Source organism: Nonomuraea sp. NPDC050733, from assembly GCF_040654215.1.
GTDB lineage: Bacteria > Actinomycetota > Actinomycetes > Streptosporangiales > Streptosporangiaceae > Nonomuraea.
Genome location: NZ_JBFAHO010000005.1, coordinates 114,923 through 171,697, shown reverse-complemented (window position 1 = coordinate 171,697; position 56,775 = coordinate 114,923). Strand labels below are relative to the sequence as shown.

Annotated in this window: 53 protein-coding genes (1 of these 53 running past the window's edge); 29 read left to right on the top strand and 24 right to left on the bottom strand. The window is 72.4% G+C overall.

Annotated features, from left to right (window positions below):
* Positions 1-118: 118 nt before the first annotated feature.
* From AB0H64_RS12520 to AB0H64_RS12510, 3 genes are read left to right on the top strand one after another with little or no spacing between them, the layout of a single operon-like run.
* A complete protein-coding gene (locus tag AB0H64_RS12520) occupies positions 119-904 on the top strand; it encodes an aminoglycoside phosphotransferase family protein (RefSeq protein WP_357623237.1) in 786 nt (261 codons plus the stop codon).
* 3 nt (positions 905-907) lie between these two features.
* Positions 908-1,102 (top strand): hypothetical protein, encoded by a 195-nt coding sequence (locus AB0H64_RS12515; protein ID WP_357623235.1) that lies wholly within the window; start codon positions 908-910, stop codon positions 1,100-1,102.
* Positions 1,099-1,344: an acyl carrier protein gene (locus AB0H64_RS12510; RefSeq protein WP_357623233.1), complete on the top strand. Its 246-nt coding sequence runs from the start codon at positions 1,099-1,101 to the stop codon at positions 1,342-1,344. The genes AB0H64_RS12515 and AB0H64_RS12510 overlap by 4 nt, the downstream gene beginning before the upstream one ends.
* A gap of 497 nt (positions 1,345-1,841) precedes the next feature.
* Here AB0H64_RS12510 and AB0H64_RS12505 read toward each other — a convergent pair whose 3' ends face one another.
* The 6 genes from AB0H64_RS12505 to AB0H64_RS12480 all read right to left on the bottom strand — a co-directional run bounded on the left by AB0H64_RS12505 (position 1,842) and on the right by AB0H64_RS12480 (position 6,194).
* Positions 1,842-2,162 carry a hypothetical protein gene (locus AB0H64_RS12505; protein ID WP_357623231.1) on the bottom strand — a complete coding sequence of 107 codons (321 nt, stop codon included), beginning with the start codon at positions 2,160-2,162 and terminating at the stop codon, positions 1,842-1,844.
* A 237-nt stretch (positions 2,163-2,399) separates the two neighbouring features.
* Entirely contained in the window at positions 2,400-2,630 is a 231-nt protein-coding gene (locus AB0H64_RS12500; protein ID WP_357623229.1) for a hypothetical protein, read from the bottom strand.
* A gap of 446 nt (positions 2,631-3,076) precedes the next feature.
* On the bottom strand, positions 3,077-4,108 hold the full coding sequence (locus AB0H64_RS12495) for an ABC transporter ATP-binding protein (RefSeq protein WP_357623228.1): 1,032 nt from the start codon (positions 4,106-4,108) through the stop codon (positions 3,077-3,079).
* Entirely contained in the window at positions 4,105-4,866 is a 762-nt protein-coding gene (locus tag AB0H64_RS12490) for an ABC transporter permease (RefSeq protein WP_357623555.1), read from the bottom strand. The genes AB0H64_RS12495 and AB0H64_RS12490 overlap by 4 nt, the downstream gene beginning before the upstream one ends.
* A 108-nt stretch (positions 4,867-4,974) precedes the next feature.
* The gene (modA, locus tag AB0H64_RS12485; protein ID WP_357623226.1) at positions 4,975-5,769 is read right to left on the bottom strand and encodes a molybdate ABC transporter substrate-binding protein; all 795 of its coding nucleotides are present in this window, start codon (positions 5,767-5,769) and stop codon (positions 4,975-4,977) included.
* An 11-nt stretch (positions 5,770-5,780) separates the two neighbouring features.
* Entirely contained in the window at positions 5,781-6,194 is a 414-nt protein-coding gene (locus AB0H64_RS12480; protein ID WP_357623224.1) for a helix-turn-helix transcriptional regulator, read from the bottom strand.
* Between the two features lie 370 nt (positions 6,195-6,564).
* On the opposite strand from AB0H64_RS12480, the gene AB0H64_RS12475 reads away from it, so the two are divergent.
* Entirely contained in the window at positions 6,565-7,572 is a 1,008-nt protein-coding gene (locus tag AB0H64_RS12475; RefSeq protein WP_357623222.1) for an alpha/beta hydrolase, read from the top strand.
* Between the two features lie 35 nt (positions 7,573-7,607).
* Here AB0H64_RS12475 and AB0H64_RS12470 read toward each other — a convergent pair whose 3' ends face one another.
* Together AB0H64_RS12470 and AB0H64_RS12465 are read right to left on the bottom strand one after the other, a co-directional pair.
* The gene (locus tag AB0H64_RS12470) at positions 7,608-8,075 is read right to left on the bottom strand and encodes a redoxin domain-containing protein (RefSeq protein ID WP_357623221.1); all 468 of its coding nucleotides are present in this window, start codon (positions 8,073-8,075) and stop codon (positions 7,608-7,610) included.
* Positions 8,076-8,117: 42 nt separating this feature from the next.
* Positions 8,118-8,699, bottom strand: coding sequence for an RNA polymerase sigma factor (locus tag AB0H64_RS12465; RefSeq protein ID WP_357623219.1), 582 nt, complete (start codon positions 8,697-8,699; stop codon positions 8,118-8,120).
* A 256-nt stretch (positions 8,700-8,955) separates the two neighbouring features.
* On the opposite strand from AB0H64_RS12465, the gene AB0H64_RS12460 reads away from it, so the two are divergent.
* The gene (locus AB0H64_RS12460; RefSeq protein ID WP_357623217.1) at positions 8,956-10,050 is read left to right on the top strand and encodes a helix-turn-helix domain-containing protein; all 1,095 of its coding nucleotides are present in this window, start codon (positions 8,956-8,958) and stop codon (positions 10,048-10,050) included.
* A 106-nt stretch (positions 10,051-10,156) separates the two neighbouring features.
* On the opposite strand, the gene AB0H64_RS12455 is transcribed toward AB0H64_RS12460, so the two are convergent.
* On the bottom strand, positions 10,157-11,425 hold the full coding sequence (locus AB0H64_RS12455) for an alpha/beta hydrolase (RefSeq protein WP_357623216.1): 1,269 nt from the start codon (positions 11,423-11,425) through the stop codon (positions 10,157-10,159).
* Between the two features lie 109 nt (positions 11,426-11,534).
* Here AB0H64_RS12455 and AB0H64_RS12450 point away from each other — a divergent pair, with 109 nt between their 5' ends.
* Together AB0H64_RS12450 and AB0H64_RS12445 are read left to right on the top strand one after the other, a co-directional pair.
* Positions 11,535-12,992, top strand: coding sequence for a histidine kinase (locus AB0H64_RS12450; protein WP_357623214.1), 1,458 nt, complete (start codon positions 11,535-11,537; stop codon positions 12,990-12,992).
* Positions 12,989-13,636 (top strand): response regulator transcription factor, encoded by a 648-nt coding sequence (locus AB0H64_RS12445; RefSeq protein ID WP_357623212.1) that lies wholly within the window; start codon positions 12,989-12,991, stop codon positions 13,634-13,636. The genes AB0H64_RS12450 and AB0H64_RS12445 overlap by 4 nt, the downstream gene beginning before the upstream one ends.
* 21 nt (positions 13,637-13,657) lie before the next feature.
* Here AB0H64_RS12445 and AB0H64_RS12440 read toward each other — a convergent pair whose 3' ends face one another.
* The 3 genes from AB0H64_RS12440 to AB0H64_RS12430 all read right to left on the bottom strand — a co-directional run bounded on the left by AB0H64_RS12440 (position 13,658) and on the right by AB0H64_RS12430 (position 18,306).
* Entirely contained in the window at positions 13,658-15,886 is a 2,229-nt protein-coding gene (locus tag AB0H64_RS12440) for a SulP family inorganic anion transporter (protein WP_357623210.1), read from the bottom strand.
* Positions 15,887-16,047: 161 nt separating this feature from the next.
* Positions 16,048-17,595 (bottom strand): hypothetical protein, encoded by a 1,548-nt coding sequence (locus tag AB0H64_RS12435; protein ID WP_357623208.1) that lies wholly within the window; start codon positions 17,593-17,595, stop codon positions 16,048-16,050.
* 183 nt (positions 17,596-17,778) lie between these two features.
* Positions 17,779-18,306, bottom strand: coding sequence for a YbhB/YbcL family Raf kinase inhibitor-like protein (locus AB0H64_RS12430; protein ID WP_357623206.1), 528 nt, complete (start codon positions 18,304-18,306; stop codon positions 17,779-17,781).
* Between the two features lie 301 nt (positions 18,307-18,607).
* Here AB0H64_RS12430 and AB0H64_RS12425 point away from each other — a divergent pair, with 301 nt between their 5' ends.
* Positions 18,608-19,129, top strand: coding sequence for a PH domain-containing protein (locus AB0H64_RS12425; protein ID WP_357623204.1), 522 nt, complete (start codon positions 18,608-18,610; stop codon positions 19,127-19,129).
* Entirely contained in the window at positions 19,126-20,754 is a 1,629-nt protein-coding gene (locus AB0H64_RS12420) for a PH domain-containing protein (RefSeq protein WP_357623202.1), read from the top strand. Before AB0H64_RS12425 ends, AB0H64_RS12420 begins: the two co-directional genes overlap by 4 nt.
* A gap of 70 nt (positions 20,755-20,824) precedes the next feature.
* On the opposite strand, the gene sepH is transcribed toward AB0H64_RS12420, so the two are convergent.
* Both sepH and AB0H64_RS12410 read right to left on the bottom strand, forming a co-directional pair.
* Positions 20,825-23,617, bottom strand: a complete 2,793-nt coding sequence (gene sepH, locus AB0H64_RS12415) for a septation protein SepH (RefSeq protein WP_357623200.1) — start codon at positions 23,615-23,617, stop codon at positions 20,825-20,827.
* Between the two features lie 161 nt (positions 23,618-23,778).
* Positions 23,779-24,996 (bottom strand): protease inhibitor I9 family protein, encoded by a 1,218-nt coding sequence (locus AB0H64_RS12410; protein ID WP_357623198.1) that lies wholly within the window; start codon positions 24,994-24,996, stop codon positions 23,779-23,781.
* A gap of 185 nt (positions 24,997-25,181) precedes the next feature.
* On the opposite strand from AB0H64_RS12410, the gene AB0H64_RS12405 reads away from it, so the two are divergent.
* Positions 25,182-26,306 carry a hypothetical protein gene (locus AB0H64_RS12405; protein ID WP_357623196.1) on the top strand — a complete coding sequence of 375 codons (1,125 nt, stop codon included), beginning with the start codon at positions 25,182-25,184 and terminating at the stop codon, positions 26,304-26,306.
* 24 nt (positions 26,307-26,330) lie between these two features.
* On the opposite strand, the gene AB0H64_RS12400 is transcribed toward AB0H64_RS12405, so the two are convergent.
* The 3 genes from AB0H64_RS12400 to AB0H64_RS12390 are packed head-to-tail and all read right to left on the bottom strand — an operon-like array spanning position 26,331 to position 29,708.
* Positions 26,331-27,611, bottom strand: coding sequence for a D-arabinono-1,4-lactone oxidase (locus tag AB0H64_RS12400; RefSeq protein WP_357623194.1), 1,281 nt, complete (start codon positions 27,609-27,611; stop codon positions 26,331-26,333).
* Positions 27,612-27,653: 42 nt separating this feature from the next.
* Positions 27,654-28,421 carry a polysaccharide deacetylase family protein gene (locus AB0H64_RS12395; protein ID WP_357623192.1) on the bottom strand — a complete coding sequence of 256 codons (768 nt, stop codon included), beginning with the start codon at positions 28,419-28,421 and terminating at the stop codon, positions 27,654-27,656.
* Positions 28,422-28,475: 54 nt separating this feature from the next.
* Entirely contained in the window at positions 28,476-29,708 is a 1,233-nt protein-coding gene (locus AB0H64_RS12390) for an MFS transporter (RefSeq protein WP_357623190.1), read from the bottom strand.
* Positions 29,709-29,770: 62 nt separating this feature from the next.
* Between AB0H64_RS12390 and AB0H64_RS12385 the strand changes: the two genes are divergently transcribed.
* Positions 29,771-30,973: a lytic transglycosylase domain-containing protein gene (locus AB0H64_RS12385; protein ID WP_357623189.1), complete on the top strand. Its 1,203-nt coding sequence runs from the start codon at positions 29,771-29,773 to the stop codon at positions 30,971-30,973.
* Here the strand turns inward: AB0H64_RS12385 and AB0H64_RS12380 are convergent.
* Complete coding sequence (locus AB0H64_RS12380) at positions 30,964-31,926, bottom strand: ferrochelatase (RefSeq protein ID WP_357623188.1); 963 nt, start codon at positions 31,924-31,926, stop codon at positions 30,964-30,966. The genes AB0H64_RS12385 and AB0H64_RS12380 overlap by 10 nt on opposite strands.
* A gap of 95 nt (positions 31,927-32,021) precedes the next feature.
* Here AB0H64_RS12380 and AB0H64_RS12375 point away from each other — a divergent pair, with 95 nt between their 5' ends.
* Both AB0H64_RS12375 and AB0H64_RS12370 read left to right on the top strand, forming a co-directional pair.
* Entirely contained in the window at positions 32,022-34,022 is a 2,001-nt protein-coding gene (locus AB0H64_RS12375) for a S9 family peptidase (RefSeq protein WP_357623186.1), read from the top strand.
* Positions 34,022-34,810, top strand: a complete 789-nt coding sequence (locus AB0H64_RS12370; protein ID WP_357623184.1) for an inositol monophosphatase family protein — start codon at positions 34,022-34,024, stop codon at positions 34,808-34,810. The genes AB0H64_RS12375 and AB0H64_RS12370 overlap by 1 nt, the downstream gene beginning before the upstream one ends.
* Before the next feature lie 97 nt (positions 34,811-34,907).
* Here the strand turns inward: AB0H64_RS12370 and AB0H64_RS12365 are convergent, their stop codons facing one another.
* A complete protein-coding gene (locus AB0H64_RS12365) occupies positions 34,908-35,072 on the bottom strand; it encodes a hypothetical protein (protein ID WP_310710934.1) in 165 nt (54 codons plus the stop codon).
* Between the two features lie 229 nt (positions 35,073-35,301).
* On the opposite strand from AB0H64_RS12365, the gene AB0H64_RS12360 reads away from it, so the two are divergent.
* The 4 genes from AB0H64_RS12360 to AB0H64_RS12345 all read left to right on the top strand — a co-directional run bounded on the left by AB0H64_RS12360 (position 35,302) and on the right by AB0H64_RS12345 (position 38,877).
* Positions 35,302-35,955: a response regulator transcription factor gene (locus AB0H64_RS12360; protein WP_357623182.1), complete on the top strand. Its 654-nt coding sequence runs from the start codon at positions 35,302-35,304 to the stop codon at positions 35,953-35,955.
* Positions 35,956-36,016: 61 nt separating this feature from the next.
* A complete protein-coding gene (locus AB0H64_RS12355; RefSeq protein WP_357623181.1) occupies positions 36,017-37,333 on the top strand; it encodes a HAMP domain-containing sensor histidine kinase in 1,317 nt (438 codons plus the stop codon).
* Positions 37,334-37,616: 283 nt separating this feature from the next.
* Positions 37,617-37,916: a DUF4193 domain-containing protein gene (locus AB0H64_RS12350; RefSeq protein ID WP_020542847.1), complete on the top strand. Its 300-nt coding sequence runs from the start codon at positions 37,617-37,619 to the stop codon at positions 37,914-37,916.
* A gap of 88 nt (positions 37,917-38,004) precedes the next feature.
* Complete coding sequence (locus AB0H64_RS12345) at positions 38,005-38,877, top strand: hypothetical protein (protein WP_357623178.1); 873 nt, start codon at positions 38,005-38,007, stop codon at positions 38,875-38,877.
* Here AB0H64_RS12345 and AB0H64_RS12340 read toward each other — a convergent pair.
* A complete protein-coding gene (locus AB0H64_RS12340; protein WP_357623177.1) occupies positions 38,874-39,473 on the bottom strand; it encodes a TetR/AcrR family transcriptional regulator in 600 nt (199 codons plus the stop codon). The two genes, AB0H64_RS12345 and AB0H64_RS12340, sit on opposite strands and share 4 nt — an antisense overlap.
* Positions 39,474-39,601: 128 nt before the next feature.
* On the opposite strand from AB0H64_RS12340, the gene paaN reads away from it, so the two are divergent.
* Both paaN and AB0H64_RS12330 read left to right on the top strand, forming a co-directional pair.
* The gene (gene paaN, locus AB0H64_RS12335; protein WP_357623175.1) at positions 39,602-41,254 is read left to right on the top strand and encodes a phenylacetic acid degradation protein PaaN; all 1,653 of its coding nucleotides are present in this window, start codon (positions 39,602-39,604) and stop codon (positions 41,252-41,254) included.
* 228 nt (positions 41,255-41,482) lie between these two features.
* A complete protein-coding gene (locus AB0H64_RS12330) occupies positions 41,483-42,916 on the top strand; it encodes a trehalose-6-phosphate synthase (protein ID WP_357623173.1) in 1,434 nt (477 codons plus the stop codon).
* On the opposite strand, the gene AB0H64_RS12325 is transcribed toward AB0H64_RS12330, so the two are convergent.
* Positions 42,849-43,133: a DUF4235 domain-containing protein gene (locus AB0H64_RS12325; RefSeq protein WP_357623171.1), complete on the bottom strand. Its 285-nt coding sequence runs from the start codon at positions 43,131-43,133 to the stop codon at positions 42,849-42,851. The two genes, AB0H64_RS12330 and AB0H64_RS12325, sit on opposite strands and share 68 nt — an antisense overlap.
* Positions 43,134-43,212: 79 nt before the next feature.
* Between AB0H64_RS12325 and valS the strand changes: the two genes are divergently transcribed.
* The 6 genes from valS to AB0H64_RS12295 all read left to right on the top strand — a co-directional run bounded on the left by valS (position 43,213) and on the right by AB0H64_RS12295 (position 49,517).
* Complete coding sequence (gene valS / locus AB0H64_RS12320) at positions 43,213-45,732, top strand: valine--tRNA ligase (protein WP_357623169.1); 2,520 nt, start codon at positions 43,213-43,215, stop codon at positions 45,730-45,732.
* 77 nt (positions 45,733-45,809) lie between these two features.
* Positions 45,810-47,075, top strand: coding sequence for an AI-2E family transporter (locus tag AB0H64_RS12315; RefSeq protein ID WP_357623168.1), 1,266 nt, complete (start codon positions 45,810-45,812; stop codon positions 47,073-47,075).
* A gap of 202 nt (positions 47,076-47,277) precedes the next feature.
* On the top strand, positions 47,278-47,733 hold the full coding sequence (dut, locus tag AB0H64_RS12310) for a dUTP diphosphatase (RefSeq protein ID WP_357623553.1): 456 nt from the start codon (positions 47,278-47,280) through the stop codon (positions 47,731-47,733).
* A gap of 56 nt (positions 47,734-47,789) precedes the next feature.
* Positions 47,790-48,434 carry a DUF3710 domain-containing protein gene (locus AB0H64_RS12305; protein ID WP_357623166.1) on the top strand — a complete coding sequence of 215 codons (645 nt, stop codon included), beginning with the start codon at positions 47,790-47,792 and terminating at the stop codon, positions 48,432-48,434.
* A gap of 29 nt (positions 48,435-48,463) precedes the next feature.
* Positions 48,464-48,847 carry an OB-fold nucleic acid binding domain-containing protein gene (locus AB0H64_RS12300; RefSeq protein WP_310710945.1) on the top strand — a complete coding sequence of 128 codons (384 nt, stop codon included), beginning with the start codon at positions 48,464-48,466 and terminating at the stop codon, positions 48,845-48,847.
* A gap of 4 nt (positions 48,848-48,851) precedes the next feature.
* Positions 48,852-49,517, top strand: a complete 666-nt coding sequence (locus tag AB0H64_RS12295; protein WP_357623164.1) for a DUF3159 domain-containing protein — start codon at positions 48,852-48,854, stop codon at positions 49,515-49,517.
* Between the two features lie 18 nt (positions 49,518-49,535).
* On the opposite strand, the gene AB0H64_RS12290 is transcribed toward AB0H64_RS12295, so the two are convergent.
* Positions 49,536-50,987 carry a PLP-dependent aminotransferase family protein gene (locus AB0H64_RS12290; RefSeq protein WP_357623162.1) on the bottom strand — a complete coding sequence of 484 codons (1,452 nt, stop codon included), beginning with the start codon at positions 50,985-50,987 and terminating at the stop codon, positions 49,536-49,538.
* A 58-nt stretch (positions 50,988-51,045) separates the two neighbouring features.
* Between AB0H64_RS12290 and AB0H64_RS12285 the strand changes: the two genes are divergently transcribed.
* Positions 51,046-51,498: a carboxymuconolactone decarboxylase family protein gene (locus AB0H64_RS12285; RefSeq protein ID WP_357623161.1), complete on the top strand. Its 453-nt coding sequence runs from the start codon at positions 51,046-51,048 to the stop codon at positions 51,496-51,498.
* Positions 51,499-51,594: 96 nt separating this feature from the next.
* On the top strand, positions 51,595-52,815 hold the full coding sequence (locus AB0H64_RS12280) for an MFS transporter (RefSeq protein ID WP_357623159.1): 1,221 nt from the start codon (positions 51,595-51,597) through the stop codon (positions 52,813-52,815).
* Between the two features lie 190 nt (positions 52,816-53,005).
* Here AB0H64_RS12280 and AB0H64_RS12275 read toward each other — a convergent pair whose 3' ends face one another.
* A complete protein-coding gene (locus AB0H64_RS12275; RefSeq protein WP_310710947.1) occupies positions 53,006-53,665 on the bottom strand; it encodes a TrkA family potassium uptake protein in 660 nt (219 codons plus the stop codon).
* The gene (locus AB0H64_RS12270) at positions 53,665-54,330 is read right to left on the bottom strand and encodes a TrkA family potassium uptake protein (RefSeq protein ID WP_357623157.1); all 666 of its coding nucleotides are present in this window, start codon (positions 54,328-54,330) and stop codon (positions 53,665-53,667) included. Before AB0H64_RS12270 ends, AB0H64_RS12275 begins: the two co-directional genes overlap by 1 nt.
* Positions 54,331-54,431: 101 nt before the next feature.
* Between AB0H64_RS12270 and AB0H64_RS12265 the strand changes: the two genes are divergently transcribed.
* Both AB0H64_RS12265 and AB0H64_RS12260 read left to right on the top strand, forming a co-directional pair.
* Positions 54,432-56,474 (top strand): APC family permease, encoded by a 2,043-nt coding sequence (locus AB0H64_RS12265; RefSeq protein ID WP_357623155.1) that lies wholly within the window; start codon positions 54,432-54,434, stop codon positions 56,472-56,474.
* A 68-nt stretch (positions 56,475-56,542) separates the two neighbouring features.
* Positions 56,543-56,775, top strand: partial view of a class I SAM-dependent RNA methyltransferase gene (locus tag AB0H64_RS12260; RefSeq protein ID WP_357623154.1) — the 5' portion only. Its footprint extends 1,024 nt past the window's final position; 233 of the gene's 1,257 nt are visible here — the first part of the coding sequence; it begins with the start codon at positions 56,543-56,545; its stop codon lies beyond the right edge, outside the window.

Here is a 56,775-nt window from a genome sequence, read left to right as displayed (position 1 = left end):
GGACAACAGTCTTGTTCTTCCCGCCCGCCTCAGCCGCCCGACAGAGCCCCAGGTGAGAAGGGTGCTGGGCGACTCGTCCGTACACTCGAGGAGCGAAATCACAAGGGGAGGGCGACAGGTGCCTGATCGGGAGATTCTGGCCGGCGGCGGCGTCAACGAGGTGGTGAGGATCGGCGCGACCGTGCAACGTCCGACCGGGCCGTGGTCACCCGTGGTCCACGGACTCCTGCGGCACCTGCGGGCGCGGGGCTTCACCGCGTCGCCTGCGGTCCATGGAGTGACCGACGACGGCTTCGAGATCCTGGACTTCCTGCCGGGTGAGGTCAGCAACTACCCGGTCACCCCTGCGGCCGCCTCCATGGAGGCGCTGGAGAGCGCCGCCGAGCTGCTGCGCTCCTACCATGACACCACCGTGGAATATGCCCGCGACGTGATCGGCGGCTGGATGCTGCCCGCTCGCGTGCCCGTCGAGGTGATCTGCCACGGCGACTACGCTCCGCACAACTGCGTTCTCGACGGTGACAGGGTGGTCGGGATCATCGACTTCGACACCGCTCACCCCGGCCCCCGACTCTGGGACGTCGCCTACGCCGTCTACCGCTGGGCCCCCACCACCGCACCCACCAACGCCGCCGGCTTCGGTACGGCAGTAGCACAAGCCCGCCGCGCGCGCCTGTTCTGCGATCGCTACGGACTCGACGCCGCCGACCGCACCAGCCTGGTCGACACCGTCATCGCCCGCCTGCACGCCCTGGTGGACTTCATGCACGCCCAAGCCGCCGCCGGCAACGCGGCTTTCGCAGGCCACCTGGCCGACGGGCACCACCTTCAGTACCTCGCGGATGCTGCCTACCTCAACGAGCAACGGGCTGTTTTCGACAGCCAGCTCGGCCCTGGAGGATGACCCGTGGACCAGGTCGAGCGTGTCATGAAGCTCGACGAGCTCGACCGGATCACGGCCTACTCGGTGGCGGGAGAGGTGATCTTTGGCACAAGGGTCGTGAGCAAGCAGTGCGACCTGCGCATGTCGAACCTCCAGCTGAGTGATCTCGCATGGGAGACTCGAGGCGATTCGTCCAGCGAGCCAGGGGGGGCTTCGTGACCACCGAGACCACTATCGAGGCGCGGGTAAAGAAGATCATCGCCGAAAAGCTCGACCTCACGAGAGAGGTGGACCCCGTGGCCGAGCTCATTGATGACCTCGGAGCCGACGATCTGGCCATGGCTGAGATCATCGCGGCCCTGGAGCAGGAGTACCGCCTGGAGATCCCCGAGGCGGACGCTGAGGATATCCGCACCGTCGCCGATGCGATCACATACGTCCAAATGCGAGTACAGCGCTAGCAGTGGTAGCGGTCCGCGTGCTCCGGAATTCGGGATTCCAGTCCCGTTTCGCGAGGGACCACTGATCCCTTTCCGGCGTACTTGGCGGGTGGGGGGCATGTTCGGGAGCAAGACCGCCGAAACCGCAGGCCACGCCGCGGGCCGGGAGCCGGGTTTCGCCGGCGGATAGTCATGCGGCGAGTAGAGCGGATTGACGCTCAAGCCGATGCCGGTTGCGGTGAGGGGACAGAATTCACGTTCTGTCCCCTCATCCTGGGCGCGGTATCGGTCACGCGGTGCCGTTCGCGCTGCACGCCCGGCCGCAAGCAGCTGCCCCGGGCACCGGTAACCGCGCCATTCCGGTCGGTGCACCGCAGGGAGGCTCAGCGAACCCTCGGCGGCGTCTTCCCTCGGTCGCCATGACTGGCTGGAAGAGACCTACACGCGTCCGGCGTTCGGGCCGGGCCGGCCGGACGCGCGGTGTTTCCCCCGCCGCGCTGCGTGTGATCTTGGGCGTGTCAGATGGTCTCGAAGCCGGCCCAGTTCACGCGCCACTGCTGCTTCTGGGCTTCGCTGAGAGTGCGGGGTCCGTCTCCATGAAACGTCACATTAATCTGGAAGCCCTTGTTGCTGGCCTCGTAGATGGCGCTGGTCCCGGTCAGGCCGAAGTGCGCTGCAATGCCGTCCACGGAGGTGATGTAGACGGGAGTCTTGGTGAACACCGGGGCACCCCTGTCAGTGGTGTCCACGTCGAGGTAGATGCCGTCTCCCGCCGAGTTGAGCGCCCATCCCTGACCCGGACGGGTGGAGCCGGCGGCGGTTGTCCTGACAAAAGCCATGTGAATCCGTTCGTCGTCCCGATGCGCACGAATTGTGCGACAGATTGTAACTGTCCTGTGACGGATAGCTACAATCCCATTGGAAGGCTCCATGGCGGTCAAGGGAAGACAACATGCCCGACCGGAGTGGGATTGAGCAGATGCCGGTAAGCGTCCAACGTGAGGTAGACGTACTGCTCCTTGCTCCGCTTGCCTCGGCGGATGCGCAAGGACCAGCCGACAGGTCTCCGGTGCCCTTCAGCTCGAACAGCCGCAGCTCGGCCAGCGGGTCGAGAGCGCACGCCAGTAGCAGCACCCGCAGAGCGAAGTCTTGCCGTGGCGCGGCATGGAGCCGATGAGCACGTTGGCGAACATGAGCAGGGTCGACATCGGCCGGCCGCGCTGGTCGTTGCCGTACGGGATCGGCTCGAACAGGCTGACCTGACCGGACTTCAGCAGCGGCCAGGAGGGCTGCTTGGCCTTACGCATCGGGCCCCGGCCGCTTGTCACTTACGCGCGGAAGGGGCAGCGGAACGCTGCATAGGTGCGCGGCTGAGGGTTGTCGGACTTCTGGACATGGCCGCGTCTTCGTCACGTGGCCTGGCTCGACGAGGGAGCGGTAGCCGTGAAAGGCCCCGGGCTCTCCACCTTGCTGTTCCGTCTCTGTTCCGCCGGAGCACAAGAAAGGCGGCAGAACGCCGCGAAACGACGAAAGACAAAAGCCGCTTTCCCGCCCTCAGTGCCGCCCGGGAAACCCTCTGTGCCGCCCGGGAACAGGTGCCCGTACGTGCCGGACGTCTCGCTGATGGTCGCGTGACCGAGCCGGCGCCGGCCTCGACCACCTCGCCCTGGAGCAGCCGCAGACCCGTTCCGGCAGGCCGAGGGCCCGGGACGGATGGCGTCGCAGTCGTGGCGGCCGCCCGGCGGGAGCCCGTTCATGCGGGGTAGGCGTGGGTCTCGGTGGCCTTGACCGAGGCCCAGATCTGCTGGCCGGGGGTCAGGTCGAGGTCGGCGACGGCGGCGGGGGTGATGTCGGCGAAGGCGGTGATGGGGCCGTCGAGGTGCACGCGGACGTTGTCGCCGTGCCGTTCGATGCCGTCGATGCGGGCCTGCCACAGGTTGCGCGGGCTGCCGTCGGGGCGCGTCCGGTAGAGGGCGACGGCGGCGGGCGGGAAGGCGACGAACGCGGGTCCGCCGAGCTGCTCCGAGGTGTGCAGCAGCAGCTCGCCGACCTTGACCCGGGGGCCGTCGGCCACGCCGCGGTACAGGTTGAGCCCGACGAGACGGGCGACGTAGTCGGTGCGGGGACGGCGGGCGACCTCGGCCGGGGTCCCCTGCTGCACGATGGCGCCGTTCTCGATGACGATCAGCCGGTCGGCCAGCACCATCGCGTCCAGCGGATCATGGGTGACCAGGACGGTGACGCCGTCGAAGTCGGTCAGGTGGCGGCGCAGCTGGGAGCGGATCTCCAGCCGGGTGTGGGCGTCGAGCGCGGCCAGCGGTTCGTCCAGCAGCAGCAGTTCGGGCCGTACGGCCAGCGCGCGGGCGAGCGCGACCCGCTGGGCCTGGCCGCCGGAGAGCTGTCGTGGCTTGGCGGCGGCACGGCCGGCCAGGCCGACCCGCTCCAGCAGGGCGGCGGCGGTGCGGCGGGCCTCGGCCTTGGACACGCCCTGGCAGCGCGGCCCGAAGGCGACGTTGTCCAGCGCCGTCAGGTGCGGGAAGAGCAGGTAGTCCTGGAAGACCATGCCGATCGGGCGGCTCTCGGCGGGCAGCGTGTGCAGCAGCCTGCCGCCCAGGCGGATCTGACCGCCGGAGGTGCGGGCGAGTCCGGCCAGGGCACGCAGCGCGGTGGTCTTGCCCGCGCCGTTGGGGCCGAGCAGCGCCACGACCTCGCCGGGGGCGACCTCCAGGGCGATGTCGAGAGTGAAGGCGGGCCGGGTGACCACCAGCCGGGCGTCGAGGGTCATGGCGCGCTCACCCACCGGTCACGCAGGCTGGCCAGAATGACCACCGAGACGGCCAGCAGCACCAGGCTGAGCACGATCGCCGCCTCCGGCTCGGTCTCCAAGGCCAGGTAGACGGCCAGCGGCATGGTGCGGGTGGTGCCGGGGAAGTTGCCGGCGAACGTGATCGTCGCGCCGAACTCGCCCAGCGCCCGCGCCCAGCACAACACCGCCCCGGCCACCACGCCCGGCATGACCATCGGCAGCGTCACCCGCCGGAAAACCGTCCACCGCGAGGCGCCGAGCGTGGCCGCGGCCTCCTCGAACCGCTGGTCGGCCCCGCGTAGCGCGCCCTCCACGCTGATCACCAGGAACGGCATCGCCACGAACGCCTCGGCGACGATCACGCCCGCCGTGGTGAACGGCAGCGTGATCCCGAAGGTGGCCTCCAGCCACTGCCCGACCAGCCCGCGCCGCCCGAGCACGAGCAGCAGCGCGACGCCGCCCACCACCGGCGGCAGCACCAGCGGCACGGTGACCAGGGCCCGGACCAGCCGCCGCCCGGGAAACGACACCCGGGCCAGCAGCCAGGCCAGCGGCACCCCGAGCAGCAGGCACACGGTTGTGGCGACGGTGGCGCAGACCAGCGACAGCCGCAACGCCTCCAGCACGTGCGGCTCGGCCAGCCGCCGCAGCAGCGTGGACCAGGGGGCGCGGATCAGCAGCCCGGCCAGCGGCAGCACCAGGAACGCCAGCCCCAGCAGCGCGGGCACGACCAGCATCCACGGCAGCCGCCCGGAGACCTCCCGGCCCGCGGCAGGGCTCCCGGCGGGCCCGCCACGCGGACCCACCGAGCCGAGCCGTTCCGGCGCAGAGGGGCTCATCCGGGATCAGGGCCCCTCGAAGCCGGCCTTGGCCAGCACGTCCTTGCCCTGCTGCGACAGCACCAGGTCGACGAACTGCTTGCCCAGGTCACCCGCGGGCGCCTCGGCGAGGGTGGCGATCGGGTAGTCGTTGATCGCCTTGTCGGCCTCCGGGAACGCGATGCCCCGCACCTTGCCCGCCGAGGCGATCACGTCGGTCCGGTAGACCAGCGCCGCGTCCACCTCGCCCAACTCGACCTTGGTCAGCGTGGCCTTGACGTCCTGCTCCAGCGTCACAGGCGTGACCCTGAGCCCGGCCGCGTTCAGCGCCTTGACCGCCGCTGCCCCGCACGGCACCTGCTCGGCGCACAGCGCCACCTTCACATGGGGATCGGCCAGGTCCTTGAGCTCGTCCACCTTGGCCGGATCGTCCTTCGGTACGGCGATCTGGAGCTTGTTGCGCGCGAACGTGGTCGGCGAACTCGCCGGCGACGCGTCGGTGACCGTCTTCATCGTGGCCGGGCTCGCCGCGGCGAACACATCCGCCGGAGCCCCCTGCACGATCTGCTGGGCCAGCGTCGCGCTGGAGCCGAAGCTGAACCTCACCGTCGTACCCGGGTGCCCGGCCTCGAAGGCCCTGCCCAGCTCGGTGAACGTCCCGGTCAGCGACGCGGCCGCGAACACGGTCAGCTCCTCGGCCCCGCCGCCGGCGGCCGGCGAGGCAGAGGACGTGGCGGGCGCGCCGGAGCCGCAACCGGACAGGGCTGCCAGCGCGAGCGCGACGGGCAGGGCGGTCGCCCGTCGGGAGAGACGCCTGAACACGAAACGGCTCCTCACACCTGACCGGCCGCGCGCTCGTGACCGGGAACCTCCACGACGACGTTGGTGGACTTGATCACGGCGACCGCCACCACCCCCACCTCCAGGCCCAGCTCGTCCGCGGCCTGGCGGCTCATCAGCGACACCACCCGGAACGGCCCGGCGGCGAGCTCCACCTGCGCCATCACGGCATCGCGGATGACCTCGGTGACGATCCCGCGAAAGCGGTTACGCGCCGAGGAGCGGCTACCATCGCCGTCCTCCTCGATCTGCGAGCGGGCGAAGGCGGCCAGGTCGGCGCCGTCGACCCGCCGGTGGCCGTGCTCGTCCCGCCCGGCCTCCAGCCGGCCTGCGTCCACCCACCGGCGGACCGTGTCGGAGCTGACCCCGAGCAGGGCTGCGGCCTCGCTGATCCGAAACGTCGTCACAAGACCTCACGATACCTTCCGCACATTCCAGCCTGGATGCCCGATCCCCATCGCATCAGCGGCATGGTCTACGACCCGTCCATGGCATCCGCGAGACCACGTCCCGACCCTTGGTGCCTCCCGCCGCGGGCTGCCGACCACGTCCGCGGACCAACCGGGCTGTCGTCGCCGCCCACACCATCCCCCGCCACCACCAGGTAATGCGGCCCACGGTGTGCCGCAGCGATACTCGGGACACGCGCCTGCGCCGGACACCCGCCACATGGCGGGCAACGTCCGCCACGTAGCGGTCGATTCATCCGTCCGCCCCGCCGATGATGATGCACAGCGCCGCCGAACGGCTGTGACGCCCCTGACATCGGAGAGACTCATGAGCACCGACCCGTCCTCCCGCCGGACAGGCTCCATCGTCGGCGAGCCGCCGCCGTTCGACCCGGAGCTGGCGGCGGCGCTGCCGCTGATCAACGAGCACATCCCCCCGTCGATCACCTCGGACGTCCTGAGCACGCTGCGGTCGGGGGCGGCGGAGGCGGGCTTCGTCATCCAGACCGACCTCACCCGGGGAGGGACGTTCCACGTCGAGGAACGGACGGTGCCCGGCCCCGCCGGCGAGCCCGACATCTCCCTGCTGGTGTGCCGTCCGGTGGGAGCGGACGCGCCGCTGGCCGCGCTCTACCACACGCACGGCGGCGGGATGATCGCCGGGGACAACCGGGTCGGCATGGAGGAGCTCCTCGAATGGGCGGCTGAGCTGCGGCTCGTGGTCGTGTCGGTGGAATACCGGCTCGCACCGGAGCACCCGCACCCCGCGCCGGTGGAGGACTGCTACGCGGGCCTCGTATGGACCGCCGAGCACGCCGAGGAGCTGGGGATCGACCCCGAGCGCATCGTCGTCGCGGGCGCCAGCGCCGGTGGGGGACTGGCCGCGGCGCTCGCCCTCATGGCCCGCGACCGCAAGGGCCCGGCCCTGGCCGGCCAGCTCCTCATCTGCCCGATGATCGACGACCGCAACGACACCCCCTCCGCCGTGCAGATGGCCGGACTGGGCGTCTGGGACCGCACCAGCAACCACACCGGCTGGACGGCACTGCTCGGCGAGCGGCGCGGCGGGCCGGACGTGTCCCCGTACGCGGCCCCGGCGCGCGCCGACGACCTGTCCGGCCTGCCGCCGGCGTTCGTCGACGTCGGCTCGGCGGAGACCTTCCGCGACGAGGCGGTCACGTACGCCGCACGCGTCTGGCAGGCCGGCGGACGGGCGGAGCTGCATGTGTGGCCGGGCGGGTTCCACGGGTTCGACGGGATGGTCCCGCACGCCGCCATCTCGCAGGACGCCAAGGCGGCCCGCCTCCGCTGGCTGCGCCGCCTCCTGAGCGCCTGACACCGCGTGACCCCGCCCGGGACGACGACGTACGGTCATGCGGGGGCGCGCAGACCCCGCACGGCCGCAGTGATCCCCTTCTTGTCGTAGCCGCTGGTGGGCATGGTGGCGCCGTGGGCGTGGCGGACGATGCCCCGGGAATCGACGAGGATGCTGCCTGACTGCTGCAGCGAGCCGAAGACCTTTCTGCTCAAGCCGATCATCTCGTGCGGGGTGTCCCGGCGGCCGACGAGGACGGGGAACGGGATCCGGCGCCGGGCCTTCCACGCGGCCGCTTCCTGACGGCCCTCGGGAACCGCGACGAACACCTGGACGTCGTCGGCCGCGAGCTCGTCGCGGCACCGGACGAGGTCCTGGACGTGCCTGTTGCAGATCGCGCACGACGTGGACCGCATGAAGTAGATCAGCACGGCATGACCGCCCCGATGGTCGGACAGGCGGACGGTCCGGCCGTCGGTGTCCTCCAGCACCAGGTCGGGCGCGGGTGATCCGGTTTCGAGCATGGCGGGGCTTCCTCTTCGGTCTCGGGTTGCGGAAATGCGGGGCTACAGCGGGGCGCCGGTGGCCGCGGGGTCATGCGGGTCTTCGGCGGGGCCGGTCGTGCCGCCCAGGCTGAGCCGCAGCGTGGTGCGGGCCCGGTGCAGCTGGGACTTCATCGCGGCGTTGCTCAAGCCGAGCGACTCCGCGACCCTCCGCCCCGGGTGGCCCAGGACGTCTCGCATGATCAATACTCTGCGCTGCACAGGAGGCAGCTCCTGGATCGCCCGCGCGACGCGTTCGGCTTCCAGGCGCCGGATGGCCTCGTCCTCGGCCGACGTCGCCAGACCGGCTTCGGCCTCGTCGTCGCGCTCGATCAGCACGTGGGCGCGGCGCAGGCACTCGTTCCGGACGATCCTGAACATCCAGGAGGCCAGTGCCCCGGTGGCGCGCAGTGAGCCGATCTTCCGGTAGAGGATGATCAGCGCCTCCTGCGCGGCGTCCTCGGCATCCTGCGGGGACGCGCAAAGATGCTCCGCGAAGCGCCGCACGTGAGAATGGGCGCCATGGAGCACCGCGGTGATCGACTCGCGATCGCCGGCCTGCGCGGCCTTGATGAGCTGCGTGCTCGCCCAGGATCGGTCAGCCACGTCCACGCCCTCGCTGTCGCCGGAACCAGGTCCTGAACAGTGCCTGCCGCACCCCCGTCATCACGACGTCACCCCTCCCCTTCTCCTGCCTCAGTGTGGCCATCACCTCATAAGAGGGCCCCACACCGGGAAAGGATTCGCCGCAATCGCAGCCGATCTCGCCGGGCGCACACGGAGCAGCACGCCGACACGCCTCAGCCCGCTCCGTTTCCCGGAGTGGAGCCGCACCTTCTTCAGGGTGAGGCAGAATGAGCCGATGAAGGACCTCGTGGGGCGAGTATCCGCGCTCGATCCCGACGCCGGGGCGGCCGTCAAGGTCATCGCCTACTTCGACCGGCTCGGCGAGACACGGGCCGGCCTGGAGGCGATCGTCCGTGCGGCCGCCGTGCTGGCCGGCTGCCCCGCCCGCCTCGTCGACGACGCGCGCCGTCTGCGCATCCGAGCGCTGTCCGACGGGCGGCACGAGGACGCCGCCACCCCGCCCGACCCCGGCTGGCCGACCGAGCAGGTGCGGAGCGGCTCGGCCCGCCTGTGGCTGGAGCGCCCGACGCCTGCCGGGCCCATCGACGCCATCGTGCTGGAACGGGCCGCCGTCGCGGCGCGCGGCGTCCTGGACCGCGCCTGGGGCGGTGCGGCCGGCCGCGCGCCACGCGAGGACCCCGCCCTGGTGGAGTTGCTGCTCAACCCGGGCGCGTCCGGCCAGGCCCGGCTGCGCGCCGCCCGGACCCTCAAGCTGGAGGAGAACGCGCTGTTCCGAGCCGTGGCCGTGGCCGGCGGCGCAGCCCGGATCGAACGGAGCCCGACACCATCCGCGCGCCCCGAGCCGGGCACGCGCCAGGGACCGCCCGAGCGGCTCGGGGTCGGCCGTGCCGTTCCACTGCTGGAGCTGCCCGAGTCGTTCCGCTCGGCGCGTCTGGCGTTGCGGCTCACGGCCGAGGGCACGGAGCAGGACCCCGGCCCTCGGGTGGTGTACGCGGACGACCTGGGAGCGCTGGAGCTCCTGGCCGCGGCGGTGGACCCGGGCAGCCGGCAGGACGTTCCCGACGTCCGGGCGCTCGACCGCGCCGGCGCGGCGGCGCCCTGGATGCTCGCCACGCTGCACGCGGTGGCCGAGGCCGCGAGCGTGCGGTCCGCCGCCGGCGAGCTGACGATCCACCACTCGACCCTGCTGGACCGCCTGACCCGCGGAGAGCACCTCCTGGGCTGGAGCGTGCGCACCCCTCAGGGACGGCTGCGGCTGCAGCTGGCCTTCGCCGTACGACGCCTGCTCCGTCACCCGGACCCGCGAACGCCCTCGCCACCAAGCCCGTCCCCCGCCTGCCCGTCCCCCGCCTGCCCGTCCCCCGCCTGACGGCACCCCGTGCCGGCGGATCACCGTACGGCCGGGATGCCGGCGAGACGGGTCGTCGGGCGGACGGGTCGCGATGCGAGCGTCGCCGAGGGCGGCCGTCAGCCGGTCAGGAACCCCAGAACTTCACCTCCGGGTAGGCCGCCGACGGCCCGTCCAGGAGAGGACGGCGCTCGCCGCGCAGGTGCGCGTCGAGGAACGCCGTGACGTACGTGCGGGTGATCCGCAGCGAGCGCTCGCCGTCGATCGGGGACGCGGGCAGCCCGAGCTGCGGCTGGAGCACCGCGTAGTCCACGAAACTCGAGTGCTCGGCGCCCGTCACCGTCAGCCACCGCTTCCCGTCGCCGGTCACGTGCTCCCAGAACGTGTCCCACGAGCCCTTCTCGCCGCCGGTGCTCGGCTGCTGCCTCGGGTTGCCGATCATCATGAACGGCTTGCTGATCGGCTTGGCGGGGGTCCTGGGGTTGTAGGAGCCGTCGAGGTTGACCGCGGCCCGGATGCGCCCGCTCAGGGGCAGCAGCTGGGCGGCGCTCTGCCCGCCGACCGAGTGGCCCACCATCGCGATCCTGCGCTCGTCGATCAGCCGCTTCCAGCGGCCCGCCCTGGCCAGCCGGTCGAGCACGAACTCGGTGTCCGCCGCCCGGACCCGCGCCACCTTCTCGCCCAGCTCCGGCGTGTTGCCGCCCTTGCCGGCCTCGAACGTGACCGTCCTGCCGTCCGGGAACGTGGTCGCCACGGACTCGTAGGTGTGCTCGATGCCCGCGACCACGTAGCCCTTGCTCGCGAACTCCTCGGCCAGCGAGGTCATCGTCGCCCGGGGGAACTTCATGCCGGGGGACATCACGACGAGCGGTCTGCCGCCCTTGCGGCCCAGCGCGGGGGAGTCCACCCGGGCGTACGTCGTGGTCCTCGCGAGCGTGTCGGGCGGCAGGTCCTTGAGCTGGGGCACGTCGCGCAGGATCAGCTCGGACTCCTGGGGCGTGACGTACGGGGCGGGCTTCCCCGTGGCGGCGCGGGCCGGATACCAGACGGACACCATCAGCTCCCGGGCCTTCCGGTCGGGCACCCATGGGTCGGGGCGGCTGGAGTCGACCAGATGCAGGGTCGAGCGGCCCACCGGGTGGGGACCCGTCGGCCGCGGCAGGGCCGGCGTGACAGCCGGCAAGGCGGGTTGGGACGTCTCGGACGCACCCGAACCCGGCGAGGCGGCCGTGCCGGTGGCCGCCATGGTCCCGGCCGAACCGGCCGAACCGGCCGAACCGGCCGAACCGGGCGAGACGGGCAGGGCGGACGCGCCGGCCGGGGCAGGGCGCATGAGCGTCGTGGTGCCGACGCAGGTGAGCGCGAGCAGGAGGCCCGCGATTGCTGTCTTCCTCATGCCGCTCACCTTGCTGGACGACCGGGCTCGACCATCCCCCTCGAAAGAGCCGCGGCACCCTCGACTTTCGTAGGGGGCCGGTCGCCCGAACCCCCGATAACCTCGGGCCATGACGTACGGCGATGGAAGCGTCATCGAGCGCATCACGCCAGGGGCGCTGGGCGTGATCGAGCGCGTCACGCCGTGGGCGCTGGGCGCGGTGGTGTTCGGCCTGTCGATGGCCTCGGCCTCCGGCGCGGTGGGGGTCGCCGCGGGGTCGACCTGGCCGGTGCCCGCGGCGTTGGCCGCCGCCTCGGGAGCGGCCGCGGTGTTCGTGGCGCTGGAGGAGCGGTCACCGGGCCGGGTGAGCGGGCGCAGGTTGTGGCTGCTCGCCGTGGTGGGCGCCGTCGCCCAGGTGTGGCTGGTCATGTGGCCGGCCGCCGCCGCGGCGTCCTACTACGCGGGCACGCGGCTGCGCGGGCGTGGCCTGTGGCTCTACTGCGGGGGCGCGGTCGCCGTGCTCTTCACGGGCGGGGTCGTCTCCCGTCTCGGCGGCGGTCATCGCATGCTGGTCGCCGGCACCCCGGCCAACGTGGTGCTCATGGGCGGAGCGCTGCTGGGCCTGCCGCTGGTGGCGGGCCTGTGGACGCGCGCCCGGCGGCAGGTCGTCGACGCGATGCGCGACCAGGCCGACCAGCTCCGGCGCGAGCAGGTGCTGCGCGCCGACCAGGCCAGGGCACAGGAACGCGCGCGCATCTCCCGGGAGATGCACGACGTGGTCGCGCACCGGGTGTCGCTGATGGTGCTGCACGCGGGGGCGCTGGAGGTGGGCGCGCCGGACGAGCCCACGGCCGAGGCCGCGGCCCTCATCGGCCGCGTCGGCCGCGAGGCACTGAGCAACCTGCGCGAGGTCCTCGGGGTGCTGCGCTCCACGGATCCGCCCGTACGAGGCCCGGGGTCCGAGGACGCGGTGTGGGAGTCACGTTCCGGCTCAGGGGATCCCTCCCGGGACTCGGCCCGTTCCGCCAGCGGCTCCGCTGAGGAACCGCGTGCCGATCCAGCCGAGGGATTCCGCGCCGCGCTGGGTGACGCAGGTGGGGCCGAACGCCATCCTCAGCCCACGCTCGCCGACGTCGACCGGCTGCTCGACCAGTCGCGGGCGCTGGGCGTCGTGGTCAACCGCCACGACGAGGGAGTCGCCCGCCCCCTGGCCTCCACCGTCGAGCGCACCGCTTACCGCGTCATCCAGGAGGCCCTGACCAACGCGCACAAGCACGCGGGCGACACCCGGATCGACGTGTTCGTCCGGTATCTGCCCTCGGACCTGGAGGTGGTGGTCCGCAACACGGCACCATCCGCGCCTGGCGGCGGGCCGCCGGGCCATGGTGGTCCGCGGGGCGAGGGCGGGCCACACCCGGGTCGACGGGGCGGTGCGCTGCCGGGGTCCGGGTGGGGGCTGGTCGGACTCCAGGAGCGTGTCGAGCTGGCCGGAGGCAGGCTCCTGGCCGGTCCGCGCAACGGTGCGGAGGTCCAGGACGGGCTCGGGCGGGACGGGTTTCAGGTGCTGGCCCGGATACCGGCTCCGTGATCCGCGTTCTGATCGTCGATGACGAGGCACTCGTCAGGTCCGGGTTGCGGATGATCCTGGAGGCGGCGGGCGACATGGTGGTGGTCGGCGAGGCGCGCGACGGCGACGAGGCCGTGTCCGCCGCCGCCCGGCTCAAGCCGCACGTCGTGCTCATGGACGTCCGCATGCCCGGCACCGACGGCCTGACCGCCGGCGCGCGTCTGATGGACACGCCGGAAGCGCCCAAGTTGATCATGCTGACCACGTTCGATCTGGACGAGTACGTCCACGAGGCGCTGCGGGTCGGGGCGGTGGGGTTCCTGCTGAAGGACACGCCGCCGCGCGAGCTGGCCGCCGCCGTGCGCACGGTCGCGGCGGGGCACGCCATGCTGTCGCCCACGGTGACCAAACGGGTGATCAGCTCGTTCGCCGGCAGAGGGTCGTCCCGGGCCGAGATCGCGCGCGGCCGGCTGGCGTCGCTGACCGCCCGGGAAGAGGACGTGATCAGGGCCGTGGCCCGCGGGCTGTCCAACGCCGAGATCGGCCGCGAGCTCAAGCTGACCGAAGCGACGGTGAAGGCCCACGTCAGCCGCGTGCTCGCCAAGCTCGGGCTGGCCAACCGGGTCCAGGCGGCCATCCTGGTCCACGACGCCGATCTGGGCTGACGCGAGAACACGCACATGGGGTCAGATCTTGACCGACATCGTGGACGGCAGCGGCGGCAGCATGTGGACCCGCGCCGAGCCGATGTCGAAGTACAGGCCGACCAGCTCCAGCCGTCCCGCGCGCACCTGCTCGTCGACCTTGCGGTGGGTGCGGAGGTTCTCCAGCTGCTGCTGTACGTTGACGCGGCAGAGCTGGTCCAGCGCCCGCGCGTCGAGCGGCTCCTCGGCGTTCTCGATGAACCTCGCGAGGCTGTGGTGGCCGTGCCGCAGCCAGCGGCGCATGCCCGGCAGGCTGCCGGCCTTCACGCCGCCGCTCAGCAGCCCCGCCATCGCCCCGCAGCCCGAGTGCCCGCACACGGTGATGGTGTGCACGCCCAGCACCTGCGTGGCGTACTCGATGGCCGCCACCACCGAGTCGTCGTGCGGCTCGGCGCCCCGGCGAGGCACCAGGTTGCCGATGTTGCGGACCGTGAACAGGTCGCCGGGCCCGCTCGCCGTGATGAGGCTCGGCACGACCCGCGAGTCGGCGCACGTGATGAACAGGTGCGTCGGCTGCTGCTTGTGGGCCAGCTCGGTGAGGATGGGCCGCACGAGCGGCGCCGTACGCCGGTGGAACTCCCGCGCCCCCGCCGTCAGCCGGCACTCCGGCCGGTCGGCCGGCCCCAGCTTCGGCTCCGAGGACGGCTCCGGGTGCCGGGCGGGCCGGTGGTGCCGGTGCGCCCACGGCAGCCACCACCGGTCGGGCGCCGCCAGCGGCGTCTTGGCCGGGTAGATGCGGGCGCCGCTCGCGGCCAGCGCGTACCACTCGTCGTGCATCTCGTCGATCTCCACCGTGCCACCGGACCGCTCGTGGTTGAGCCGCCAGGAGTGGATGGCCTCGAAGGCGGCGTTGTCCATGAAGTCGATGTTCAGGTCGAGGTCCACGGCGGCGCGCGGCGGGATGGCACGCAGCTCGTGGGTGAGCCGCGGCACGCCCAGGAACGTCAGCGACCCGCAGATCGCCACGTGCCACCGCCCGCCGTCCACCGGTTCGTACGTCCTGACCGTCACGCACGTCAGCCGCCGCAGCGCCAGCACCGCGGCCAGCGCCAGGCCCGCCACCACGCCCTCGGCCAGGCCGAGCACGATCACGGCCAGCATGGTGACGACGTAGACCGGCACCTCGCCGTGGCCGTGGACCTTGCGGACGTGCCCGAGGTTGACCATCTGCACGCCGATGAACACCAGCAGCGCCGCCAGCGCCTCCATCGGGATCAGCCGGATCGTCCAGCCCAACCCCAGCGCGAACACCAGCACCCACACCCCGTGCAGGATCGACGACCAGCGGCCACGCGCCCCCGCATGGACGTTGGTGGTGCTGCGCACGATCACCCCGGCCACCGGCAGACCACCGAGCGCGCCGGTGACCATGTTGGCCACGCCCTGCCCGGTCAGCTCCTGATCCAGGTCGGCGCGCGGCCCCGCGTGCATCCCGTCGACGGCGACGGAGCACAGCAGCGACTCGACGCCCGCGAGCAGCGCGACCAGCAGCACGGCCGCCACCACCTCGTGCCAGTCGCCCTGCGGCAGCACGGGGAACTGCCACGCGCCGAGACTGCCCGACAGGTCGACCCGGGTGACGTCCCACTGGAACGCCCACGCGGTCACCGCGGCGACGAGCAGCGCCGCGAGCGGGGCCGGCACCACCCTGACCTGCTTCGGCAGCCGGGTCCACAGGGCGAGGACCGCGATCGTGAGCAGCCCCACCGCCACCGTGTGGCCGTGCATCGCGGCCACCTGCGCGGGCAGCTCCACGATGTTGGCCAGGGCCGAGCGTTGCGGGCTGCCGCCGAGCACGATGTGCAGCTGGGACAGGGCGATCACCACGCCGACCCCGGCCAGCATGCCGTGGATCACGGCGGGGGAGACGGCCAGTGCCGCCCGCGCCGCCCGCAGCAGGCCGAGCACGAGCTGGACCGCACCGGCCAGCAGGGTGATCATGCAGGTGGCCCGCCAGCCGTACGTCTGGACGAGGTCCGCCACCACCAGCGAGAGGCCGGCGGCGGGGCCGCTCACCTGGACGACGGAGCCGCCGAGCGCTCCGGCCACGATGCCGCCCACGACGGCGGCCACGAGACCTGCGGCGAGGGGGGCACCCGAGGCCATCGCGATCCCCAGGGACAGGGGCACCGCGACGAGGAAGACCACGAGCGAGGCAGGCACGTCGTACCTGAGAGTCCTCAGCGCGTTACTGTGAGTGTCGCCGGTCATGCGGCAAACCCTAGTGCCCCGCCGGGGCGGGGCTCGAAGGGTCGTCGTCGGGCTTTACGCAATCCAGGGCTGACACGGCGGCGCGCCTGGCTGCGGACGCCTGCGGCCGGGCCCTGATCGGGCACCGGAACCGGGACCGGACAGGCGGTCCCGGTGGCGGATCAGCGGTAGTAGTCCGGAAGGTCCGGCTCGGCCGGGGCAGTCTGGGCGGCCCGGCGGCGGCCGCGACCGCCGCCGTTCTGGCCCGGACGGCCCGCCTCGGGCGTGCCGTACATCTCGTTGTAGCTCGGCCAGCCGCCCGTGCCGCCGCTGGACGGCGACTCGGGCCAGCCCGGACCGCCCGCCTGACCGGCCGCCGAGGCGAAGTCGCCCGTCTCGTACGCGATGGACTGTGGCACCGGCGGCGCCGACAGCACGTCGTCGTGGGCGGAGACCGCGCGCGCCGGAGCGGTGGGGACACCCGTCGCCGGCGAGGGGCCGGTCAGCGGATCGGAGTCGTCGGCCACGGCCCAGCCGGGGCGGACCTCGTACGACGCCGGATAGGAGCCGGACGGCCGCTGCGGCTCGAACGCCGGCCATGACCCGGCCGGACCGGGGGTGGAGGCGGGAGCAGGGGCGGAGGCCGGCGCGTCGTCCAGGATGTCGTGGGAGGGCCAGGAGCCGGAGGAGGTGGGCGTCGCCGGGGTCGTCCAGGTGCCGTCGAGCGCGTCGGCACCGTTGTAGGCGGCCGGGAACGGGTCGCTGGTCGGCGCGCCGTGGATCGGCGCGACGGGAGTGGCGGGGAAGGAGCCGCTGCTCGCCGGGGTGAACGCGCCGCCGGCGGCGGCGAACGAGCCGGTGGCGGGGATCGGGCCCGTGGACACGTTGCTGGACAGGGAGCCCGTGGCGCCCACGGCCGGGAAGGAGCCGCTGGTGGCCGGCGCCCCGTTGGTGGACAGCGAGCCGCCGGAGGACAGCGTGTCGTGACGGCCCGCGGGCACCGGCTGGGCGCCGACGCCGAGGATGGTCATCACGTCGGCGGGCGGGGCCGAGAACGTCACCGTGCGCTGGTCGGCCAGGTCGGACGCCGAGGGGGCGGGGCGGGGCTGCACCGGCTCCACCAGATCGGCGAGGCCGGCCGTGGGGGCGGGGACGGGGGCCTCGCGCCGGGCGGGCCGCTGCGGCAGCGGCGCCTGGACGGTGGTGGCGTCGGCGTCGACGACGGCGGCCTCGCGGCGGGCGGGGCGCTTGCGCTCGCCGGTGCGCTCCCGGCCGGCGGGCCGCTCACGGCCGGCCGCTCTCTCGGGCTCGCGCTCGTCACGCTCGACGGGACGGGAGGCGCCCTTGCGCGCCGCCACGGTGCCCCCGGCACCGAAGCCGCCCTCGGTGGCGTCGCTGCGGATGTTGGCCCAGAACTCCTCGTCCTCGTCGTCGGAGGTCGGGTTGCCCCACTCGTCGACGCCGCGCTTGCCACGCTGACCGGTGCGGACCGGCTTGGCCTTCACCTCGTCGATGGGGCTGAAGTCGGGGCTGAAGTTGTTCATGCGGGGTTCGTGGGCGGCGAACTCGTCGGTGGACCGCGCGTGGGTCTGCTCCTCCTTCTCGGCCATCTGCTTCAGCCGCTCCGGAGGAAGCGAGCTCTCCCGCTTGCTCATCGAACGCATGCCCAGTGCCACGACAGCGAGCACGAGGAGCACGACAGCGACCAAGCTGACTACGACCGCGATCATTGCACCACCCTCAAAGCCATGGCCTCCCTGTGGCACCGGTGAGATCGCGCGGCCATCGACGCGACCTGCCCCCATTGATCACCAGCGCCTGACAATTGAGTCTGATTGTGTCGGACCACTGCGAGCGTTGTCACACCCTAAGCGAAGAATTGGTAACGATTACTACACCGAGTGTTTGGTATCTCACTCGATGTTCACCGTCGTCAGGCGACCCCTGGCGATGGTCTTGCCGGCGATCTCCTTGAGGATCTCGGGAAGCGTGGCGCCCTTCTTCGCCTCCACCTTCCCCTGCAGCGTGTAGACCGTGAAGCGGTAGCTCACGTTACGCGCGCAGGGGGGCTGGTACCCGACCTTGCCACTGGTCACCGGGGCCTGGCTGGAGCCGTCCGGAGGCGTCTCCGCGGCGCCGGGGCCGAGCTCGGTGGTGGTGGCGGGGATGTTGTAGAGCACCCACTGCACGGCCGACTCCGACTGCGTGTGGGAGTCGACCACGATCGCGATCGACTTCGCATGGGGGAGCGGCTCGCTGGACCAGCGCAGCGGCGGGCTGCCCTCGGTGCCCTCGCACGAGTACTCACGCGGAAGGGGCTCGCCCTCACGCAGCTCGGGACTGGAGACGTTGATCTGTGCGATCTCCTTGGCCTCGGACCGGCCCACCAGGAAGGAACTGCCGCATCCCGACAAGGCGAGCGCGGCCGTCACCGCTGTCACAGAGACAACGAAGGGCCCCATGCGTCCAGTCGTGTTACACAGCCCCATGTCGCATGATGCTACGCGGCCATGGGGCGTGCGCCGACCGTTTCGCGAAGGTCGGTCAACGGTAAAGAGCGTCAAAGGGGCGGGAAACACGACATCAAGGCGGTGAACTCGCAGGCGAGCACCACCTTCGCCTTTCTCGGCACCTTTCTCGGCGCCTCCCTGAAGAAGCGGGCCGGCGCCGACGGCCTCCGTCGTCCACAGGGGACGGTCGCCGGTAGATCGCCGGGACGCCGCGCGGCTTAAGCTGGTTTGCGTGACCGCAACTGGCCCGCTACGCGATCCGGCGCACCGCGTCTCGCCCAAGGCCGTCAGGCTCTGGCTGATGGAGGCGCTGATCGCCTTCGTGCTGCTGATCGGAGGCTCGCTCCTGGCCGGAGGGTGGGTCGGCGGCAGCGGGTGGTCGTGGGTGCCCGCCTGGTTCGCGGACCACCCGTGGCTGCTGCCGGTGGTCGTGGGCGTCCTGACGACGCCGTTCCTGCTGGCGGAGCCGTTCGTGCGCTACGCCGTGCACCGCTGGGAGCTGTCGGGTGACGTCGTGTACGCGCGGACGGGGTTCCTGACCAGGGAATGGGTGTTCGTGCCGGTGAGCCGCATCCAGACGGTCGACAAGGCCCAGGGCTGGCTGGAACGCGTCCTCGGGCTGGCCACCCTGGAGATCCGCACCGCCTCCCACGCGGGCTCGTCCACCATCAAGGGGCTCGACTACCAGGTGGCGGCCGGGCTGGCCGAGCGGCTGGCGCACCGCGCCGAGGAGCTCAGGGACGACGCGACATGACCGCCCCCGCCCAGCCGCCCCAGGACCCGCCTTCCGCGGAAGGCGCCCCGGGGCCTCCGGGGCCGGTGCCGAGCGGGCCGCGCGTTCCGCTGCGGCTCAGCCCCAAGGTGCTGCTCATCGACCCCGTGCGCATGGTGCCGTCCCTGCTGCTGCCGCTGGTCGGCCTCCTGTTCGTGGGCGGCTTCTCCGGCCGCTCGTACGTCTGGGCGGCCGTCGGCCTCGCCGGCACCGTCGCGTTCGCCGTGGTCAGGTGGGCCACGCTCACGTACGAGGTGCTGGGCGACCGGCTGGAGATCAGGCGTTCGCTCGTCAGCCGCTCCGTCCGCACCATCCCGCTCGAACGCATCCGCGGCGTCGACGTGTCCACCCCGCCCCTGCACCGGCTCCTCGGCCTGACCGTGCTCAAGGTCGACACCGGCGCCAGCGGCGGCGACGAGGAGGGCAGGCTCGACGGCCTCACGCTCGCGGAGGCCGAGCGCCTCAAGGCGGTCCTCCTGCGCCAGGTCCGCGCCGCAGAGGTTCCCGCCGGCCCGCAGGCCGCGCTCGCCGAGCGGCCGCGCATCGCGCCGGGCTCCGGCGCCGGCCGCACGATCATCGGGGTGCCGCGCGTGTGGCTGCTGTACGGCCCGCTGTCCGGCGCGTACCTGCTCACCCCGTTCGCGCTGGCCGGGGGCGCCGTCGGGCTGGCGTTCCAGTGGGGCGACGACCTCGGCTTCGGCCGCGACGCCGCCTGGACGGCCGGCGAATGGCTCTGGCACCACCCCTACCTGCTGCTCGGGGTCGCGGTGCTGCTCGTGCTGGCGATGCCGTTCGCGGGCGGCGTCATGTACGCGGTGTTCAACTGGGACTTCCGGCTCATGGACCGCGACGGCTACCTCGTGGCGGAGCGGGGGCTGATCAACCGACGCAGCGTGACGCTGGAGTCCAGGCGGGTGCGCGGGTACGAGATCGTCGAGGGGTTCGCGGAGCGCTGGGCCGGGGTCGCGCGCGTCTGGGCGATCGTGACCGGGCTCGGCGACTCCTCGACCCGCGGCCAGCTCCTGCCGGACGTCCCGCGGGCCGTCGCCGTCCAGGTCACGGCCGACGCCATCGGCCCCTACCGGGCGGAGCTGCGGCCCCACCCGCCGATCGCGCGCAACCGGCGCCTGTTCCGCGCGGTCTTCCCGTGGGCGGCGCTCGCCGTCCTGGCGGTGCTGGGGGAGGCGGCGACGGGGTCACCGCTGTGGTTGCTCGTCGCCGTGCCCGCGCTGCTGCTGGCCGGCCTCGGGGTGCCGCTGGGGATCGACCGCTACCACTCGCTCGGCCACGGTTACGACGGGACACGGCTGGCGGTGCGCTCGGGCTCGATCCGGCGGGCGCAGGCGGTGGTCGAACGGCGCGCGGTGGTGGGCTGGCGCATCAGGCAGACGTGGTTCCAGCGGCGGGCCGGCGTGTTCACGCTGATCGCCGGGGTCGGGGCCGGGAAGGGCGGCTACGAGGCGGTGGACGTCTCCCGGGCCCAGGTCACCGGGCTGCCGGCCGAGGTGACACCGGACTGGCTGGCGCCCTTCCTGCCCGGGGCCGCCGCGCCGGGTCCGGCCGCATCCGGCGGCGCCGTTGACGCGCACGGTGACGGGTCCAGGTGACGGGTAGGAGTGCCGGGGACGGTCCTGGGGACGCCGTGCCGTAGGCGTCCCCAGGATGCCGCCTTCTCCGTCAGTCCTGGCGGCGGGCGCCGAACATGATCTCGTCCCAGGTGGGCACCGAGGCGCGACGGCCCCGCGAACCCTTGCGTGCCTGCCGGGCCGCCGGCGCGGGCGGCGGCGACGGCACAGGCACGGGAGGGCCGTCCTTGGCCGGTCCTCGCTTGCCCTTGTCGTTGCGGGCGTCGGGCTTGGGCTCGTCGCCCTTGGCCGGCGCGTCCTCGGTCCGCCCGTCCTTGGCCTGTGTGTCGTCGGCCCGCTCGTCCTCGGCGGTCTCGCGCTTGGCGTTCTCGTCCTCGGCTGTCTCGGCCTTGGCCGCGGCCTCCCGGGCCAGGGCGCTGCCCGCTGATCTGCCGGCCGGGACGCTCGCCGCCGCGACCGGGGCCGGCTTCGGCTTGGGAACGGGCGGCTTGGACTCCTCGGGGACCGCCGTGGTCCGCGGCGGCGTTCCGGCGGTGGTGTCCGCGTCGGGTTCGGCGGCCTTCGCGGGCTCGGTCTTCGCGGGCTCGCTGGTCTTCGCGGGCTCGGAGACCGGGGACAGGGCAGGGGTCGCGGTGGCGGCCGCTGCCTGGTCACCGGTCTCGCCGGCGGCATCGCTGACGACCGCCGTGTCGGCCGGAGGCGTCTCGGCGACGGGCTCCGCCACGGCCTCCGCGACGGGCTCCACTACGGCCTCCGGGACGGACGAGCCGGTGGTGTCGACGACCGTGTCGCCGGGGCTCGGGGCGCCGGGTGCGCTCGTCGTCTCCGGGGCGGACTCGCTCGCCGCCTGGCGGGTGGACTCCGCGACCGATGCGCCCGTTGGCGCGGCGGGCGGGCTCGTGGGCTCCGTGCCGGTAGCACTGGCGGCCTCGGTGGCGGGCGCGTCGGGAGCCTGCGTGGCAGGCGTTCCGGCGGGCTCGGTGGTGGGTGCGCTGGTGGGTTCCGCGGCCGGGGCGCCGGTGGCGGGTGCGGCGGAGTCGTCCGTCGCCGAAGCACCGGTGGGCTCGGTGACGGGGTGCGTGGCGGCGTCCGGGGCGGTCTCGGGCTGGGCCGTGACCGACGGCTCGTTCCGCGCGGTCGCGGTTTGCGCCGCCTCGGAGATCGTGGGCTGCGCGGCCTCGGAGCTCGTGGTGTGCGGCTCTTCGGAGGTCGTCGCCTGCGCAGGCGCGGGGACGTCGCCGTCCGTCGGCTGCTCGTCGGTGACCGGTGCCGGCGTGGCCGGGGTGACGGACGTGGGCTCCTCCTGGGCGGAGGGCTGGGTCGTCACGGTTCGAGCGTCCTCCGGAGAGGCCGGAGCGGACTGGTCCTGCGGAGCCGTCGCGGCGGCCGGGGGAGCGGGCTCCGGCGAGACCTGAGGCGCGGGCGCCTGCCCGACGGCGTCCTGGCGGACGGCCGGTGTCGCCGGGGCGGTGGTGTCCTGCGAGGCCGTCGGCGTCGCCTGCTCAAGAGATGCCGTGGGCGTCGTCTGGTCAGGAGCGGCCGCGGCCGTCGTCTGTTCGGCGGTGTCCTGAGCGGCGGCGGTGGTGGGTGCCGGCTCCGTCTCGGTGGGCTCCGACGGGCGGGCCTCGGGCGTCAAGCCCGCATCCGACGGGTACGCGGTGGCCGGCGGGAACGCGGTGGCCGGCGGGAACACCGGGGTCGGCTGGTTCGCCGGAGCGGCCGGGGCCGGGGTCTGGTCCGGGGCCGGCTCCTCGGGACGCGGCTGGGACGGGTGCGTGGTGTCGCGCGTGGACGGGGCGTAGTACGCCTCCGCGTCGTGACCCGTGGCGCGGTCGCCCGTACGTCCCTGCCCGAAGTCCGGCAGCCAGGCCGGAGAAGCGCCACGGCGCGAGGCGTCACCGGGGCGTGCCTGCGTGGCCGCGCGGTCGGCGGCGGCACCGCCGCCCGCGCCCGCTGATCCAGGCTCCGCCGCCGGGCCACTCGCCGGGTCGCGATCCGCCGAGCCTCCGCCCGACGCCGCCGGAGAAGACGCTCCTGGAGAAGACGTCCCTGCAGACGAAGCACCTGAAGAAGACGTGGACGTGGAGGGACGGTCGTAGCCGAAGTCGGTGGGCGGACGCGTGTAGATGGATTCGGTGCCGCGCACCGGAGACTGGAAGCCCACGGCGGGCTCCTCGGACTCCGGGTCGCGCCGCACCACCGACGGGAACGGCACCGGGTCCGCGGCGAGCGGCGGCACCGGCTGCAGCTTGGCGACCCGCGGCGTGAACGGCGTGACCGTCGTGTCCTCCACCGGAGGGCTCGGGTCGAAGTCGGCCGACGACAGGCGCAGCGCCTCGTCGTCGTGGGGCGTCACGTGGCGGCGGCGCGGGTCGAAGAGCCATTCGGCGTGACGCGTGTGACCGTTCCACACGTAACCGAGCTTGACCCGCCAGAGCCCGTCGTCGCGCTTGGCGGAGTCCCAGTCGATCTCGTCGGTGGGCACGCCGCGGCGCGTGAGCCGCTCCGCGACCAGCTCGCCGAGGGTGGGACCGGACGAGGACTCACCGGGCATCCGCACGGCGACGCGTTGCGCCTGCTGGGCCACGTACTCGCGTTCCTGGAGCACAGGCCCCTCGAACCAGCGGACGCGTTCGACCGGGATGCCGGCGGTCGCGGCGATCTCCTCCGCGGTCTCTCCGGCGCGAATGCGCGCCTGGATCTCCTTGGGGCGCAACGGGCTCTCCACTTCGATCTCGTACTGGCCGAGACGGGAGAAGTTGCCGCGGACGGCAGCACGGAGCCGGTCGTCCACGGGAAGTGTGAAGCGGGTGCCTCGCCCGGCAGTCGCCAGCACGAGATAGGTGCCGTCCTCACTTACCGCGACGAGTCGGAGCTCCTGCATGCGAGTCCCTTCGTCAGCGTCGCCATTCTTCCCCCGGACCCTTGAGTCTCTCGCGTGTGCCGGTTGCCTGCCAGCACCGTACCCGGCATGTCCGAACATCGCCTTCCTGGGATAGCCCCGGGGCGATGTGACGCCGGTCACATTTGTCGTTTCCATCCTTTTCAGACCCCACCGGTCCGGAGAGCCCTTGACGGATTCTGGCGAATCGCGACCGTTCCCGCCGTCCACTTCGGCCAAGACGTGGGAGTGAACGGCCAGGTGGCTGGGTGGAGCCCCAAGTCGTGGAGGTCCCTTTCTCGGGGTTCCGGATCGCGTGGGCGCAGGTTCCGGATGGCCGCTCCGGCCTCTCGCGGGCCTGCCGTCACGGGCACGCCGGAGCGCGCGAGCCGCCGCACGGCCGTGTCGAGTGCGGGCGAGCCGGTGGTACGCGCCTTCGCGGAAGCCCTCCGTGCCGGTGCGCCGTCGTTCGGGACGGCAGGTGGTGCGACAGTGACGCCGAGGAGCGCGACGGCGGGCCTGCGGGCGTGCCGGCGAACCCAGTCGAGTCCGGCGACCGTGTCCGAGAGACTCCCGGTCGCGCCGCAGCCCAGGACCCGTACCGAGGCGATGCCGGCCCGTGGCGCCACCCCGTGCTCCCGGCCCGCGGCCAGACGGGCCGCGCGTGTGCCGTGTCCTGTGCAGTCGTCCCCGGTCCCGCCCGTGGCGTCGAACGCGTGCCAGGCCCGGTCCCCGAACTCCTCCCGTCCGGCGTCGAGCCCGCTGTCCACCACGTACACGGTCACCCCGCCACCCACGGCGACGTCCCCCGCGGAGACGACACCGCTCGGGACGGCCCGCCGGTCGCGAAGCGGGCGGGTCGGCAGGTCCGGCTCGACGGCCCGCACGCGCGGGTCGGCCCGCAGCTCGTCCACCTCGGCGGCGCTGAGCCACGTCGCGAACCCCGGCAGCGCCGCGGTGTAGTACCGCCGCACCCTCCACCGCACCTCGCCGACGAGGTCGCGCGCGGCGGCCCGGTCGCGGGCGGTGACGAGGTAGGGCCGGGCGCTCTCGGCCACGACCGTCCGGGCGGCGACCCCGGAGGCGGGCGTCATGGTCAGGGAGGCCACGGTGGCCGCGGCCGTCGCCACCGCGGCGGCGACGTACAACGAGGGAACCCGCGGGGCGGACTTCACGCGCAGGGCCGACATCGCGCGCAGCGCCGACGGCACCCGCAGGGCGGACGCCGGCAGGGAGCCGTGGAGCGCGGGGACGCCTTCGCCGCGGGATCGGGATCGGACGGAGGCGTGCGCGGAGGAGACACGCGTGGAGGAGACACGCGTGGAGGAGGCGCGCGTGGAGGAGGCGCGTGTGAGGGAGGCGCTTGTGAAGGGGGCGCGCACGGAAGGAACGCGCGCGAACCGAACGTACGCGGAGGGGACGCGCACGAAGCGCAGGCCGGATCGTCGGAGCACGAGCTATGAGGCTGCCTGTCACCCACGTCACAGGAACAACAGGACACGCCCTCGCGTCTATTCACGAGAAAGCTCTTTACCTTGCGCATGACGAGAGGGGACTGATCCGGGGGATGGGCGGCGAGCAGCAGAAGTTCGAGCTGAGCGTGCCGCAGATCGGGGGAAGCGCCCTCGCGGCGGTGACGGCCGCGGTGGCGGCGTCCTACCTCGGGGTGGCGGGAACGGTGATAGGCGCCGCGGTGATGAGCGTGGCCAGCACGGTCGGCACCGCCGTCTACACGCACTACCTCAAGCGGACGGGCGACAAGGTCATCCGGCGTACGGTGGTCGCCCGGCGGTGGCAGGTGCGGGAGCACGGCGCGGGGGAGGCCGAGGACCAGGGGGCCCTCGCCGCCGCGGCCCACGCCACGGTCGGCGCCGCCGCCGCGCCGGACCCCACGAGCACACGCGCCGCTGTCCCGGCCGCCGCACCGCCGATGACGAAGCCGCGGGTGACCAATCCACCGGCGACGGAGTCACCAGTGATCAACCCGCCGGTGACCAGCCCGCCGGTGACGGAGCCGCCGGTGACGGGGAGGGAGCACGTGGGCGAGGAGGACGCGACGGTCGTGATGCCGCCGGTCACCGCCCCTCTCCCCGCCCAGGCCGGTGACCGCACCGCGCCCCTGGCGGCCGTGACCGCGCCCCTGGCCGCCGTGACCGCGCCCTTGGTGGCCGTGACCGCGCTCGCGCCCGCCGTGCCACCGCTCGCCGACCCCGGCGGCTCCCGGGGCAGGATGCCGGCCTGGGGAAAGGTGGCCGTCACCGCGGGGCTGGTGTTCGGGGTGAGCATGGGCAGCATCCTGGCCTACCAGGGCATCACCCGTACGACCGTCCACGAGCAGCTCACCGGCCAGGTGCCCGCCTCCGCGCCGAAGCACCAGACGGTACGCCGGGAGCAGCCGTCCCACGACCCCGCGCCGCGGGTCAGCACGCCGTACTCCAGCGAGCCCGAGAGCGCCGGCCCGTCGCGGCCCGCCACGCCGAGCCCCACCCTGAGCCCCACGCCGACGCCCTCCCGGAGTCGGGGCACGAGCACGCCGACGGCCACGCCCACGCCTGCCCCCACGGCCACGCGCACGCACACCGGGTCGGCCCGGCCGACCGAGCCCGCCACCAGCGCGCCGCCGGAGGAGACCGGCGAGCCGGACGTGGTGGAGGAGGAGCCGCAGCCCGACAGCGACGTCCTGCCCCAGTGAGGGCCCCAGTGAGGGGGGAGGACGTCAGACGCCGAGGACCTGGTCGAGGTACGCGTTGGCGAACAGGCGGTCCGGGTCGAGCCGGTCCCTCAGCGCCAGGAAGTCCGCGAAGCGCGGGTAGACGCCCTTGAGGTACGTCGCGTCCCGCGTGTGCAACTTGCCCCAGTGCGGTCGCCCGCCCAGCCGCACCATGATCTCCTCCACCCCCTCGAAGTACGCGGGATGGGGCGTCGGCCGGTACATGTGGCACGCCACGTACCCCGTCGCCCGCCCGTACGCCGTCGAGAGCCACGCGTCACCGGGCGGCGACACCCGTACCTCCACCGGGAAGGTGATCTTCCAGTCCATGCGCTCGACCAGGTCACGCGTCTCGCGCAGGGCCTGGGCGAGGTGCTCGCGGGGCACCGCGTACTCCATCTCCAGGAAACGCACGTCGCGCCGGGAGGTGAAGACCCGGTAGGAGGCGTCGACCGCCTCGGAGTCGCCGAGCGCCGCCGCGCTGACCGTGTTGATGCGCGGGATGAGCGCGGGGAAGCGGGCACCGGTGGCGCAGGCCGCGCCGAAGAGGGTGTTCTCCAGGAACACGTTGTCCAGCCAGTGCTTGAACGCGCCGGGCGGGCTGGGCGGGCCGGGGTCGCGGTTGTTGGTCTTGACCAGGCAGGCGTCGGTGTGGGGCAGCCAGAAGAAGTCGAGGTGCTCGTGGTCGGCGGTGAGCCGGTCGAGCGTGTCGAGGATGCCGGTGAGGGTGGCGCGCCGGCGCCGGTTGCGCAGCAGGAACGCGGGCTCCACCCGGAACGTCACGGCGGTCAGCACCCCGAGCGCCCCGAGCCCGACCCGGGCCGCGTCGAACAGGTCGTCGCCGGGGACCGCCGTGGTCAGGGAGCCGTCGGCGAGCACCAGCTCCAGCTCGGTGACCTGGTCGGCGAGGCCGCCGCTGTCGCGGCCGGTGCCGTGGGTGCCGGTCTGGATGGCGCCGGCGACGGTCTGCTCGGTGATGTCGCCCATGTTGGCCAGGGCCAGGCCGCGCTCGTGCAGCAGCTCGTTGAGGAGCTTGAGCGGCGTGCCGGCGAGCACGGTGACGCGGTCGCCGTCGAGGGAGCGGAGGCCGGTCAGCGCCGTGGGGCGGAGCAGGAGGCCGTCGGTGAGGGCCACCCCGGTGAAGGAGTGGCCCGTGCCGACCATGCGGACCCGCCGCCCGGAGGCGGCGGCGTCGCGCACCGCGCGCGCGACCTCGTCGGCCGAGGCGGGCGCGCGTACCTCGGAGGGGATGATCGACTGGTTGCCGGCCCAGTTCGTGAAGATCATGGACGCCCCTTCGAGGCTCGTTCCGTCAAACGCGAACGATACTCAGTTCTGCCAGCCCTCAGGAAGCGGGAAGGCGTCGCCCGGCTGGAGGTTCTGCCTCTTCACGACGTCGGACACCGTGACGAGGTGGAAGCCCTTGGCCTGCAGGGTCTTGATGAGGGCCGGCATCCCGTCGACGGTCTGCTTGACCCAGTCGTGCATGAGGATGATGCTGTCCTGCTGGGCCACGGCGAGCGTCTGCTTGTGGATGGCGTCCACGTTCTTGGTGTCCCAGTCGCGGGAGCCGGCCGTCCACAGGATGATCGGCATGTCGAACTCCGCCGCGACCTCGGACACCTGGAGGTCGGCCAGCCCGTACGGCGGGCGCAGCAGCTTGGGCTCGACGCCCGCGGCCTTCTTCACCTCGTCCTGCGTCTTCTTGATCTCGTTCCGGATGGCCGCCGGTTCGAGCTTGGTGAAGTCGGGGTGCGTGTAGCTGTGGTTGCCGAGCTCGTGGCCCTCCTTGGCCATGCGCTTGACGTACGCCGGACGGGCCTTGACGTACTGGCCCTCCAGGAAGAACGTCGCCTTGGCGTCGTACTTCTTCAGCGTGTCGAGCAGCGTGCCCGCGTACTTGCCGGGACCGTCGTCGAAGGTCAGCGCGATGCACTTGACCTGCTCGCAGTCCACGGGGGCCTTCTTGGCGGCCGTCTTCGCGGCGGGGGCCGTCGGCTTGGCGGTGGGGGTCGGGGTTGCGGCCAGCGCGGGGGCCGGGATCAGGGCGACCGTTACAGCCGCGATGGCCAGAAGTGAACTCTTTTGTCGGGACATAACAAACGCATCCAATGTGAAGGGTGTTGCGAGGGATGTCCCGACGGTATCGGATCAACTCTCGACCGGTGAAGCCGCTTCCGGAAGTCTCAGCAAACCCGAACCTCCCGCGCCCACGACCGCGGCGAGAGCCGCCGCGGCGAGCGGGAGGACGTACGCGCCCGACGCGCCGACCGTCTCGGTGAGCCGCCCGCCGGCCCACGCGCCGAGCGCCACCCCGAATCCGATGGACGTGGAGATCCACGCCATGCCCTCCGTGAGCAGGGACGGAGGGACCAGCCTCTCGGTCAGCGAGAAGCCCGTGATGAGCGTCGGCGAGATCGCCAGCCCGGCCAGGAACAGCGCGCCCGCCATGACGAACGCGTCGCCGATGAACATGATCGGCGTCAGCCCCGCCACGAACACCACGAGCGCCCGCAGGAACCGTCCCCGCAGCGAGATCCGCCAGTGCCGCGACCCGAACCACAGCCCCGACACCATCGACCCGCCCGCGAACGCGGCCAGCAGGAACCCGGCCGCCCCCTTCACGCCGTGCTCCTCGGCGAACGCCACCGTGATCAGGTCCACCGAGCCGAACACCGTGCCCAGCCCCAGGTAGACGCAGGCCAGCAGGGCGATGCCGGGGATGAGGATGGGCGTGCCGCCGCTGCCCCGGGAGGGCTGGACGGGCGGCTGCGTGCGCCGCTGCGCGGCCAGCGCCAGCGACCCGCCGAGCATGCACACCAGCGCCACGGTCAGCCCCGCGTACGGGTTGATCTCGGTGGCGAGGACGGTCACCAGGGCCGGGCCCGTGACGAAGATCACTTCGTCGACCACGGACTCGAACGCGAACGCGGTGTGCAGCCGGGAGGAGCCGCCGTGCAGCGTCGACCAGCGGGCCCGCACCATCGAGCCGAGCGACAGCGTGGTGACGCCGACCAGCAGCGCCGAGGCGTACAGCGTCCACTGGGGCAGGCCGAGGCCCGCGCTGAGCATGAGGGCGGCCAGCGCGAGCGCGTTGAGCGAGGCGAACGGGGCGATGATCCGGTGCTGGCCGAACCGGTCCACGAGCCGCCCGGTCAGCGGGGCGGCGATCGCGAAGGAGATGTTCGTGGTGGCGGCCACGGCGCCGGCCGTGGCGTACGAGCCGCTGAGCGCCGAGATCAGCAGCACGATGCCGATGCCCAGCATGGACATCGGCATCCGGCCGACGAACCCGGCCAGCACGAATCCCTTGACGCCGGGCCCCTCGAACAACCCCCGGTACGGCCCGACCACCTGATGTCCCCCTGTCGCTGCGACGTTCACCTTGTCATGGCTGATGCCCGTTCGGCACCGGATTTTTCGCCGATTCGGCTAACGTGTCCCGCGTGTCCGGTCTTCCCTCCTTACGGTCCGTGCTTCTCGTGGCGGCGGCCGTGGCCGTCCTGACGGCGCTCGGCGGGGGAGTGGCCGTCCTGCTGGGCGGCGACCCGCACGACGCCGCGGCCCGGCAGCCCGTACGGCGGGTGCAGCTCGGGGAGCGTCAGCAGATACGGCTCGACGAGCTCGTCCCCACCACCGCGCCGGCCGGGAACGACGCCGAGCCGGCGGCCGGCGGACCGGGCGTCACCGTCACCGCGCCCAGCATGATCGCCATCGCCCGCGGCGAGGTGCCGAAGAGCACCCGCCTGGCCCTGGCCAAGGTCAGGAACGTGCAGAAGGTCGTCGTCGTGGACGCGGGCGCCGTCCAGGTGTCGGGCACCTCGCTCAGCCTGCTCGCGGTCGAGCCGGCCGCCTTCCGGTCGTGGACGCCGAAGGCCGTCGCCGAACATCCCGGCGTCTGGAGCGCGCTGGCGCGCGGCGAGCTGGTCGCCGACGCCGCCACGACCCGCCGGCTGGGGCTCGCGCTGGGCGCCGAGTACCAGGTGGACGGCGGCCCGCGGCTGCGCGTCGCGGCGTCGGCCACGCTCGGGCTGCGCGGCGTCGACGGCCTGGTGAGCGCCGGACGCGGCCAGGAGCTGCGGATGGCCCGCGGCGTCGCGGTGCTGCTGCACGGCAAGGGCGGGGCGATCAGCCAGGCCCGCGTGCGCCGGCTGCTCGGCGCCGGCTCCCAGGTCGTGTCCCTCGTCGCCGAGAAGGCCCGGGAGCGGAAGAAGTCCCAGGCCCCGGCCACGGCCGCGACCGCCGCCCCCACCGCTCCGGCGAGGGGCCGCCCCGCCAGCTACCTGGACCTGTACAAGCAGTCGGCCACCCGCTGCCCCGGTCTGTCCTGGACGGTCCTGGCCGCCATCGGCCAGGTCGAGAGCTCACACGGCCGCAACAACGGGCCGTCCAGCGCCGGGGCGCTCGGCCCGATGCAGTTCATGCCCGCCACCTGGAAGGTGTACGGCGTGGACGGCGACGCCGACGGCAAGGCCGACATCTGGAGCCCGTACGACGCGGTGCCCGGAGCCGCCAACTACCTGTGCGCGAACGGCGCCGGCAAGGGCGGCGAGAAGCTGCGCAAGGCGATCTGGTTCTACAACCACTCCTGGGACTACGTGAACAAGGTCATGGGCGTCGCCGAGGGCTACGCCCGCGCCTACACCTGAGCGCGGCCCGATCCCGGCCGGACCGGGGAGGGACAGCAGGTCAGCGGGCACGGGACGGGCTCCGGCTCGTCCATCAGCTCGCGCACCATCCGCACGAACGCGGGATGGGTGCCGGCCGTCGCCGCCCGCTCCATCGGCAGCCCCAGCTCGGCGGCCACCTGCCGGGCCTCGGTGTCCAGGTCGTAGACGACCTCCATGTGGTCGGAGACGAACCCGATGGGCACCAGCACCACCGCCGGGGCGTCGAGCTTGCGCAGGTGGTCGCACACGTCGGGCTCCAGCCACGGCACCTGCGGCGGGCCGCTGCGCGACTGCCACACCAGGTCCCACGGCTGCGTGCGACCCAGCGCCCGGTTGACCAGCTCGGCGGCGCGGCGCAGCTGCGCCTCGTACAGGCCGCCCTCGGGGCCGGCGGTGCGGGCCATGCTCAGCGGGACGCTGTGCGCCGTGAACACCAGTCGGGCGTCGTCGTGGCCCAGCCGGTCGAGGGCCTGCCGGGTGTGGTCGGCCATCGCCTCGACGAAACCGGGATGGTCGCCGTAGTGCCGCATCTTGACCAGCTCGGGGCCGCCTTCGAGGGAGATGCGCTCGATGTCCTCGTAGTACTGGCGGCAGCTGGAGTAGCCGGCGAACGCCGAGGTGGCGAACACCGCCGCCCTGCGGACGCCGTCCTCCTTCATCCGCCGCACCGTGTCCTCGCCGAACGGGTGCCAGTTGCGGTTGCCCCAGTACACCGGCACGCCCGCCACCGGGCGCAGCGCCTCGACCAGGTCGCGGTTCTGCTGGTTGATCGGGCTGACCCCGCCGAAGCCCAGGTAGTGCTCGGCCACCGCCAGCAGCCGCTCGCGCGGCACGCCGCGGCCCCGCACGACGTTCTCCAGGAACGGCATGACGTCGTCGGGACCCTCGGGGCCGCCGAACGATAGGACCAGAAGCGCGTCGTAGTTCCCCACACGCCAACCCTATGCCGGAGTACGCGCGGTCTCCCCGCGAGGGAGCGACCGAGCCGCCTCCCGCAGGGAGGCCATGAACAGGTAGGTTCGATCGGGTGAGCGCATTCAACGACATACGTGATTACGTGGCCATCCCTCGGGTTCTCTCGCTGAAGCTCGCGCCGGACGGATCCCGGCTCGTGTCCGTCGTGCAGTCGCTCAACCCCGACGGCAAGTCGTACGGTACGGCGCTCTGGGCGATCCCCGTCGACGGTGAGCCGTACCGGCTGACGCGCTCGTCCAAGGGCGAGAGCGCGGCGGCGTTCACCCGCGCGGGGGACGTGCTGTTCACCTCCGCCCGCCCGGACCCGACGGTCGCGGACGCCGGCGAGGAGGTGCCGGCGCTGTGGCTGCTGCCGCGCGCGGGCGGCGAGGCGCGGCAGGTGGCCGCGCGGCCCGGCGGCATCTCGTCCTTCCGCACGGCGGGCGACGTCGTGGTGTTCGCCTCCGACGTGCTCGACGGCGAGGAGGCGACCGAGGAGGAGCGCCGCAAGGCGCGCAAGGACGCCGGCATCAGCGCGATCCTGCACGAGGGTTACCCGGTGCGCTACTGGGACCACGACCTGGGCCCCGGCCGCACCCGGCTGTTCGCCGCCCGCCTCGGCGACGACCGGCTGGAGGATGTGCGCGACCTGACGCCCGACCCGGGCGAGGCGCTGCGCGACGCCACGTTCGACCTGACGCCCGACGGCGCGACCGTGGTGACGACCTGGCGGGTGGCGCTGCCGCGCGGTGAGATGCGCACCGAGCTGGTCGCGATCGACGTGGCCACCGGCGAGCGGCGCGTGCTGTTCGGCGACGAGGCCCACGACTTCGGCGGCCCGATCGCGGTCTCGCCCGACGGCACCCGGGTCGCCTGCTCGCGCGAGCGCCTCAGCGCGCTCGACCTGCCGGCCCGTTCCGAGCTGTGGATCGGCGACCTGGCCACCGGCGCGGGCCGCGCCTACGCGCCCGAGCAGCTGTTCCACGCCGACGTGGAGTGGGCGCCCGACTCCTCGGCCGTCTACGTCGCGGCCGACCACCAGGGCCGCCGGCCCGTCTTCCGGGTCCCGCTGGGCGAGGACTCCGGCGAGGCCGTCCGGGTCACCGAGGACGACGCCTCCTACCTCTGGCTGAACGCCTCGGCCGACGGTCGCTTCCTGTACGCGCTGCGCAGCGGCGTCGGCATCGCCCCCGGCCCGGCGCGCATCGACACGGACCGGACGGGCGCGGCGGCCGAGATCGCCGACCTGCCGTCGCCCGCCCCGCGTCCTGAGCTGCCCGGCACGCTCACCGAGATCTCCGCGACCGCCGACGACGGTGTGACCGTCCGCGGCTGGCTCGTCCTGCCGGAGGGCGCCTCCGCCGCCGACCCGGCCCCGCTGCTGCTGTGGATCCACGGCGGTCCGGTCTCGTCCTGGAACGACTGGCAGTGGCGCTGGCAGTCATGGATCATGGCTGCGCACGGCTACGCCGTCCTGATGCCCGACCCGTGCCTGTCCACCGGCTACGGCCAGTCGATGATCGACCGCGGCTGGGGCGACTGGGGCCCGCGCACGATGGCCGACCTGGAGGTGATCGTGGACGCCGCCGTGGCCAGGGACGACATCGACGCCGAGCGGACCGCCGCGATGGGCGGCTCCTTCGGCGGCTACATGGCCAACTGGGTCGCCGGCCACACCGACCGCTACCGGGCGATCGTCACCCACGCCTCCCTGTGGAACCTCGAGCAGTTCGCCGGCACGACCGACGCCGCCATGTACTGGCAGCGCGAGTTCGGCCCGGTCGGCTCCGAGCGCTACGCCAAGCTGTCGCCGCACCTGTCGCTGGACCAGATCCGCACCCCGATGCTGGTCATCCACGGCGACAAGGACTACCGGGTGCCGATCGGCGAGGCGCTGCGCCTGTGGTGGGACCTGCGGCGCAGCGACGTGGAGTCCAAGTTCCTCTACTTCCCGGACGAGAACCACTGGATCCTCAAGCCCGGCAACGCGGTCGCCTGGTACGAGACCGTCCTCGCGTTCCTCTCCCAGCACGTGCTCGGCGAGGAGTGGAAGCGGCCGGAGTCGGTGGCCTGATGAACGAGTTCGCACGGCTGGCCGAGGAGATCGCGCGTGAGGCGGGCGACATGCTGCTCGCCAAGCGGCCGACGATGTCCGAGGTCGTCGAGACGAAGTCCAGCCCCACCGACGTGGTGACCACGCTCGACACGGCGTCGGAGCGGCTGATCCGCGCCCGCATCCAGGAGGCCAGGCCGGGCGACCGCGTCCTGGGCGAGGAGGGCGGCGAGGCGGGCGGCGACTCCGGGGTGCGCTGGATCGTCGATCCCATCGACGGCACCGTCAACTTCCTGTACGGCCTGCCGGAATGGGCGGTGTCGATCGCGGTCGAGGTGGACGGCCAGGTCGTCGCCGGCGTCGTCAACGTGGTGCCGCGCGGCGAGGTGTTCACCGCGGCGCTCGGCGAGGGCGCCTGGCTCGGCGGCGAGCGGCTGCGCTGCAACACCGGGGTGCCGCTGGCGCAGGCGCTGGTCTCCACCGGGTTCGGCTACGACGCCCGGCGGCGAGCCGTCCAGGGGAGGGTGCTGGCCGAGGTGCTGCCCCGGGTGCGCGACATCAGGCGCGGCGGCTCGTGCGCGGCGGACCTCTGCTCGGTGGCGGCGGGCCGCGTGGACGGCTACTACGAGCGGGGCGTCAACCGGTGGGACTACGCGGCGGCCGGGCTGATCGCCGCGGAGGCGGGGGCGCGGGTGGCGGGCCTGAACGGCAAGCCGGCCTCTTCCGAGCTGCTGCTGTGCGCGGCGCCGGAGCTGTTCGAGGAACTGCACGACCTGCTCGCGCCGCTCGACCCCGAACGCGACGCCTGACCGCGCAGATGACCGCGCAGACGTGAAACGGCCGGGCCCCCTTCAGCAGGGGCCCGGCCGTTCCTACGCGTGATCAGCAGGCGTGTTTCGCGCCTGATCAGCAGGGCAAGGGAATGCCGTGATCGTCCGCCAGCCGGCGCAGGTCCTCGATCTCGGCGGTGAGGGTGTCGGCGAGGTAGTCGTCGCCGGCGCTACGGGCCTGCTGGAGGCCCTGGTAAGCCTGGTCGAGGCGGCGTTCGATCGTCGTGGTGAACTCGCCCATCTCACCTACTTTCTGCGGGGTTCGAGCTTCCCAGGGAGAAGCGGCACCCATACGGGACCGTGCCCTCATGGCACGTCGATGGATGTCACGCTGGCATACCCAGGGCGCTCGCTGTCCGAAACATGAATTCTCGGATGCGTTGCGGCAGGTTGTCGGCGCATGCCTTACCGTGCGCTTATCGAAGGCGTGTGCAGAATGAGTGCCGAGAATGGGAGAGGGGTGCACGGGCGTGCGAGTGCTGGTGGTTGAGGACGAGCGGGTGCTCGCCGACGCGATCGCGACCGGCCTGCGGCGCGAGGCCATGGCGGTCGACGTCGCCTACGACGGCGGCGGCGCGCTGGAGCGCACCTCCTACATCGATTACGACGTGATCGTCCTGGACCGGGACCTGCCGGTCGTCCACGGTGACGAGGTGTGCCGCCGCCTGGTGGAGCAGCGCACGGCCTCGCGGATCCTCATGCTCACCGCCTCGGGCGACGTGGACGACAAGGTGGAGGGGCTGGGCCTGGGGGCCGACGACTACCTCGCCAAGCCGTTCGTGTTCATCGAGCTGGTCGCCCGGGTGCGGGCGCTCGGGCGCCGCTCGGCCCCGGCGCTGCCGCCGGTGCTGGAGCGGGCCGGGATCCGCCTCGACCCGGGCAAGCGGCTGGTCGAGCGCGACGGCAGGGAGATCATGCTCACCAAGAAGGAGTTCGCGGTCCTGGAGGAGCTGATGCGCGCCGAGGGCGCCGTCGTCAGCCAGGAGGACCTGCTGGACAAGGCATGGGACGAGAACATCGACCCGTTCACCAACGTGGTGCGGGTCACCATGATGACGCTGCGCAAGAAGCTGGGCGACCCGCAGGTGATCGAGACCGTGCCCGGGGTGGGGTACAAGCTGTGACCCGCGCCCTCCCGGGCGGTGTCGTCACGGGGCGGGCGAGGGGCCTGGCGGAGGGGGCTGTGTGACCGAGAGGCAGGAGCGGCGCGAGAATGCGGTGCCCACGCACCCCATGATCAGCCCGCATTCGGAGCGCAAGGCCACCCGGCCGAACGAGGCGTCGCCGCCGAGCGGCCCGCCGGTCTGGGACGGCCCGCCGCCGCCCGCCTACGCGCCCGTCCAGCGGTCGGCGCGCGAGCGGGTGATGGAGCTGCCCGACAGGGTCAGCATCCGCTGGCGGCTCACCCTCACCTACAGCGCGCTGTTCCTGGTGGCGGCCGGCGTGCTGCTGTTCTCCATCTACGCGATCGTCGGGCGGGCCATCGAGGAGGCGTGGCTGCCGCTGGACCTGAGCGGCCTCGACCCGATCGACGCCGCCATCACGCAGCGCCGGTGGGGCATCGCGCAGCAGCAGGCCGTGCAGACGGCGCGCGACGTCCTGCTGAGCAGCTCCGTCCTCGCCCTGGTGGGCGTGGGCATCCTGGCCCTCATCCTCGGCTACTTCGTCGCCGACCGCGCGCTGCGCCCGGTGACCCAGATGACGACCACGGCCCGCAAGCTGTCGGAGAGCAACCTCGCCCACCAGCGCATCGACCTGCGGGGCCCCGACGACGAGCTGAAGGAGCTGGCCGACACCTTCGACGCCATGCTCACCCGGCTCAACGTCGCCTTCGACACCCAGCGCCGGTTCGTGGCCAACGCCTCCCACGAGCTGCGCACCCCGCTGACCATCAACCGGACGGTGCTGGAGATCGCCCTGTCCGATCCGGAGGCGTCGGAGGACCTCAAGGCGCTGGGCCGTACCCTCCTGGAGGTCAACGCCCGCAACGAGAAGCTCATCGAGGGCCTGCTGCTGCTGGCGCGCAGCGAGCGGGAGCTGGCGGTGCGCAAGCCGCTGGACGTCAAGGACGTGGCCACGTCCGCCGTCGAGCAGGTGACGCCGTTCGCCGAGGAGCACGGGGTCACGATCACGACCGAGCTGGTGAGCGCGCCGACCGTGGGCGACCCGGTGCTCCTGGAACGCTCCGTGAGCAACCTGCTGGAGAACGCCGTCAAATACAACGCCCCCGAGAACGGAAAAGTCTGGATTCGAACGGGAATGGTGGACGGGGCCTTGGTTGTTCAGGTGGCCAACACGGGGCAGCACGTCCCGGCGTACGAGGTCAACAGCCTTTTCGAGCCGTTCAGAAGGCTCCACGCGGACCGCGTGGACTCGGCGAAGGGGGCCGGCCTCGGACTGTCCATCGTGCGCGCCGTGGTGCAGGCTCACGGCGGCGACGTGACCGCCGTGCCACGAGAGGGCGGAGGACTTGTGGTGACCATTCGGCTTCCGAGTCGCTGATCCGGCGTGTTGGTCGGGTGGGGGCGTCTCGTTCTTGCCGCACATGTGGTTGGATGTGCCGTCGAACACGGTGGTGCGTGACGCCAGGCTGTGGGTTTGGCCATATTTGGCTAACCATTGCCGATGGCAGAAGGCCCTGACGTGTTGGGAGGTTCAGTGTTCGTTCAACCGGGGTACCGATGCACAATCTCCCCACCGGAGCGGGCACAAGACACACCTGCCAGACGTTAGAAGACGCGCGACGAGCGCGAAGACATATGGATGAGGGGGATGGAGTAGCACCATGGCTACCGACTACGACAGCCCGCGCAAGACAGACGACGACCTCGGTGAGGACAGCCTGCAGGAGCTGCAGGCCAGGCGCACCGACAAGTCGTCCGGCAGCATCGACATCGACGAGACCGACCTCGCCGAATCGCTGGAGCTGCCCGGCGCGGATCTGTCCAACGAAGAACTCAGCCTGCGGGTGATTCCGCGCCAGGCCGACGAGTTCACCTGCTCGCGGTGTTTCCTCGTGCACCACCGCAGCCAGCTGGCCTCCGAGAAGAACGGCCAGCAGGTCTGCCGGGAGTGCGCGGCCTGACCACGGAGCGAGACAGCTCGCCCGCGGCGGCATGGAACGACGCCGCCTGGGCAACGAGCTGTCGCGACCAGAGGACGGAGGCTTCCGCGTGGCCCGACCGGACAGGCATCAGCGAGACAGCGACGAGCCGCACGACCGCAAGGACGACCGACACCGGCAGGACGGGGACCGGCAGGACCGGGACCCGCGGCCGGACAACGAGCTCGCCGGCACCGAAACGGAGGTCGGCGAGCTCGTCGGCAAGCTCACCGAGCCCGGCGAGCTGGAGCCGGCCGAGCGGCGCAGGCTGCTCGGCCGTCTAGCCCGCAGCCTGAGCGCCGGCGAGTGGAAGGCGCGCGCCGAGGGCACCGGCCGGGGCCGCTGGCTGGCCGAGATCTTCCTCAGCATCGCGCCCCGCATCCCCATCCGTGACCTCCACACGCTCTCCGAGCACCACCACGGCCTCACCGGCGAGCAGCTCGCCGACGACCTCATCCGCACCGCCCAGAAGGCCACCATGACGGTCGGCGCCATCGGCGGAGCGCTCGCCGCGGCCGAGTTCGCCGCGCCGCCCCTCCTTCTGTCGGCCCCCGCCCAGCTCGTGGCCGAGACCATCGTCGTGGCCGCCATCGAGGTCAAGCTCCTCGCCGAGCTGCACGAGGTCTACGGCGTGCGCGTCCAGGGCACCGGCCCGCAGCGCGCCGCCGCGTTCACCGCCGCCTGGGCCAAGCAGCGCGGGGTCGACCCCCTCGCCCCCGCGTCCGTCTCCGTCGCGCTCGGCGCGGCCACCAAGACGGCTCTGCGCAACCGTCTCATGCGCACGCTCGGCCGCCATCTGACCACGCTCGGCCCGTTCCTCACCGGCGCCGTCGCCGGTGGCGCGCTCAACCGGATGGCCACCAAGAAGCTCGGCCAGGCCATCCGCGACGACCTGCGCGGCAAGCTGCCCCCTCCGCCGTCCCGGCGCGGGATCGACCGCTAGGCGTCCTGAGCGCGCAGGCCGTCGAAGGTCATCCGCACCAGTGTGTCCGCCAGGTCGTCCGCGGAGCCGCCACGCGCCGGGCGGTACCACTCGGTGATCGAGTTGACCGCCCCGAACAGCAGCCGCGTCACCAGCGCCGGGTCCAGGTCGGGCCGGATCGCGCCCTCGGCCGCCGCCTCCTTCACCAGGTGACTGACGAAGGCGTCGAAGGCGCGCCGCCGCTCCAGCGCCCGCCGCTCGGTCGCGCTGTTGCCCCGCACGCGCAGCAGCAGCGTCACGTACGGCAGACGGTCCACCAGGATGCGGACACTCTCCCGCACCACCCACTCCAGGCGCCCGATCGCCGGGCCCGAGTCGGCCCGCTCGTCGGCGACCAGCTCCGACAGGCCGTCCAGCGCCCGGTCGAGCGCCCGCGCGAGCAGCTGCTCCTTGCCCGCCACGTGGTGGTAGATGGCCGACTTGGTGACCCCCAGCGCCCTGGCCAGGTCCTCCATGCTGGTGCCGTCGTAGCCGCGCTCGTTGAAGACGTCCACGGCGATCGCCAGGACGGACTCGGGATCGTGCCCCCGCCTCCCCTGGCGAGGTTGTACGGCCATGGCGCCATTATCCCGATTGCGGACCACCCTCTTCCCGCCCGCCCGGATGTCTCGCTTGTCAACTGACCGAATGTTCGGTAAACACGTCAGCGTCTGCCCGAACCGCGGCAAGAGAGGTCGGAAAAAGCATGTTCGACCAGCATCGCGAGACTCTCGACCGGGCCCTCGCGGCCATCGCCGGCCGGGGCTACTGGAGCGCCTACTCCGAGTCCCCGTCACCGCGCGTCTACGGCGAGGGGGCGGCCGAGCGGGGCAAGGCCGCGTTCGAGGCCCACCTGGGCAAGCCGTTCGAGCTGGACCAGCCGGGCACCGGCGGGTGGGTCGGCGCCGAGCGGTCGCCGTACGGGCTCGACCTCGGCGTCACCTACCCCGAGCCGGACGCCGGGCTGCTCGTCGAGGCGGCCCAGGCCGCCCTGCCGGCCTGGCGCGACGCCGGGCCCGACACCCGCGCGCTGGTCTGCGTGGAGATCGTCCACCGGATCAACCAGCGCTCGTTCGAGCTCGCGCACGCGGTGCAGCACACCACCGGGCAGGCGTTCGTGATGGCGTTCCAGGCCGGCGGGCCGCACGCGCAGGACCGCGCGCTGGAGGCCGTCGCGTACGGCCACGCCGCCATGACCGCCTCGGCCGCCTCGGCCCGCTGGGAGAAGCCGGCCAAGGGCGACCCGCTGGTCATGAACAAGACGTTCACGGTCGTGCCGCGCGGCGTCGCGGTGGTGATCGGCTGCAACACCTTCCCGACCTGGAACGCCTATCCGGGGCTGTTCGCGTCGCTGGTCACCGGCAACCCGGTGATCGTCAAGCCGCATCCCCGGGCGATCCTGCCGCTGGCGATCACCGTGGGCATCGCCCGCGAGGTCCTCGCCGAGGCCGGCTTCGACCCGGCGCTGGTGTCGCTGGCCGTGGAGGAGGGCCAGGGCCTGGCCGTGACCCTCGCCACCCATCCCGGCGTGCGGATCGTGGACTTCACCGGGTCGACCGAGTTCGGCCAGTGGCTGGAGGCCAACGCCCGCCAGGCGCTCGTCCACACCGAGAAGGCCGGGGTCAACACGGTCGTCGTCGACTCGGCCGGCTCCTTCCGCGGCATGCTCGGCAACCTCGCGTTCTCGCTGTCGCTCTACAGCGGGCAGATGTGCACCACCCCGCAGAACATCCTCGTCCCCGCCGGCGGCATCGAGACCGACGAGGGGCACAAGAGCTTCGAGGAGGTGGCGGCGGGGCTCGCCGGGGCCGTCGGGCGGCTGCTGGGCGACGAGGCGCGCGCGGTGGAGCTCACCGGCGCGATCGTCAACCCGGACGTGCTGGCCCGCCTGGAGGCCGCGCCGTCGCTGGGCGAGGTGGTGCTGGAGTCCCGCGCGCTCAAGCACCCGGCCTTCCCCGACGCGGTCGTGCGCACGCCCGTGATCGTCCGCGTGGACGCCGGCCGTGACGACGTGTACGGGCGGGAGCACTTCGGGCCGATCGCGTTCGTCGTGCCCACGGCCTCGACCGAGGAGAGCCTGGACCTGCTGCGCCGGGTGACCGCCGCGCGGGGTGCGCTCACGGCGGCGGTGTACTCGACGTCGCCCGAGGTGCTGGCGCGCGCCGAGCGGGCGGCGCTGGAGGCGGGGGTCAACCTGTCGTGCAACCTGGAGGGCGGGGTGTTCGTCAACCAGTCGGCGGCCTTCAGCGACTACCACGGCACGGGGGCCAATCCGGCGGCCACGGCCTCGCTCACGGACCCGTCCTTCGTCGCAGGCCGCTTCCACATGGTCCAGTCCCGCCGCCCGGCCGGGGCGTGAACGCCGCCCGCTGCCCGGATCGTTGGGAAACGTCCGTTGTGTGTGATATGCGGCATTCACGTTTGTTTCCCCAGGTCCTGGGCAGGGTCTAAGGGCGCCGTTCCGTACGCGAGCTCGCGGCGACGCACGCTCCCGGCGCGAGGGCGGTGATGCGACGGCGAGGCTCGGCGGTGGGCGCCTGGAGCCGTGTGTCGCGGCTCCCGCACAGGTGAGCCTAGGAGGACTTGGGTGAGTGGCCGTAGCTCGTTCCTGATCGTCGCCAACCGGTTGCCGGTGGACCGCACGGTCGAGCCCGACGGAACGGCCTCGTGGCGCAGGAGCCCCGGCGGGCTCGTGACCGCCATCGCGCCGGTGATGCAGCGGCGTCACGGCGCCTGGCTCGGGTGGCACGGCGCCCCCGACGAGAAGCTCGAGCCCCTGGAACAGGGCGGCATGAGCCTCATCCCGGTGCCGCTGTCGGCCCGTGAGGTCGAGCTGTACTACGAGGGCTTCTCCAACGCCACGCTCTGGCCGCTGTACCACGACGTGGTCGCGCCCCCGGTCTTCGAGCGGGAGATGTGGGAGGCCTATCGCGCCGTCAACGAGCGCTTCGCCACCGCCGCGGCCGAGGCCGCCGACGAGGGCGCCGTCGTCTGGGTGCAGGACTACCAGCTCCAGCTCGTGCCCGCCATGCTCCGCAAGCTCCGGCCCGACCTGCGCATCGGCTTCTTCCTGCACATCCCCTTCCCGCCGGTCGAGCTGTTCTGGCGGCTGCCCTGGCGCAAGGACCTCGTCGAGGGCCTGCTCGGGGCCGACCTCGTCGGCTTCCAGCTGCCCGGCGGCGCCGCCAACTTCCGCCGGCTCTGCCGCCGCCTGCTCGGCCTGCCGTACAAGGGGAACGAGATCTTCCTGGAGGACCGGACCGTCACCACGCAGGCGTTCCCGATCTCCGTCGACTTCGGCGAGCTCGACTCGCTGGTGCGCGAGCCGCACATCATCCAGCGCGCCAAGGAGATCCGGGCCGAGCTCGGCGACCCCGACCACATGCTGCTCGGCGTGGACCGCCTCGACTACACCAAGGGCATCGGCCAGCGCCTGGAGGCGTTCGGCGAGCTGCTCAAGGAGGGGACACTCGCCCCCAACGAGGCGGTGTTCGTGCAGATCGCCACGCCCAGCCGGGAACGGGTCGAGGAGTACAAGCGGCTGCGCGACGACATCGAGCTCCAGGTGGGCCGGATCAACGGCGAGCACGCGATGCTCGGCCTGCAGCCCGTCCAGTACTTCCACCAGTCGTACGGCCGCGAGGAGCTGGCCGCGCTCTACCTGGCCGCCGACGTCATGGTCGTCACGCCCCTGCGCGACGGCATGAACCTCGTCGCCAAGGAGTACGTCTCCTGCCACCAGGACCTGCACGGCGCGCTCGTGCTCAGCGAGTTCACCGGGGCGGCGGACGAGCTGCGCCAGGCGTACCTGGTCAACCCGTACGACATCGAGGACGTCAAGCGCCAGATGATCGCCGCCATGCGGGCCACGCCGCACGAGCTGTCCCGGCGGATGCGCACGATGCGCCGCCGGGTCGCCACCTACGACGTGGACCGCTGGGCGAGCGAGTTTCTCACGGCACTCGAGTCACCTGCTTCACCGCCCGCCACGCCTCATAGCGCTTCTTGGCAGTCCGATTGACCACGATCTGCGCCACCGACATGCCGACGCCCATGAGCACCGCGTAGCCGATCGCCTCGCCCATGCTGACCTCGGGGGAGTCGGGATCGACAGGCGGCTCCTTGCCCGTCGCCTTCACCCAGACGAACCCGAGGGCCTTGCGCGCCACCCACGCGGTCGCCAGGCCCATCAGCCCCCCGATGACCCGCCAGGCCAGGTCCGGCCTCTCCTCTGCCATACGGACGTCTCCTTCCCCTCGGTAACGAACCCTAGTCTGCAACGCTGGCGTGACCCACGAAGCCGTAGCATATGGAGGCATGACTCAACAGCGACTACGCCATGCCACCATGCCGGAAAAACCGTCCCTCGACGGCTTGGAGCAGGTATGGGTAGCCCGCTGGGAGCAGGAGGGCACCTACCGCTTCGACCGGTCGAAGACGCGTGAGCAGATCTACTCGATCGACACGCCTCCTCCGACCGTCTCCGGCTCGCTCCACGTGGGTCACGTCTTCTCCTACACCCACACCGACACCATCGCCCGCTTCCAGCGGATGCGCGGGCGTGAGGTGTTCTACCCCATGGGCTGGGACGACAACGGCCTGCCCACCGAGCGCCGCGTGCAGAACCACTTCGGCGTCCGCTGTGACCCCTCGGTGCCCTACGACCGCGACTTCACACCTCCCGCCAAGCCCGACCCAAAGCGGCAGGTGCCGATCTCGCGGGGCAACTTCATCGAGCTGTGCGAGCGGTTGACCACCGAGGACGAGAAGGCGTTCGAGGATCTGTGGCGCCGCCTCGGGCTGTCGGTCGACTGGTCGATGACGTACGCCACGATCGACGGCGCCGCGCGGGCCGCCTCCCAGCGGGCCTTCCTGCGCAACCTCGCGCGCGGCGAGGCCTACCTGGCCGAGGCGCCGACGCTGTGGGACGTCACCTTCCGCACCGCCGTCGCCCAGGCCGAGCTGGAGGACCGCGAGTGGCCGGGCGCGTTCCACCGGATCTCCTTCTACGGCGAGAAGGGGCCGATCTGGATCGAGACCACCCGGCCCGAGCTGATCCCCGCCTGCGTGGCGCTGGTCGCCCACCCCGACGACGAGCGCTACCAGCCGCTGTTCGGCACGTCGGCGCTGTCGCCGCTGTTCGGCGTCGAGGTGCCGGTCCTCGCCCACCACCTCGCCGAGCCCGACAAGGGGTCCGGCATCGCGATGATCTGCACGTTCGGCGACCTGACCGACGTCACCTGGTGGCGCGAGCTCGGACTGCCCACCCGGCCCGTCATCGGCCGCGACGGGCGGCTGCTGCCCGAGCCCCCGGAGGGCGCCGAGCGCGAGCCGTACGAGGAGCTGGCCGGCAAGACGGTCCACAGCGCCCGCGAGCGCATCGTGGAGCTGCTGCGCGAGTCCGGCGACCTCGACGGCGAGCCGAGGCCGGTCCAGCGCACGGTCAAGTTCTACGAGAAGGGCGACCGGCCCCTGGAGATCGTCACCACCCGCCAGTGGTACATCCGCAACGGCGGGCGCGACGCCGAGCTGCGCGAGCGGCTGCTCGGCCGGGGCTCGGAGCTGCGCTGGCACCCGCCGCACATGCGGGTCCGCTACGACAACTGGGTGCAGGGCCTGGCCGGCGACTGGCTGATCTCCCGGCAGCGCTTCTTCGGCGTGCCGTTCCCCGTCTGGTACCCGCTGGACGACGCCGGCGAGCCCGACCACACCCGGCCGCTGCTGCCGCCCGAGGACCTGCTGCCGGTGGACCCGTCGTCGCAGGTCCCCGAGGGCTACACCGAGGACCAGCGGGGCAAGCCCGGCGGGTTCGTCGGCGACCCGGACGTCATGGACACCTGGGCCACCTCCTCCCTCACGCCGGAGATCGCGGGAGGGTGGGAGCGCGACCCCGACCTGTTCGCGCGGGTCTTCCCGATGGACCTGCGCCCGCAGGCCCACGAGATCATCCGCACCTGGCTGTTCTCCACCGTGGTCCGGGCCCACCAGGAGTTCGGCACGCTGCCGTGGAGCGACGTGTCCATCTCCGGGTGGATCCTCGACCCCGACCGCAAGAAGATGTCCAAGTCCAAGGGCAACGTCACGACGCCGCTCGGCCTGCTGGAGGAGTACGGCTCCGACGCGGTCCGCTACTGGGCGGCCAGCGGGCGGCCCGGCACCGACACCGCGTTCGACACCGGGCAGATCAAGGTCGGGCGGCGGCTCGCCATCAAGATCCTCAACGCCTCGAAGTTCGTGCTCGGCTTCCCCGAGGCCGACGCCGAGGTGAGCGAGCCGCTCGACCTGTCCATGCTGGCGGGCCTGGCCGACGTGGTGGACGAGGCCACCCGGGCGTTCGAGGACTACGACTACACCAGGGCCCTGGAGGCGGCCGAGCGGTTCTTCTGGTCGTTCTGCGACGACTACCTGGAGCTGGTCAAGGCCCGCGCCTACGAGTCCGGCGCGGCCGCCGCCTCCGCCCACGCGGCCCTGCGGCTGGCGCTCGACGCGTTGCTGCGGCTGTTCGCGCCGTTCCTGCCGTTCGTCACCGAGGAGGTGTGGTCGTGGTGGCGGCCCGGCTCCGTCCACCGCTCCGCCTGGCCGGCCGTCGAGCGCGGGACCGGCGACCCGGCCGTGCTGACCGTCGCCTCCGAGGTGCTCCGGCGCGTGCGCAAGGCCAAGTCGGAGGCCAAGCTGTCCATGCGCGCCGAGGTGTCCCGCCTCACGGTGTCCGGCCCCGAGGCCGGCCTCGTCCGGCTGGCGCAGGACGACCTGTGCGGGGCGGGCAACGTCGAGGAGTTCGTCCTGCAGGACGCGCCCGATTTCCTGGTGGAGGTCGCGCTCACTCAGACGGCCTGACGTCCGCGTCCGGCGCCGGGGTGCGCCCGATCGTTTAAGGGCGCGCATCCCGGCGCCGGACGTGCCAGTCTGGGGATGTGCTGAGAGACCGCCCGACCAAGCTCGTGCCTCCCGTGCTGGCCAAGATGGCCGCGTGGTCGGGGTGCCTGATCCTCGTCGGCGTGGTGGTCTACTTCTTCGCGCAGGGCGTCGGGCGGCTCAGCTTCGTCGCCCTGCCCGTGGCGGTCGCCCTCCTGCTGACGGCGCTGCTGTTCCCGCTGACCAGGAGCCTGCGCGAGGCCGGGATGCGGCCCATCTACGCCACCTGGATCACCATGCTGGTCGCGCTGGCCGTGCTCGCCGGCACCGGCTGGCTGGTCGGGGCCCGCGCCACCGAGGAGTTCCCCAACCTCGTCCAGCAGGTCCAGGCGACCTCCCGCGAGGTGCAGAAGTGGCTCATCACCGGCCCGCTGCACCTCAAGCAGGCGCAGATCACCGACTACGTCGACGAGATCGCGAACATGGTCAACACCCAGCGCAGCGCCATCACCGGCACGGTGCTGACCGCGGGCGCCGTCGCCTTCGAGGTGCTCGCCTCGATCGTGCTGCTGCTGTTCGTCACGTTCTTCCTGCTCAAGGACGGCGACCGGATCTGGTCGTGGTTCCTGCGGGCCTTCGGCGAGATGGCGCCGCGCGTCGACCGGGCGGGCCGCGCGGCGTGGACCACGCTGTCGCACTACGTGCAGGGCACCGTGGCCGTCGCCGCCGTCCACGGCCTCATCATGGGCATCGTGCTGGCCGGCATGGGCGTGCCGCTGTGGGCGCCGCTGGCCGTCCTCATCTTCTTCGCCAGCTTCATCCCGATCGTCGGCATCTTCTTCGCCGGCACGGTCGCCACGCTCGTCACGCTGGGCGCCAAGGGCCCCGTCTACGCGCTGATCTTCGTCGGCGTCCTCGTGGTCGAGCAGCAGCTGGAGAACCACGTGCTCCAGCCGCTCATCGTCGGCCGGGCCCTCAACTTCCACCCGCTGGCCATCATCATCGTCCTCGCCGTGGGCGGCATCCTCGGCGGCATCGCCGGGGCGGCGGTCGCCGTTCCGGTCGCGGCGGTGATCTACCGGGCGCTGCCCGAGCTGCGGCACGACCCACCGGCCCTGCCACCGGGAGAGCACGCGGACGAGGACGACGGGGGCGAGCCGACCGGTGAGGGCGGTGGCGCGGGAGAGCCGGCCGGCGAGGACGAGCGTCCCGAGCCGGCTGACGACGGCGACGGCGGGCGTCCTGAGCCGGCGCCGGCGCGCCGCGGCGGCACCCCCGCCACGGCGGGGGCTCCTGGCGGCGAAAGGCCGGGCGACAGCGAGTAACCTCGTCACTCGTGACCCGTACCGCTCCACCGGCCCCGCGGCCCCGCACGACACTCCACCCGCGCACCGGGTGTGACCGGATCACTCTCCGGAGGGCGTACCTTGAGGCTGAGGGGCGCATCGGCGCCCCGGAGCACCACGACGAGGTGAACCCGTGACCGCGACCGACCGCGACGCGGCGGGGCTCCGGCCCGCAACGCTCATGGACGCCCCGGCCGAGGCCCCGCTGGAGATCCTCATCCAGCGGCTCGACCCGGGCCTGCCGGCGCCCTCCTACGCCCATCCGGGCGACGCGGGCGCCGACCTGCACGCCGCGTGCGACGCCGAGCTCGCGCCCGGCGAGCGCGCGGTGGTGCCGACCGGCGTGGCCATCGCGCTGCCCGACGGCTACGCCGCGTTCGTCCACCCGCGCTCCGGCCTGGCCTCCCGGCACGGCGTCACCCTGGTCAACGCGCCCGGCACGGTCGACGCCGGCTACCGGGGCGAGATCAAGGTGACGATGATCAACACCGACGCCAGGGAGCCGTTCCGGGTGCGGCGCGGCGACCGCATCGCCCAGCTCGTCGTCCAGCGGGTCGAGCGGGCGGCCTTCCGCGAGGTGGCGGAGCTGCCGGGGTCGGCGCGGGGCGCGGGCGGGTTCGGCTCGACGGGGCGCTGACCGGGGTCCGGGCGCCGACAGGGTTCACAGAACGCTGACCAGGGAGAGTGAGAGACGTGTTCCGACGCCGTCGTCGCGAGCATTCGGAGGGGCCGGCCGCCTCGGCCAAGGCCCCGGCCGAGCCCATGCGCGAGTCCGGTCCGTGGGACTCCGACGAGCCCCACCCCGAGCATGACCGGGTCGACCTCGGTGGCCTGCTGCTGCCGCACAACCCCGACTTCGATGTACGGCTGGCCTCCGTCGGCGACCAGCACATCGGTGTCGTCGTCATCCACGACGACAGCACGCTCCAGCTCCAGGCGCTGGCCGCGCCCCGGTCCATGGGACTGTGGGACGAGGTCAGGACCAAGATCACTCAGCAGGTGCCGTCCCTGGAGGAGCGCGAGGGACCGTTCGGCGCCGAGCTGAGAGGCGAGATCACCGCCGACGGCCAGACCCGCCAGGCGCGCTATCTCGGGATCGACGGGCCCCGCTGGTTCCTGCTTGCCGTCGTCCACGGCCCGGCCGCCGCCGACGAGGCCGTCGCCGCGCCGTTCCTCGACTTCCTGCGTGACGTCGTCGTCGTCCGCGGCACCGAGCCGATGGCGCGCGAGGAGCCGATCGCGCTGCGCCGCCCCAACGAGCATGGCGGCGGCCCGGACGAGGACCGGACGGGTCTCAACCCGTTCCGGCGTGGACCTGAGATCAGCGAGATTCGCTGACGGCCTCCCATCGCATAGGCTGTTTCATCATGACTACGGCAGGGACCCCCAAACGGGGGTTGCGCGGGTTCTTCAGTCGGCTGGCCTCGCCCCAGTCCGAGATCGAGGCGCAGATGCTGCGCCAGGACGCCGAGCAGACGGGCGCGACGCCGATCGCCTCGTGTGGCGGCAGACGCCGGTTCTGTGTAGCCGGTACGCTACGTACGGTGACGCTGCGGCCGAGGGGAGGCGCCCCCGCGCTCGAGGCGGAGCTGTACGACGGGTCCGACGTGATCGACCTGGTCTGGCTCGGCCGCCGCAAGATCGCGGGCATCGAGCCCGGCCGGATCGTCAAGGCCGAGGGGCTGGTCAGCATGCAGGACGGCCGCAAGGTGATGTTCAATCCGCGCTACGAGCTGCGCCCAGGGAGTTGATCAGGTGAAGGCCGAGGCCGGAGACGCCGCCCACGACACCGTGGAGGCAGCCGTTCGAGCCCAGCTCTCCAAGGCGTTCGGCGGCGTGCGGGGCATCATCGAGGCGGCGGTGCCGACGGCGGCGTTCACGCTGGCCTGGATCTCCACCGAGGAGCTGAAGCTGTCGCTCATCGTCAGCGTCTCGCTGTCGGTGCTGCTGCTGCTCGCGCGGGTCCTGCAGCGCTCGACGCCGCAGTTCGTCATCAACAGCCTGATCGGCATCGCGATCGGCGCGTTCTTCGCCAGCCGCACCGGCGACGCCAAGGACTACTTCCTGCCGGGCATCCTGTGGAACGGCGCCTACGCGGTGGCCATGCTGCTGTCCGTCGTCGCCCGCTGGCCCGTGGTCGGGTTCCTGATCGGCTCGGTGACCGGCGACCCGACCGGGTGGCGCAAGGACCCGGGCGTCGTCCGGCTCTGCTCCCGGCTGACCTGGCTGCTCATGATCCCGTGCGTGGTGCGGGTGGCGGTGCAGCTTCCGGTCTACCTGTTCGGCGGCGACGAGGCGGTGGCGGCGCTGGGCGTCACCAAGATCGCCATGGGCTGGCCGCTGCAGATCGCGGCGCTGACCGCCATGATCTGGGTCCTCGGCCGCGGCCGCACCCCGATCAACCCGGTCGCCCCGGCCTGACCTGCCGCCACCCAAGTCCTACGGCCCCTCGGGCAGGGCGAGTGGCCCGTCGGGCAAGGCGAGGCAGAGGGCTTCGAGCGCGGCGGCGAACGCGTGCTCGGGTGGTGTGCCATATCCGATGACCAGGCCGTCTCGCGATGGCATCGTGCTCTCAGGATGCCGGTAGGGGCCCAGGCCGTCCAGGGCGAGGCCAAGGCGGCGGGCGGCCCGGAGCGCCGCCTGCTCGGTGTCCGGGGGAAGGTCGAGGACGGCGTGCAGACCCGCGGCGATGCCGCTGACGGTGATGTGCGGGGCGCGTTCGGCGAGCGTGGCGGCGAGCAGGTCGCGGCGGTGCCGGTAGATCCTGCGCATGCGGCGCAGCTGACGGTCGTAGGCGCCGCAAGTGATGAAGTCGGTGAGGGTGAGCTGGTCGGTGACGCCCGACCAGAGCTCGCGCGGGCCCTTGGCGGCGACGATGTCGTCCACCAGCCGGCCGGGCAACGCCATCCAGCCGAGCCGGAGCGCGGGCGACAGGCTCTTGCTCGTGGAGCCGAAGTAGACGACGCGGTCGGGGTCGAGGCCCTGCACGGCGCCGATCGGTTCGCGGTCGTAGCGGAACTCGCCGTCGTAGTCGTCCTCCAGCAGCAGGCCGCCCGTGGCACGGGCCCAGTCGATGACCGCGGCCCGGCGTTCGGGGTGCAGCGCGCCTCCGGTGGGGTACTGGTGTGCCGGCGTCAGCAGGACGGCCTGCGCGCCCGTGGCCGGAAGGTCCTTGACGCGTGCGCCGTGGGTGTCCACGGTGAGCGGCACGGTGGTCAGGCCCGCCTCGGCGAGGATGGAGCGGTGGAAATCGAGCCCGTAGGCCTCGACGGCGACCGGCCCGCGCAGCACCTGACACACCAGCCGCAGCCCGTGCGCGAAGCCCGAGCAGATGACGATGTGCTCGGCCTTGGTACGCACGCCTCTGGTCCGCGCCAGGTAGTCCATCAGTGCCCGGCGAAGCTCCGGCCGGCCGCGGGGGTCGCCGACGCCGAAGGCCTCGCTGGGCGCTGCGGCCAGCGCGCGCCGGGCCGAGGTGATCCAGGAGGAGCGTGGGAAGGCGGCGGCGTCGGGGGAGCTGGGCATCAGGTCGTGGACGACGCGCAGGCGGGACGGACGATCGGGGGGCCGCCGGAGGCTGGGTTCGAGAGGTGCGGATCGGTGCGCGACGTGGGTGCCGGAGCCTTGACGGGAGATGAGCCAGCCTTCCTCGACGAGCTCGGCGTACGCGGCGGCGACGGTGTTGCGGGCGATCCCCAGGTCGGCGGCGAGGGCTCGGTAGGGCGGCAGCCGGGTGCCGGGCGCCAGCCGTCCCGAACGGATCGCCTCGCGCATGGCCCTCATGAGCCGCACACGCGCGCCGCCACCGCCCGTGAGCTCCAGGTGCAGGTCGCTGCCGCCGTCCGTGCGCAGACCGCTCACCGCCCCGTCCGGCGCCGGAAATTGACCCACGAAATGTCCACGAAAATGCACCATATCCTGGGTCGTTCACGCTCCTAGGGTCGGGGGCATGACGAACGTCGCCATTCCCACACGCATGAACATGTCCGTTGTCGCGCCCAAGGTCTTCAAGGCCGTGCTGGCGCTCGACGCCGCGGCCCGCGAAGGACTGGACCCGGTACTGGTCGAGCTGGTGCAGATCCGCGCCTCCCAGATCAACCGGTGCGCGTACTGCATCGACTACCACACCGGCGACGCCCGCCGGGCGGGTGAGAGCGAGGCGCGCATCTACCAGCTGAGCGCCTGGCGGGAATCCAGCCTCTACACCGCAGAGGAGCGCGCCGCCCTGGCGCTGACCGAGGCGGTGACGTTGCTGCCCCAGGGGGTCGAGGACGAGGTGTACGACGAGGCCGCGCGGCATTTCGGCGACAAGGAGCTCGCCCAGCTCATCGCGCTGATCTTCACGGTCAACGCCTGGAACCGCATGAACGTGACCACGCGCAAGACCCCCGGCACCGAGTAACCACCCACCTCCGTCTCCGTCCTGCCCGCTCACGGGCGGTGGCCGCCTCGCCGCGGCCACTGCCCGTGCCGTGACCGCATCGGAAAGGTCCACACCGTGACATCCATCGACGTCCCGCCCCTGGATGCGGCCCGGGACGCCAACCCCTCGCCGGTCCGGGGCTGGCTCGCGATCCTCGCCGTGACGCTGGGCATCTTCGCCCTGATGACCTCCGAACTGCTGCCCGTCGGACTGCTCACCCCGATCGGCGTCGCGCTGGACGTCTCCGAGGGCACCACCGCGCTCATGGTCACCGTGCCGGGACTCGTCGCGGCCGTCGCGGCGCCGCTGGTCACCGTGGCCACCGCCAGGATCGACCGCCGGCTGGTGCTGGCCCTGCTGATCGGGATGGTGGGCGTGGCCAACCTCGCCTCCGCCTTCGCCACCAGCTTCGCCGTCGTACTCCTCGCCCGCTTCCTGATCGGCGTTTGCGTCGGCGGCTTCTGGTCCCTGGCCGGCGGCATCGCCCTGCGCCTGGTGCCCGAACGCCATGTCGCGCGGGCCACCGCCGTGGTCTTCGGCGGTGTCGAGACCGCCTCCGTCCTCGGTGTCCCCGCGGGCACCCTGGCCGGCGACCTCAGCGGCTGGCGAACCGCGTTCGCGGGCGTGGGCCTGCTCGGGCTCACCTCGCTGGCGTGCATGATCCTCGTGATGCCGAAGCTGGCGCCGGAGCGCACGATGACGTTCGCGGACCTGCCGCGGGTGTTCCGCACGTACACCGCGGTGCGCGTCGGCATCGCCATGACCTTCCTGGTCATCACCGGGCACTTCACCGCCTATACGTTCGTCCGGCCCGTCCTGCAGGACGACGGTGTGGCGGACGGCATGATCAGCGTGCTGCTGCTGGTCTTCGGCGTCGCCGGCATCTGCGGCAACTTCGTCGCAGGCGCGCTGATCACCACGCGCCTGCGGCAGACCGTGTGCGGCATCGGCGTGCTCCTCGCCGCCGCCATGGCCGCCCTCGCGATCATGGATCACAACACCGTCTCGGCCGCCGCGATCCTCGTCGTCTGGGGCCTGGGCTACGGCGCCGTCCCGGTCACCTTCCAGAGCTGGATCCTCGGCGCCGCACCGACCGCCACGGAGGCCGCGTCCTCCCTGTACGTGTCGATGTTCAACCTGTCCATCGCGCTCGGCGCCCTCGTCGGCGGCCTGACCGTCGACGCCGTCCCGACGGTGAGCGTGCTGTGGATCGGTGGCGTCCTGGCCGTCCTGGTGCTGCCGATCGCCGTCGGCACGCCCCGCCGCGAGGCTCCCGGCTCGGGGCCGGCCGCTTAGGCCGACCTCGTCGCACTCGGCCGGCTCCTGCGGCTCGCTTCAGCCGAGGTCGCCGGCCGAGGAACAGGCCGGACGGGCGCCGGTGGAGACGCCCGGGGTCAGTTTCGGTGGAGACGCCTGGGTCAGTGCCCGCTGTGACGCGCGGTCAGTGCCCGTGTGACGCGTGGTCAGTGCCCGCTGTGACGCGCGGTCAGTGCTGCGACAGCAGGTGGGCGAGCTCCTGCTCGACCTCCTGGGTGGCGACGAACAGCAGCTCGTCGCCCGCCTCCAGCGGGTCGTCGTCGGAGGGCACCAGCACGCTGCCCTCGCGCAGGATCGCCACGAGCGCCGAGTCGGCCGGCCACGGCACCGAGCCGGCCCGCTGGCCCACCACCGGCGCGTCCTCGGCCAGCGTGAGCTCCACCAGGTTGGCCTGCCCCTGGCGGAACGTCAGCAGCCGGACCAGGTCGCCGACGCTCACCGCCTCCTCGACGAGCGCGCTCAGCAGGCGCGGCGTCGAGACGGCCACGTCCACGCCCCACGACTCGTTGAACAGCCACTCGTTGTTGGGATGGTTGATCCGGGCGACCACTCTTGGCACGCCGTACTCGGTCTTGGCCAGCAGCGACACCACCAGGTTGACCTTGTCGTCGCCGGTGGAGGCGACGACCACGTGGCAGTTGTTCAGGCCGGCCTCGTCCAGCGAGGCGATCTCGCAGGCGTCGGCCAGCAGCCACTCCGCCCGCGGCACGCTGTCGATCTTGATGGCCTTGGGATCCACGTCGATGAGGAGAATCTCGTGCCCGTTCTCCAGCAGCTCGGCGGCGATGGACCGGCCCACGGCCCCGGCCCCCGCGATCGCGACGCGCATCAGTCGTCCTTCTCCGGTGCGGCGGCGAGCACCTTGTTGATCCGGTCCATGTCGTTCTCGGCGGCGATGACGTGCAGGATGTCGCCCTCCTGGAGCACCGTGTCGTCCGCGACGACCAGCGACTCGCCCATCCGGTTGATGAACGCGGCCCGGCACCTAGCCTTGGGCTCCAGGTCGACGGCGCGGGTGCCGATCCAGGACTGGTGGACGGGCACCTCGGCCAGGACGACCCGGCCGGTCGGGTCGCGCCACAGCGGCTCGGCCCCCTCCGGCAGGATGCGCCGCAGGATCTGGTCGGCCGTCCAGCGCACGGTGGCCACCGTGGGGATGCCCAGCCGCTGGTAGACCTCGGCCCGGCGAGGGTCGTAGATCCGGGCCACGACGTTGTCCACGCCGAACGTCTCGCGGGCCACCCGAGCCGAGATGATGTTGGAGTTGTCCCCGCTGGAGACGGCCACGTACGCGGTGGCGGACTCGATGCCGGCGTCGGTGAGCACGTCGCGGTCGAAGCCGACACCCGTCACCCGCCGGCCGCGGAACCCCGCCCGCAGCCGGCGGAACGCCTGCGGATCGCGGTCGATGATCGCGACCGAATGGCCGCCGTCTTCGAGGATGTGAGCCAGGGTCGATCCGACCCGCCCGCATCCCATGATCACTATATGCATACTCCCCCGCATCTCGCGGTCGGCCGGTTGCTCGACACCAGTATGGCCTGATAGGGGAGCGCTCGGCTGCGGGGCCGAATCGGGGACTAGGCTCTGGTTACGTGGCGAAGGTGACAGATCTTCTGAAACGCGTCCTGGTAGGCCGGGCGCTGCGGAGCGGGCAGCTGCACGAGCAGCTGCTGCCCAAGCGCATCGCCCTGCCGGTGTTCGCCAGCGACGCCCTGTCCTCCGTGGCGTACGCGCCGCAGGAGATCCTCGTCATCCTCTCGCTGGCCGGCGTCTCGTTCTACACCTACAGCCCGTGGATCGCGCTCGCCGTGGTGCTGGTCATGCTGACGGTCGTCGCGTCGTACCGGCAGAACGTCCACGCCTATCCCAGCGGCGGCGGCGACTACGAGGTGGCCACCACCAACCTGGGCAAGAACGCCGGGCTCACCGTCGCCAGCGCCCTCATGGTCGACTACGTGCTGACCGTGGCCGTGTCCGTGGCCAACGGCGTCGACTACGTGGGCGCCACCATCCCGTTCGTCGCCGAGAACAAGCCCGCGGTCGCCATCACCATCGTCATCCTGCTCACCGTGGTCAACCTGCGCGGCCTGCGAGAGTCGGGCGTCGCCTTCGCCATCCCGACGTACGCGTTCATGGCCGCGGTGATCGGCCTCGTCCTGTGGGGCGGGTTCCGGCTGCTGGTGCTCGGCGACCAGCTGCACGCGCCCAGCGCCGACTTCGACATCGTCCCGGAGCAGAGCGACCTGGCGGGGTTCGCCGCCGCGTTCCTCGTGCTGCGGGCGTTCTCCTCCGGCTGCGCGGCGCTGACCGGCGTCGAGGCCATCAGCAACGGCGTGCCGGCCTTCCGCAAGCCCAAGAGCAAGAACGCCGCGACCACCCTGCTCATGATGGGCCTGGTCGCGATCACCATGTTCGGCGGCATCATCGCGCTCGGTCTGGCCTCCGGCGTGAAGGTGGCCGAGCCGTCCGTGGTGGCGACCGACCTGCTCAGGCCCGACGGGACGCCCGTCGGCCCCGGCTACTACCAGCAGCCGATCATCTCCCAGGTGGCCGACGCGGTCTTCGGCGGCGGCTCGGCGCCGTTCGTGGTGATCTCGGCGGTGACGGCCCTCATCCTGTTCCTGGCCGCCAACACCGCCTTCAACGGCTTTCCCGTGCTCGGCTCGATCCTGGCCCAGGACCGCTACCTGCCGCGCCAGTTGCACACCCGCGGCGACCGGCTCGCGTTCTCCAACGGCATCCTCATCCTCGCCCTCGGCGCCTGCCTGCTGCTGTGGGGGTTCAAGGCCGACGTCAGCCGCCTGCTGAACCTCTACATCGTCGGCGTCTTCGTCTCCTTCACCCTCAGCCAGACCGGCATGGTCATCCACTGGACGCGCCACCTGAGGACCGAGACCGACCCGCGGGTCCGCCACCGGATGCACCGCTCGCGCACCATCAACTTCTTCGGCGGCGTCATGACGGGCATCGTGCTCGTCGTCGTGCTGCTCACCAAGTTCCTGGTCGGCGCGTGGATCGTGTGCCTGGCGATGCCGATCCTGTTCCTGATGATGAAGGGCATCCGCCGGCACTACGACAACGTGGCGGCCGAGCTGGAGATCACCGGCGAGTACGACGCGTCGATGCTGCCCGCGCGCAACCACGCCATCGTGCTCGTCTCCAAGATCCACAAACCCACCATGCGGGCCCTCGCCTACGCCCGCGCCACCCGGCCGTCCACGCTGGAGGCCGTCACCGTGGGCGTCGAGAGCCCCGAGGCGCGCCAGCTCCAGGAGGAGTGGGAGCGCCGCGGCATCCCGGTGCCGCTCAAGATGCTCGACTCGCCGTACCGGGAGATCACCCAGCCGATCCTCGACTACGTCAAGACGCTGCGCCGTCGCTCGCCGCGCGACGTGGTGACGGTCTTCATCCCCGAGTACGTGGTCGGGCACTGGTGGGAGCACCTGCTGCACAACCAGAGCGCGCTGCGGCTGAAGGCCCGGCTGCTGTTCAAGCCCGGCGTGATGGTGACGAGCGTGCCGTGGCAGCTCCACTCCTCCGACCGGCTCAAGGGCCGCCCGGAGCCGTACGCGCCGGGCTCGGTGCGGCGCTCCTGGGACGACGCCGCCAAGGACAAGGAGATCCAGCCCGGCTGACGGCCGAGGGGGCCTTCGACGTGCAGGAGACGTGCAGGACCCGTATGGGCTGGGCATAGGGTGTCGATGTGGAAGCGGAACAGGCATCTCTGGAGCTCACGGTCGGTCCGGTCGCGCACGGAGGCTGGTGCGTCGCCCGGCACGAAGGGCGCGTGGTGTTCGTCCGGCACGCGCTGCCGGGCGAGCGCGTCGTCGCCGCGGTGACCGAGGAGACCTCCCGCTTCCTCCGCGCCGACGCCGTGGAGATCCTGGAGCCCTCACCCGACCGCGTCGTGCCGCCCTGCCCCTACGCCGGCCCCGG

Bases quoted from the DNA above. Each gene is read 5' to 3' on its own strand.
- AB0H64_RS12505 (WP_357623231.1), bottom strand. From the start codon at position 2,162: ATGGCTTTTGTCAGGACAACCGCCGCCGGCTCCACCCGTCCGGGTCAG.
- AB0H64_RS12500 (WP_357623229.1), bottom strand. From the start codon at position 2,630: ATGCGTAAGGCCAAGCAGCCCTCCTGGCCGCTGCTGAAGTCCGGTCAG.
- AB0H64_RS12495 (WP_357623228.1), bottom strand. From the start codon at position 4,108: ATGACCCTCGACGCCCGGCTGGTGGTCACCCGGCCCGCCTTCACTCTC.
- AB0H64_RS12490 (WP_357623555.1), bottom strand. From the start codon at position 4,866: ATGCTGGTCGTGCCCGCGCTGCTGGGGCTGGCGTTCCTGGTGCTGCCG.
- AB0H64_RS12475 (WP_357623222.1), top strand. From the start codon at position 6,565: ATGAGCACCGACCCGTCCTCCCGCCGGACAGGCTCCATCGTCGGCGAG.
- AB0H64_RS12470 (WP_357623221.1), bottom strand. From the start codon at position 8,075: ATGCTCGAAACCGGATCACCCGCGCCCGACCTGGTGCTGGAGGACACC.
- AB0H64_RS12460 (WP_357623217.1), top strand. From the start codon at position 8,956: ATGAAGGACCTCGTGGGGCGAGTATCCGCGCTCGATCCCGACGCCGGG.
- AB0H64_RS12455 (WP_357623216.1), bottom strand. From the start codon at position 11,425: ATGAGGAAGACAGCAATCGCGGGCCTCCTGCTCGCGCTCACCTGCGTC.
- AB0H64_RS12450 (WP_357623214.1), top strand. From the start codon at position 11,535: ATGACGTACGGCGATGGAAGCGTCATCGAGCGCATCACGCCAGGGGCG.
- AB0H64_RS12440 (WP_357623210.1), bottom strand. From the start codon at position 15,886: ATGACCGGCGACACTCACAGTAACGCGCTGAGGACTCTCAGGTACGAC.
- AB0H64_RS12435 (WP_357623208.1), bottom strand. From the start codon at position 17,595: ATGATCGCGGTCGTAGTCAGCTTGGTCGCTGTCGTGCTCCTCGTGCTC.
- AB0H64_RS12420 (WP_357623202.1), top strand. From the start codon at position 19,126: ATGACCGCCCCCGCCCAGCCGCCCCAGGACCCGCCTTCCGCGGAAGGC.
- sepH (WP_357623200.1), bottom strand. From the start codon at position 23,617: ATGCAGGAGCTCCGACTCGTCGCGGTAAGTGAGGACGGCACCTATCTC.
- AB0H64_RS12405 (WP_357623196.1), top strand. From the start codon at position 25,182: ATGGGCGGCGAGCAGCAGAAGTTCGAGCTGAGCGTGCCGCAGATCGGG.
- AB0H64_RS12400 (WP_357623194.1), bottom strand. From the start codon at position 27,611: ATGATCTTCACGAACTGGGCCGGCAACCAGTCGATCATCCCCTCCGAG.
- AB0H64_RS12395 (WP_357623192.1), bottom strand. From the start codon at position 28,421: ATGTCCCGACAAAAGAGTTCACTTCTGGCCATCGCGGCTGTAACGGTC.
- AB0H64_RS12370 (WP_357623184.1), top strand. From the start codon at position 34,022: ATGAACGAGTTCGCACGGCTGGCCGAGGAGATCGCGCGTGAGGCGGGC.
- AB0H64_RS12365 (WP_310710934.1), bottom strand. From the start codon at position 35,072: ATGGGCGAGTTCACCACGACGATCGAACGCCGCCTCGACCAGGCTTAC.
- AB0H64_RS12350 (WP_020542847.1), top strand. From the start codon at position 37,617: ATGGCTACCGACTACGACAGCCCGCGCAAGACAGACGACGACCTCGGT.
- AB0H64_RS12340 (WP_357623177.1), bottom strand. From the start codon at position 39,473: ATGGCCGTACAACCTCGCCAGGGGAGGCGGGGGCACGATCCCGAGTCC.
- paaN (WP_357623175.1), top strand. From the start codon at position 39,602: ATGTTCGACCAGCATCGCGAGACTCTCGACCGGGCCCTCGCGGCCATC.
- AB0H64_RS12325 (WP_357623171.1), bottom strand. From the start codon at position 43,133: ATGGCAGAGGAGAGGCCGGACCTGGCCTGGCGGGTCATCGGGGGGCTG.
- valS (WP_357623169.1), top strand. From the start codon at position 43,213: ATGACTCAACAGCGACTACGCCATGCCACCATGCCGGAAAAACCGTCC.
- dut (WP_357623553.1), top strand. From the start codon at position 47,278: ATGGACGCCCCGGCCGAGGCCCCGCTGGAGATCCTCATCCAGCGGCTC.
- AB0H64_RS12300 (WP_310710945.1), top strand. From the start codon at position 48,464: ATGACTACGGCAGGGACCCCCAAACGGGGGTTGCGCGGGTTCTTCAGT.
- AB0H64_RS12285 (WP_357623161.1), top strand. From the start codon at position 51,046: ATGACGAACGTCGCCATTCCCACACGCATGAACATGTCCGTTGTCGCG.
- AB0H64_RS12275 (WP_310710947.1), bottom strand. From the start codon at position 53,665: ATGCGCGTCGCGATCGCGGGGGCCGGGGCCGTGGGCCGGTCCATCGCC.
- AB0H64_RS12270 (WP_357623157.1), bottom strand. From the start codon at position 54,330: ATGCATATAGTGATCATGGGATGCGGGCGGGTCGGATCGACCCTGGCT.